This window comes from Streptomyces viridochromogenes DSM 40736 (assembly GCF_000158955.1).
GTDB lineage: Bacteria > Actinomycetota > Actinomycetes > Streptomycetales > Streptomycetaceae > Streptomyces > Streptomyces venetus.
In genome coordinates this window covers 2505415-2563085 of sequence record NZ_GG657757.1, presented here as the reverse complement: position 1 = coordinate 2563085, position 57671 = coordinate 2505415, and the positions used below count along the sequence as shown (strand labels likewise).

Annotated in this window: 46 protein-coding genes, 1 other RNA gene and 2 pseudogenes (1 of these 49 running past the window's edge); 32 read left to right on the top strand and 17 right to left on the bottom strand. The window is 72.0% G+C overall.

Annotated elements, in window-relative coordinates:
* The 5 genes from SSQG_RS11215 to SSQG_RS11195 all read right to left on the bottom strand — a co-directional run.
* Window positions 1–267 carry the start of a DUF5336 domain-containing protein gene (locus SSQG_RS11215; protein WP_039932391.1) on the bottom strand. The gene continues 558 nt to the left of window position 1, outside the view, so the window shows 267 of its 825 coding nt (coding positions 1–267); its start codon is at window positions 265–267; its stop codon lies off the left edge, out of view.
* A 157-nt stretch (window positions 268–424) separates the two neighbouring features.
* Window positions 425–1378 (bottom strand): N-acetylmuramoyl-L-alanine amidase, encoded by a 954-nt coding sequence (locus tag SSQG_RS11210; protein WP_039932388.1) that lies wholly within the window; start codon window positions 1376–1378, stop codon window positions 425–427.
* A 63-nt stretch (window positions 1379–1441) separates the two neighbouring features.
* Window positions 1442–1756 carry a hypothetical protein gene (locus SSQG_RS11205; protein WP_039932387.1) on the bottom strand — a complete coding sequence of 105 codons (315 nt, stop codon included), beginning with the start codon at window positions 1754–1756 and terminating at the stop codon, window positions 1442–1444.
* Between the two features lie 128 nt (window positions 1757–1884).
* A complete protein-coding gene (locus SSQG_RS11200) occupies window positions 1885–2535 on the bottom strand; it encodes a class I SAM-dependent methyltransferase (RefSeq protein ID WP_003989864.1) in 651 nt (216 codons plus the stop codon).
* A 138-nt stretch (window positions 2536–2673) separates the two neighbouring features.
* A complete protein-coding gene (locus SSQG_RS11195; protein WP_003989863.1) occupies window positions 2674–4410 on the bottom strand; it encodes an MFS transporter in 1737 nt (578 codons plus the stop codon).
* 199 nt (window positions 4411–4609) lie between these two features.
* On the opposite strand from SSQG_RS11195, the gene SSQG_RS11190 reads away from it, so the two are divergent.
* Window positions 4610–6052, top strand: coding sequence for an MFS transporter (locus SSQG_RS11190; RefSeq protein ID WP_003989862.1), 1443 nt, complete (start codon window positions 4610–4612; stop codon window positions 6050–6052).
* 98 nt (window positions 6053–6150) lie between these two features.
* Here SSQG_RS11190 and SSQG_RS11185 read toward each other — a convergent pair whose 3' ends face one another.
* Entirely contained in the window at window positions 6151–7377 is a 1227-nt protein-coding gene (locus tag SSQG_RS11185) for a hypothetical protein (protein ID WP_003989861.1), read from the bottom strand.
* 311 nt (window positions 7378–7688) lie between these two features.
* Between SSQG_RS11185 and SSQG_RS11180 the strand changes: the two genes are divergently transcribed.
* Genes SSQG_RS11180 through SSQG_RS11170 form a run of 3 tightly spaced genes read left to right on the top strand, consistent with a single transcriptional unit; the run spans window position 7689 to window position 10649 of the window.
* Complete coding sequence (locus SSQG_RS11180) at window positions 7689–8582, top strand: MaoC/PaaZ C-terminal domain-containing protein (protein WP_003989860.1); 894 nt, start codon at window positions 7689–7691, stop codon at window positions 8580–8582.
* Window positions 8583–8613: 31 nt separating this feature from the next.
* Complete coding sequence (locus SSQG_RS11175; RefSeq protein ID WP_003989859.1) at window positions 8614–9690, top strand: Zn-dependent alcohol dehydrogenase; 1077 nt, start codon at window positions 8614–8616, stop codon at window positions 9688–9690.
* 11 nt (window positions 9691–9701) lie between these two features.
* Window positions 9702–10649: a 3-oxoacyl-ACP reductase gene (locus SSQG_RS11170; RefSeq protein WP_003989858.1), complete on the top strand. Its 948-nt coding sequence runs from the start codon at window positions 9702–9704 to the stop codon at window positions 10647–10649.
* Between the two features lie 105 nt (window positions 10650–10754).
* On the opposite strand, the gene SSQG_RS41760 is transcribed toward SSQG_RS11170, so the two are convergent.
* A complete protein-coding gene (locus tag SSQG_RS41760; RefSeq protein ID WP_086025078.1) occupies window positions 10755–10922 on the bottom strand; it encodes a hypothetical protein in 168 nt (55 codons plus the stop codon).
* Between the two features lie 97 nt (window positions 10923–11019).
* Complete coding sequence (locus tag SSQG_RS11165) at window positions 11020–12285, bottom strand: hypothetical protein (RefSeq protein ID WP_003989857.1); 1266 nt, start codon at window positions 12283–12285, stop codon at window positions 11020–11022.
* 248 nt (window positions 12286–12533) lie between these two features.
* Here SSQG_RS11165 and SSQG_RS11160 point away from each other — a divergent pair, with 248 nt between their 5' ends.
* From SSQG_RS11160 to SSQG_RS11150, 3 genes are read left to right on the top strand one after another with little or no spacing between them, the layout of a single operon-like run.
* Window positions 12534–13373 carry a Nif3-like dinuclear metal center hexameric protein gene (locus SSQG_RS11160; protein ID WP_003989856.1) on the top strand — a complete coding sequence of 280 codons (840 nt, stop codon included), beginning with the start codon at window positions 12534–12536 and terminating at the stop codon, window positions 13371–13373.
* Window positions 13370–14113, top strand: coding sequence for a zinc ribbon domain-containing protein (locus SSQG_RS11155; protein WP_003989855.1), 744 nt, complete (start codon window positions 13370–13372; stop codon window positions 14111–14113). The genes SSQG_RS11160 and SSQG_RS11155 overlap by 4 nt, the downstream gene beginning before the upstream one ends.
* A 19-nt stretch (window positions 14114–14132) precedes the next feature.
* Window positions 14133–15812, top strand: coding sequence for a bifunctional RNase H/acid phosphatase (locus SSQG_RS11150; RefSeq protein WP_003989854.1), 1680 nt, complete (start codon window positions 14133–14135; stop codon window positions 15810–15812).
* Here SSQG_RS11150 and SSQG_RS11145 read toward each other — a convergent pair.
* The 4 genes from SSQG_RS11145 to SSQG_RS11130 form a co-directional block, all read right to left on the bottom strand.
* Window positions 15787–16434 (bottom strand): bifunctional 4-hydroxy-2-oxoglutarate aldolase/2-dehydro-3-deoxy-phosphogluconate aldolase, encoded by a 648-nt coding sequence (locus SSQG_RS11145; RefSeq protein ID WP_003989853.1) that lies wholly within the window; start codon window positions 16432–16434, stop codon window positions 15787–15789. The genes SSQG_RS11150 and SSQG_RS11145 overlap by 26 nt on opposite strands.
* A gap of 77 nt (window positions 16435–16511) precedes the next feature.
* Window positions 16512–17294, bottom strand: a complete 783-nt coding sequence (yaaA, locus tag SSQG_RS11140; protein WP_003989852.1) for a peroxide stress protein YaaA — start codon at window positions 17292–17294, stop codon at window positions 16512–16514.
* A 53-nt stretch (window positions 17295–17347) separates the two neighbouring features.
* The gene (locus SSQG_RS11135; RefSeq protein ID WP_003989851.1) at window positions 17348–17926 is read right to left on the bottom strand and encodes a hypothetical protein; all 579 of its coding nucleotides are present in this window, start codon (window positions 17924–17926) and stop codon (window positions 17348–17350) included.
* On the bottom strand, window positions 17923–18678 hold the full coding sequence (locus SSQG_RS11130; protein ID WP_003989850.1) for a MerR family transcriptional regulator: 756 nt from the start codon (window positions 18676–18678) through the stop codon (window positions 17923–17925). Before SSQG_RS11130 ends, SSQG_RS11135 begins: the two co-directional genes overlap by 4 nt.
* A 131-nt stretch (window positions 18679–18809) precedes the next feature.
* Between SSQG_RS11130 and SSQG_RS11125 the strand changes: the two genes are divergently transcribed.
* The 4 genes and pseudogenes from SSQG_RS11125 to rnpB all read left to right on the top strand — a co-directional run bounded on the left by SSQG_RS11125 (window position 18810) and on the right by rnpB (window position 21560).
* On the top strand, window positions 18810–19376 hold the full coding sequence (locus SSQG_RS11125; protein ID WP_003989849.1) for a Uma2 family endonuclease: 567 nt from the start codon (window positions 18810–18812) through the stop codon (window positions 19374–19376).
* A gap of 24 nt (window positions 19377–19400) precedes the next feature.
* Window positions 19401–20240: an AraC family transcriptional regulator gene (locus SSQG_RS11120; protein ID WP_003989848.1), complete on the top strand. Its 840-nt coding sequence runs from the start codon at window positions 19401–19403 to the stop codon at window positions 20238–20240.
* 19 nt (window positions 20241–20259) lie between these two features.
* Window positions 20260–21039, top strand: a pseudogene (locus SSQG_RS43965) (DMT family transporter); the annotation flags it as partial.
* Window positions 21040–21154: 115 nt separating this feature from the next.
* An RNA gene (gene rnpB / locus SSQG_RS38470) (RNase P RNA component class A) lies at window positions 21155–21560 on the top strand.
* A gap of 199 nt (window positions 21561–21759) precedes the next feature.
* Here the strand turns inward: rnpB and SSQG_RS11110 are convergent.
* Together SSQG_RS11110 and SSQG_RS11105 are read right to left on the bottom strand one after the other, a co-directional pair.
* Entirely contained in the window at window positions 21760–22281 is a 522-nt protein-coding gene (locus tag SSQG_RS11110) for an NUDIX domain-containing protein (protein WP_003989846.1), read from the bottom strand.
* Complete coding sequence (locus SSQG_RS11105) at window positions 22278–23618, bottom strand: XRE family transcriptional regulator (protein WP_244299085.1); 1341 nt, start codon at window positions 23616–23618, stop codon at window positions 22278–22280. The genes SSQG_RS11110 and SSQG_RS11105 overlap by 4 nt, the downstream gene beginning before the upstream one ends.
* Before the next feature lie 164 nt (window positions 23619–23782).
* Here SSQG_RS11105 and SSQG_RS11100 point away from each other — a divergent pair, with 164 nt between their 5' ends.
* The 5 genes and pseudogenes from SSQG_RS11100 to SSQG_RS43645 form a co-directional block, all read left to right on the top strand.
* Window positions 23783–24205: an ATP-binding protein gene (locus SSQG_RS11100; RefSeq protein WP_003989844.1), complete on the top strand. Its 423-nt coding sequence runs from the start codon at window positions 23783–23785 to the stop codon at window positions 24203–24205.
* 397 nt (window positions 24206–24602) lie between these two features.
* Entirely contained in the window at window positions 24603–24869 is a 267-nt protein-coding gene (tgmA, locus tag SSQG_RS11095) for a putative ATP-grasp-modified RiPP (RefSeq protein WP_003989842.1), read from the top strand.
* Window positions 24869–25834, top strand: coding sequence for an ATP-grasp ribosomal peptide maturase (tgmB, locus tag SSQG_RS11090; protein WP_039932380.1), 966 nt, complete (start codon window positions 24869–24871; stop codon window positions 25832–25834). Before tgmA ends, tgmB begins: the two co-directional genes overlap by 1 nt.
* On the top strand, window positions 25831–26955 hold the full coding sequence (tgmC, locus tag SSQG_RS11085) for an ATP-grasp peptide maturase system methyltransferase (protein ID WP_039932379.1): 1125 nt from the start codon (window positions 25831–25833) through the stop codon (window positions 26953–26955). Before tgmB ends, tgmC begins: the two co-directional genes overlap by 4 nt.
* A 326-nt stretch (window positions 26956–27281) precedes the next feature.
* Window positions 27282–27827, top strand: a pseudogene (locus SSQG_RS43645) (hypothetical protein); the annotation flags it as partial.
* Between the two features lie 125 nt (window positions 27828–27952).
* Here SSQG_RS43645 and SSQG_RS42570 read toward each other — a convergent pair.
* A complete protein-coding gene (locus SSQG_RS42570) occupies window positions 27953–28135 on the bottom strand; it encodes a hypothetical protein (RefSeq protein ID WP_039932378.1) in 183 nt (60 codons plus the stop codon).
* A gap of 267 nt (window positions 28136–28402) precedes the next feature.
* Between SSQG_RS42570 and SSQG_RS11075 the strand changes: the two genes are divergently transcribed.
* From SSQG_RS11075 to SSQG_RS11020, 12 genes are all read left to right on the top strand, one after another.
* Complete coding sequence (locus SSQG_RS11075) at window positions 28403–29512, top strand: RNA polymerase sigma factor (protein WP_039932377.1); 1110 nt, start codon at window positions 28403–28405, stop codon at window positions 29510–29512.
* Between the two features lie 217 nt (window positions 29513–29729).
* Complete coding sequence (locus tag SSQG_RS11070) at window positions 29730–30659, top strand: ABC transporter ATP-binding protein (RefSeq protein WP_003989837.1); 930 nt, start codon at window positions 29730–29732, stop codon at window positions 30657–30659.
* Window positions 30656–31426, top strand: coding sequence for an MlaE family ABC transporter permease (locus SSQG_RS11065; protein WP_003989836.1), 771 nt, complete (start codon window positions 30656–30658; stop codon window positions 31424–31426). The genes SSQG_RS11070 and SSQG_RS11065 overlap by 4 nt, the downstream gene beginning before the upstream one ends.
* Window positions 31427–31429: 3 nt before the next feature.
* Window positions 31430–32245, top strand: a complete 816-nt coding sequence (locus SSQG_RS11060) for an MlaE family ABC transporter permease (RefSeq protein ID WP_003989835.1) — start codon at window positions 31430–31432, stop codon at window positions 32243–32245.
* A gap of 8 nt (window positions 32246–32253) precedes the next feature.
* Window positions 32254–33501 (top strand): MCE family protein, encoded by a 1248-nt coding sequence (locus SSQG_RS11055; RefSeq protein ID WP_039932376.1) that lies wholly within the window; start codon window positions 32254–32256, stop codon window positions 33499–33501.
* On the top strand, window positions 33498–34535 hold the full coding sequence (locus tag SSQG_RS11050) for an MCE family protein (RefSeq protein WP_003989833.1): 1038 nt from the start codon (window positions 33498–33500) through the stop codon (window positions 34533–34535). Before SSQG_RS11055 ends, SSQG_RS11050 begins: the two co-directional genes overlap by 4 nt.
* A complete protein-coding gene (locus tag SSQG_RS11045; protein ID WP_244299083.1) occupies window positions 34532–35692 on the top strand; it encodes an MCE family protein in 1161 nt (386 codons plus the stop codon). The genes SSQG_RS11050 and SSQG_RS11045 overlap by 4 nt, the downstream gene beginning before the upstream one ends.
* The gene (locus tag SSQG_RS11040) at window positions 35689–36804 is read left to right on the top strand and encodes an MCE family protein (protein WP_208865635.1); all 1116 of its coding nucleotides are present in this window, start codon (window positions 35689–35691) and stop codon (window positions 36802–36804) included. Before SSQG_RS11045 ends, SSQG_RS11040 begins: the two co-directional genes overlap by 4 nt.
* A complete protein-coding gene (locus SSQG_RS11035) occupies window positions 36801–38123 on the top strand; it encodes an MCE family protein (RefSeq protein WP_003989830.1) in 1323 nt (440 codons plus the stop codon). The genes SSQG_RS11040 and SSQG_RS11035 overlap by 4 nt, the downstream gene beginning before the upstream one ends.
* Window positions 38120–39397: an MCE family protein gene (locus SSQG_RS11030; RefSeq protein WP_003989829.1), complete on the top strand. Its 1278-nt coding sequence runs from the start codon at window positions 38120–38122 to the stop codon at window positions 39395–39397. The genes SSQG_RS11035 and SSQG_RS11030 overlap by 4 nt, the downstream gene beginning before the upstream one ends.
* Window positions 39370–39882 carry a hypothetical protein gene (locus SSQG_RS11025; RefSeq protein ID WP_052310259.1) on the top strand — a complete coding sequence of 171 codons (513 nt, stop codon included), beginning with the start codon at window positions 39370–39372 and terminating at the stop codon, window positions 39880–39882. Before SSQG_RS11030 ends, SSQG_RS11025 begins: the two co-directional genes overlap by 28 nt.
* 49 nt (window positions 39883–39931) lie before the next feature.
* Window positions 39932–40714 carry a hypothetical protein gene (locus tag SSQG_RS11020; protein ID WP_003989827.1) on the top strand — a complete coding sequence of 261 codons (783 nt, stop codon included), beginning with the start codon at window positions 39932–39934 and terminating at the stop codon, window positions 40712–40714.
* Between the two features lie 18 nt (window positions 40715–40732).
* Here SSQG_RS11020 and SSQG_RS11015 read toward each other — a convergent pair whose 3' ends face one another.
* On the bottom strand, window positions 40733–51499 hold the full coding sequence (locus tag SSQG_RS11015; RefSeq protein WP_039932372.1) for a hybrid non-ribosomal peptide synthetase/type I polyketide synthase: 10767 nt from the start codon (window positions 51497–51499) through the stop codon (window positions 40733–40735).
* Window positions 51459–52748 carry an MFS transporter gene (locus SSQG_RS11010; RefSeq protein ID WP_244299475.1) on the bottom strand — a complete coding sequence of 430 codons (1290 nt, stop codon included), beginning with the start codon at window positions 52746–52748 and terminating at the stop codon, window positions 51459–51461. Before SSQG_RS11010 ends, SSQG_RS11015 begins: the two co-directional genes overlap by 41 nt.
* A 354-nt stretch (window positions 52749–53102) precedes the next feature.
* On the opposite strand from SSQG_RS11010, the gene SSQG_RS11005 reads away from it, so the two are divergent.
* The 4 genes from SSQG_RS11005 to SSQG_RS10990 all read left to right on the top strand — a co-directional run.
* Window positions 53103–54374: an MFS transporter gene (locus SSQG_RS11005; RefSeq protein ID WP_003989824.1), complete on the top strand. Its 1272-nt coding sequence runs from the start codon at window positions 53103–53105 to the stop codon at window positions 54372–54374.
* A gap of 117 nt (window positions 54375–54491) precedes the next feature.
* Window positions 54492–55820, top strand: coding sequence for a lysine N(6)-hydroxylase/L-ornithine N(5)-oxygenase family protein (locus SSQG_RS11000; RefSeq protein WP_003989823.1), 1329 nt, complete (start codon window positions 54492–54494; stop codon window positions 55818–55820).
* On the top strand, window positions 55817–56911 hold the full coding sequence (locus SSQG_RS10995; protein ID WP_003989822.1) for an NAD(P)/FAD-dependent oxidoreductase: 1095 nt from the start codon (window positions 55817–55819) through the stop codon (window positions 56909–56911). The genes SSQG_RS11000 and SSQG_RS10995 overlap by 4 nt, the downstream gene beginning before the upstream one ends.
* A partial coding sequence (locus SSQG_RS10990) for a class I tRNA ligase family protein (RefSeq protein WP_425314989.1) occupies window positions 56908–57671 on the top strand: 764 nt, incomplete at its 3' end. The genes SSQG_RS10995 and SSQG_RS10990, both read left to right, overlap by 4 nt.

Here is a 57671-nt window from a genome sequence, read left to right as displayed (position 1 = left end):
GGTGAAGGCGGCGCCGAACTGACCGAGCTCGAGCCCCGCGATCTTCGGGGCTTGCGGCAGACCGTGCGAGACGACGACGAGAGCGGCGCCGATGATCCCCGCCAGTACGACGCTGAACACGACCGGACCGCTTCCCCACAGGCTGGGGAGGTCGACGCTGTCGGGGACATTGTCGAACGAGTACAGGGCGAGGAATGACGCGATGAACAGCAACACCGCTGCTCCGATCACCACGCCGTCGCCTCGAGTGAGGGAGCGGATATTCACTTCAGGTCCTTCGTAGGTCGTCTCATCGTCGGTAGAGGCGTCGCTGTCACCATGTCGCCGTCAGGCCCCTGTGTGAAGCGCGGGGGTGGCCCCTCATCGTAGGGAGACACTATCGTCCGCCCGATCAGGGTGTCCGCCCGGACCAGCCCGGCGAAAGCTACCCGCGCAGGAAACTCACGATTCCCTCAGAGATCCCTTGCGCCGCCTTCTGCCGCCACGCGCCACTGGTGAGCAACGCCGCGTCCTTGCTATCGCGCATGTTCCCGCACTCGATGAACACCTTGGGAACCGTTGACAGATTGAGACCGCCCAGGTCCTTCCGCGTGACGAGGCCGGTGCCGTCGCCGACGTAGTCGGACGGCGCGCTGCCGGTGACGGCGACGAAGCGGCCGGCGACGCGCTCGCCGAGATCGCGGGAGGGGGCGACGATCGCGCGGGTGTCCGCGGCGCCCGCATGGACCGCTCCGGGCGTGATGACGTGGAAACCCCGGTTGCCGGCCCCGGCGCCGTCCGCGTGGATCGAGACCACCGCGTCGGCCTTCGCCTCATTGCCGATCCGGGCCCGCTCGTCCACGCACGGGCCGTACGGCCGGTCGCCGTCCTGGGTCAGCTTCACCGTGGCGCCCTGCTTCTCGAGCAGCGTGCGCATCCGGTGTGCCACGTCGAGGGTGAACTTCGCCTCGGCGTAACCGTCGTTGGTGGACGTGCCGGTGGTGTCGCACTCCTTCCAGTTCGTCCCGATGTTCACCTTGCGGTTGATCTCGGACGTGTGCTGGAAGTTGTCCGGGTTGTGCCCGGGGTCGATGACGACGACCTTCCCCTTGAGCGGGCCGGAGGCGGCGGGCGCGGAGGACCGGGATGCGGAGGGCGCGGGGGCGGCGCCTTGCTGCTTGCCGTCGTCGGTGCCGGAGGGCGCGCCGGACTCCGCGGGCGGGGAGGACCGAACGGTCGCCCGGTCCGAGCCGTCGCCGTCCCCCGAGCCGCCCACCGTCTCGAACACCAGCCAGCCGAGCAGCGCCCCCGGCACCAGCGCGGCGAGTGCGACGGTCAGGGGGCCGCGGCGGGAGCGGCGGGGCTGGGGCGGTTCGAAGTCCGGGCCTACGTACGACACGCCTGCCACCCTAGCGGCCGTCCCCGGGAGCGGCGGGCCGAGGACGGCCCGACGGGTGGCGGGCTACCCCTCGGTCTTCCCATTCTCCTCGGTCTCCCCGTTCTCCTCTGTCTCCCCGTGCCGCACCGCCTCCCTCACCCGCTCCTCGACGTCCTGGCGCGGGGTGTCCTGCTGCTTCGCGTACGCGGTCACCGCCGCCTGGACGTCCCGGGCGAGGTCGCGCCAGGCGCGCCAGGCGGTCTCCCATGTGGTGGTCTGCTGGCCGCTCCACTTGGTCTGGGTGGGCGGCCCGTAGTCGTCCTGTAGGCGCTGCACGCGGGCGTACGCCGCGTCCGCCGCGCGCTGCTTCTCCACGAGCTCTGCGAAGGTGTGTGCCACGCGCCCGGATCTTTGGGCAGCGCGGGTCCGCCACCGACTCGCCACGCCGCTCGTGGGCCGACCGGAGGGGGTGGAGGAGGCCCAGTTCACCCGCCCAGCCGTCATACCGCCCGGCGCGGTCCGGGGTCTCAGACGCCCGGCCCCGTGCGGCGCAGCACCCGCAGGGAGTCCGTCGCCGAGACCTCCGTGAAGGCGCCGGAGGCCAGGGCCCTGAGGTAGACGCGGTACGGGGCCTGGCCGGTGAACTCGTCCTGGGGGTCCGGGAAGACGTCGTGGATGAGGAGCAGACCGCCCTCGGCGACGTGCGGGGCCCAGCCCTCGTAGTCGGCGGTGGCGTGCTCGTCGGTGTGGCCGCCGTCGATGAAGACGAACCCCAGGGGCGTCCGCCAGAACGCGGCGATCTGCGGGGAACGCCCGACCAGCGCCACCACGTGCTCCTCGAGGCCCGCCCGGTGGAGCGTGCGGCGGAACGTGGGCAGCGTGTCCATCACGCCGAGCTCGGGGTCGACGGTCTCCGCGTCGTGGTACTCCCAGCCCGGCTGCTGCTCCTCGCTGCCGCGGTGGTGGTCGACGGTGAGCGCGCCGACCCCGGCCTGCCGGGCCGCGTCGGCGAGCAGGATCGTGGAGCGGCCGCAGTACGTGCCGACCTCCAGTAGCGGCAGCCCGAGCCGCCCGGCCTCCACCGCCGCCGCGTACAGGGCCAGGCCCTCCTCGACGGGCATGAACCCCTTCGCCGCCTCGAACGCGGCCAGGATCTCGGGCTTCGGGGCCGCGGGCATGGGGTTCCTCTCGGTCGTAGGGCGGTCTGGTCGGTCGTAGGACGGTCCGGTCGGTCGTAGGACGGTCCGGGCGCCCATCGTGCCGTACCCCCTGCCGGTGGCCGACAGGGGGTACTGGTCAGTAGCGGAGTGGTGGCGTCAGACGGAGACCGTCTCGCCCGGCAGGGAGAGGTCCAGGTCGACCGGGCGCTCGTCGCCCGCGTGGGTCGCGGACGAGGCGAGCGGGCCGTGGCCCGCGGCGCGGGCGGCCAGGACGAACGCGCCGCCGCCCGGGACGGTGAGCGTGTAGTTGCCGTCCTCGCCCGAGAGGGTCGCGCCCGCCTGGCGGCCGTGGCGGTCGATGAGCGTGACCTTGGCGCGGGCGACCGGGCTGCCGTCGGCGGCCAGCACCCGGCCGCGGAAGCCGCGCAGCACCGCCTCGGCGCGCTCCAGGTTCGCGTCCTCTTCACTGCTCGCCCGCAGCTGCGGGGCGCGGTTCGCCTTCGGCAGGAACAGGGCCAGCAGCAGACCGATCGCCACCGCCGCCGTCGCGATCAGGAAGGAGACGCGGAAGCCGTGCATGGTCGGGATCGCGACGCCGCCGACGTGGTTCGCCGTGTTGGCCAGCACCATGCCGATCACGGCGCTCGACACCGACGTGCCGATGGAGCGCATCAGGGTGTTGAGGCCGTTCGCCGCACCCGTCTCCGAGGCCGGGACCGCGCCCACGATCAGCGCGGGCAGCGAGGAGTAGGCGAGGCCGATGCCCGCGCCCAGCAGCACCGAGATGACCAGGCTCTGCCAGGGGGCGCTCATCAGGCCGAGGCCGGCGCCGTAGCCGATCGCGATGATCAGCAGGCCGAGGATGAGGGTGACCTTGGGGCCGTACTTCGCGGAGAGCCGGGCGTAGACGGGCGCCGTGAACATCATCGTCAGGCCGAGCGGCGCGACGAGCAGACCCGCGACGACCATCGACTGGCCGAGGCCGTAGCCGGTGGACTTCGGCAGCTGGAGCAGCTGCGGCAGGACCAGGGAGACGACGTAGAAGGAGACGCCGACCATGATCGACGCGAGGTTGGTGAAGAGGACGGCCGGGCGGGCGGTGGTGCGCAGGTCGACCAGCGGGGCCTTGACGCGCAGTTCCAGCACGCCCCACAGGACCAGCACGACCGCGGCGGCGGCGAACAGTCCGAGCGTGGTGCCGGAGGTCCAGCCCCAGTCGCTGCCCTTGGTGATCGGCAGCAGGAAGAGCACGAGACCCGTGGACAGACCGAGGGCGCCGGGCAGGTCGAAGGAGCCCTCGGCGCGCATCGGCGACTCGGGCACGACGAGCAGGGTGAGGGCGATGGCGAGGACACCGAGGCCGGCGGCGCCGTAGAACAGGACGTGCCAGTCGGAGTGCTGGGCGACCAGGGCGGCGGCGGGCAGGGCGAGGCCACCGCCCACGCCTATGGAGGAGCTCATCAGGGCCATCGCCGAGCCGAGCCGCTCCCGGGGCAGCATGTCGCGCATCAGGCCGATGCCGAGGGGGATCGCGCCCATCGCGAAGCCCTGGAGCGTACGGCCGGTGATCATCATCAGCAGGTCGCTGGTGAACGCGCTGACCAGGGCGCCGACGACCATGACGGCCAGGCTGGTGATCAGCATGCGGCGCTTGCCGTAGAGGTCGCCGAGCCGGCCCATGATCGGGGTGGCCACGGCGCCCGAGAGGAGGGTCGAGGTCAGGACCCAGGTGGCGTCGCTGGGGGCGGTGTCCAGCAGCTGCGGCAGATCCTTGATGACCGGGACGAGCAGGGTCTGCATCACCGCGACCACGATGCCCGCGAAGGCGAGTACCGGGACCACGGCTCCGCTCGCCGCTCGGCCGGCGGGACGGTCTGTCGTCGACTGCGTCATTGAGGGAGGCCTCCAGGCCGGTGTTCGGGGTTGCGTAGTTACGTGGATCCTGAACCTTGTATGTCCAGGCAACTATTCCGTTGCTTCGGCACCCTAACGAAAGCTTGACCTTTCCTTGGGATTGAAGGAGTCCTAGGGCCCGGGACCGAGGTGCGGGCCCGGCGAAATCCCGATGCAGGGCCGCAAGGCGGTTGAGAGCATGACAGGCATGCCCGAATCCGCCGACACCGCCGTTGCCCGCATGTCCCTGCTGCCGCCGCGTGGAGCGCCGCCGACGTGGCTCGTCGTGGCCCTCACATGCGCCGGGCAGTTCCTCGTCGTGCTCGACGTGTCCGTGGTCAACGTGGCGCTGCCGTCGATGCGGACCGGGCTCGGGCTGAGCGAGCAGGGCCTGCAGTGGGTGGTGAACGCCTACTCCATCGCCTTCGCCGGGTTCATGCTGCTCGGCGGGCGGGCCGGGGACCTCTACGGCCGCAAGCGGATGTTCCTCGTCGGGCTCGGCCTGTTCACCCTGGCCTCGCTGGCCGGCGGGCTGGCGCAGGACGACTGGCACCTCCTGGTGGCGCGGGCCGTGCAGGGGCTGGGCGCGGCGGTCCTGGCGCCCTCGACGCTCACGATCCTCACCTCAGCGGTGCCGGAGGGGGCGGCCAGGGCCCGGGCCATAGGCACCTGGACGGCGGTCGGGGCCGGCGGTGGCGCGGCGGGCGGTCTGGTCGGCGGGCTGCTGGTGGATGCGCTGTCATGGCGATGGGTGCTGCTGATCAACGTGCCCATAGGCGCGGTGGTGCTGAGCGCGGCCGTCTGGTTCCTCGTCGAGGGCCGGGCCGGTGACGGGCGGCGACTCGACCTGCCCGGCGCCCTGTGCGTCACGGCCGGGCTGGGCACGCTGGCCTACGGCATCTCGCAGACGGAGGCGGCGGGCTGGACGGCACCGGCCACGCTGCTGCCGCTGCTCGCCGGGCTGGCTCTGCTCGCCCTGTTCCTCGCCGTCGAGGCCCGCACCGCTCATCCGCTGATGCCGCTCGGACTGCTCCGGCTCCGCTCGGTGTCCTCGGCCAACGTGGCGATGTTCCTGTGCGGCTCCGCGATGTTCTGCATGTGGTTCTTCATGACCCTGTACGCGCAGAACGCCCTCGGCTACTCGCCGCTGGAGGCCGGACTCGCCCTGGTCCCGAGCTCCCTCGCCGTCGTCCTCGGCTCCAAGCTCGCACCCCGGCTGATGCGGACGATCAGCCCCCGCCGGGTGGCGGTGCTGGGGACGCTGGTCGCCGTGGCCGGCTTCGGCTGGCAGTCCACGATGACCCCCGACGGCGCGTACGCCACCTCGATCATGATCCCCGGCATCCTGATGATGCTCGGCGCGGGCCTGGCGGCGACCCCGCTCGCCGCCCTGGCCACCTCCGGCGCGGCCCCCGGCGAGGCGGGCCTGGTCTCCGGCCTCGTCAACACCTCGCGCACGATGGGCGGTTCACTGGGCCTGGCGGTCCTCTCGACCCTGGCGGCGGCCCGCACGGCGGGCAGCACCACCCCGGCGGCACTGACGGAGGGGTACGCACTGGCCTTCCGGGTCGGGACCGGGGTGCTGGCGGTGGGGGTGCTGCTGATGTGGGTGTGGCTGCCGCGGACGGCACGGGAACGGTAGGCCCGCCGGGGGCTTCCGGTGGTGGGACCGCGTTGTCCGGGTGGGAGCAGGGCTCACAGCCGGCCCTGGCGGCGGGCCTCCCGTAGCGTCTCCATCGGTCACGGGCCCGGGGTAGGGCGCGGGCCGCCGAGCAGAGAGGTCAGCGTGTCGGTGAACGCCGCCGCCGAATGGTCGGCGTGAGCCCGGATACGCCGCGCCACGGTGTCCGCTCCGCCGCCCTCCACGAGCTGGACGAGCCGGTCGACGCGGCGCTCGTGCCCCTCCCCGCTGTCGGGGAGCGTGGACAGGTAGAAGTCCGTCGCGTCGTAGGCCATGTGGAAGACGTGCTTCTTCACATCGCTCAGCGTCAGGTAGTCGTCATGGGTCTTGGGGGTCGGCTCGGGCGCGCCCACGCACACCGCCGGGGTGCCGGCACCCCAGGCGTTGACCGCCAGGTGGTAGGTGTCCGTGATGACCAGCCGGTACCGGGGGAGGACCGCCGGCAGGTCGCCGATGGTGTGCCGGCCCGGGCGGGGCGCGATGTGGCCGACCGGAGCCGGGATGTCACGGTCGAACCAGGGCAGCCACTCGAGCGGGGCCCCCAGACGATCGGAGAGGTCCTGGCAGAAGGCGGGCAGCCAGTCGGGGATCGGGGTACGAGCGCCGAGGAACACGCCGATCGCACCGCCGTCCGGCACGGAACGGGACCAGTCCGTGGTCGGGAGGTGGTCGAGGTCGCCCGGGCGGGACAGCAGCGCCGCGTCCGAACCGAAGTAGTCGGTCGTACGGTCCTCGCGCAGGTGCGCGATCTTCGCCGCCGAGAGCGGGTCACGCACCCACACGCGGTGACTGCGGCGCACCATGCGGGAGAACAGCGGGCCGTAGTCCTTGTCCTCGTAGTCGGACTGCGTGTTGTGCAGGATCGTCCCGCCGTAGCTGAGGGTCCGCGCGAGGAGCTCGTCGGGCTGGTCGGCGAAGAGCAGGGTCCGGTTCAGCAGGCCCCGGGCGGCGTCACGGTCCTCGGCGAAGCCGAAGTCGAGCAGGCGGTTCGTCGCGTCCTGCTCCAGATAGTGCCGGGTGTGGAGGAAGTCGCCCCAGAAGACGACCGCGTCGTGGTCGCGGACGGTGTCGAGGTGCTCGGCCAGGGGGTGGAAGCGGAACGGGAGGTCGGTGCCGAGCGCGCACTCGCGCAGGGGCACGGTCTCGGGCGTGTGCAGGGTGAACCAGGTGGCGTCGATCCCGGCGTCCATACGCCGCCGCAGGGACTCGAAGGCCAGGTCGACGGTCAGCATGCCGGTGTTGCGGTACCCGATGTTCGGCGCGGTGATGACGGCGACGCGTGCCATGTGTTCCTTTTCCCTAGCCCCTTGCCGACGCCGCCGACGACTGCGACGCGGACCACCGGCCAACGTACACGCCACCCCACCCCACAAGAGGGCCCGGCCCCTGCCCACCCCGGGGTGCCCCGAACGTCATGGCGCGTCCGTCCGACCACCCATGTCTGACACGACGTCAGGAGGCTTCACAAGTGCGGTGGCCTGGGCTATACAGAGGGCGCAGGACTGGAACGCGTTCCAGTTCGGCCCCAGACGGCCTCGGTGCGGCCGACGGTGCGGACGGCCGTGCCGAGGTCCTTCCCACGGCGATCAGGAGCCCCATGCCCATCGACGCAGCCAAGGCGCTCGCCGCCGAACCCCGGACCGGCGAGATCTCCTGGGACACCAAGGACGTGCAGCTCTACCACCTCGGCATCGGCGCGGGCCGCCCCGCCACCGACCCCGACGAGCTGCGCTACACCCTGGAGTCCCGGCTGCACGTCCTGCCGAGCTTCGCCACCGTCGCGGGCGCCGGATCCCCCGGCGTGATCAGCGGCCTGTCCATGCCCGGCGTCGACGTCGACCTCGCCCGCGTCCTGCACGGCGGGCAGAGCCTGCGGATCCACCGCCCCCTGCCCGCCGAGGGACGCGCGACCGCCACCGGCCGGATCGCCGCCGTGTACGACAAGGGCAAGGCGGCCGTCCTCGTCATGCGGACCGAAGTGGCCGACGACGACGGGCCGTTGTGGACCAACGACGCGCAGATCTACGTACGCGGAGAGGGCGGCTGGGGCGGCGACCGAGGGCCGTCCGCCCGGCTCGACCCACCCGCCGGTGCGCCGGACCGCACCGTCGAACGCCACGTCCGCGAGGACCAGGCCCTGCTGTACCGGCTGTCCGGCGACCTCAACCCGCTGCACGCCGACCCCGAGTTCGCCAAGCGCGCCGGCTTCGACCGGCCCATCCTGCACGGGCTGTGCACCTACGGGATGACGCTCAAGGCGGTCGTCGACACGCTGCTCGGCGGGGACGTGACCCGGGTCCGGTCGTACGCCACGCGTTTCGCCGGGGTCGTCTTCCCGGGCGAGACCCTGCGGATCCGCATGTGGCACACGCCGGAGTCCACACGGGTCGCCGTCGGCGCCGCCAGGGGGGTCCCCCCGCTCGAGCGAAGCCAAGAGTGGGGGAGGGACGACACGCCGGTCCTCGCCGACACCATCGTCGAACACACCTGAGTCCACACCGCCGTACGAGGGGAGCCGCACCATGCGCGCAGCCGTACTGCACGAGACAGGCCAGGACAAACTGGAGGTCCTCGACGACGTCGAGGCGGTGGGGTTCGGACCGGGCAAGGTGCGGATCCGGGTGCGCGCCACGGGCCTGTGCCACTCGGACCTGTCGGCGATGAGCGGGGTACTGCCGCAGCCCGCCCCGTTCGTGCCCGGCCACGAGGGGGCGGGGGAGATCCTCGAAGCGGGCGAGGGCGTGAGCCACCTGAAGGCCGGTGACCGGGTCGTGGTGTGCTGGCTGCCCGCCTGCGGCGCCTGTCCCTCCTGCAAGCGCGGGCAGACCCAGCTGTGCCTCGCCGGGTTCATGAACGCGGGCACCCCCAACTTCAAGCGGCACGGCGGGGACGTCTTCGGCTTCGCCGGTACCGGCACCTTCACCGAGGAGGTCGTCGTCGACGCCGGCTGCGCGGTGCCGATACCCGACGACGTGCCCTTCGACATCGCCGCGCTCATCGGCTGCGGGGTGACGACCGGACTCGGCGCCGCGCTCAACACGGCCGACGTGGAGGCCGGTTCATCGGTGGCGGTCATCGGGTGCGGGGGTGTGGGCATCTCCGTGATCCAGGGCGCCCGGCTGCGGGGCGCCGCCGAGATCGTCGCGGTCGACCCGGTCGTCTCCCGACGCGAGGCGGCCCTGCGGTTCGGCGCCACGAAGGCCGTCTCGCCCGACGAACTCCCCGACGCCACACAGCGGATCACCGCCGGCGAGGGCTTCGACTACGTCTTCGAGGTCGTCGGCAGGTCCGCCACCGCCCGCACCGCGTACGACACCACCCGGCGCGGCGGCACCCTCGTCGTGGTCGGCGCCGGCGCCATGGACGACTTCCTCCAGCTCAACATGTTCGAGCTGTTCTTCGACGAGAAGCGGATCCTGCCGTCCATGTACGGCGGCGGCGACGTCCTGCGCTCCTACGAACGCACCATCGCCCTGTGGCGCGCCGGCCGCGTCGACCTGGCCGGCCTGATCACCCACCGGGTCCCGTTCGCCGACATCAACGAGGCCCTGGACCAGATGCGCTCCGGGACCGCCCTGCGCACGTGCATCGAGATGTGAGGACCGACGCCATGCCGCTGCCGCTGCCGCTCCAGGGACTGTCCGCGATCGTCACGGGCGCGGGCCGCGGGCTCGGCCGGGCCGAGGCGCTGGAACTCGCCCGGCTCGGCGCCGCCGTCGTCGTCAACGACTACGGGCAGCCCGGCCGCGACGGCAGTGGCGAGGCCTGCGCCGGGCCCGCCGAGGAGGTCGCCGCCGGGATCCGGGCGGCCGGCGGCTCGGCGCTCGCGCACACCGGGGACGTCTCCGACTTCCCGCAGGCGCGCGCCCTGGTCGAGTTGGCCGTCGCCGAGTTCGGCAAGCTCGACATCCTCGTCAACAACGCGGGCATCCTGCGCGACCGCATGGTGTTCTCGATGGCCGAGGAGGAGTGGGACGCCGTGCTCCGCGTGCACCTCAAGGGCCACTTCAACACCACCCGGTTCGCCGCCGCGCACTGGCGGGATCGGTCCAAGCGGGCCGGGGAGCCGGTGTTCGGGCGGATCGTGAACACCTCCTCGGAGGCCTTCCTCGCCGGATCCGCCGGACAGCCCAACTACGCGGCGGCCAAGGGCGGGATCGTCGGCCTCACCACCTCCACGGCCCTCGCCCTCGGCAAGTACGGCGTGACGGCCAACGCGATCTGCCCCCGCGCCCGTACCCGGATGACCGAGGACGTCTTCGCGGGCGTCGAGCAGCCCACCGGCAGCGCCCTCGATCCGCTCGCCCCCGAGCACGTCGCCCCCCTCGTCGGCTACCTCGCCTCGCCCGCCGCCGCCCACGTCAACGGACAGCTCCTCGTGGTGCACGGCGGGATGGTGGCCGTCGTCGAACGGCCCCGGGTCGCCGCCCGGTTCGACAGCAAGCAGGACACCTTCACGTACGACGAACTCGATGCCGTCCTCGGGCCGTACTACGCGGACCGGCCGGCGGGGGAGACGTTCGCGGCGGCGGAGGTGCTGGGACTCAGGCGCGGGTGAGCGACGCGGACGATCGGACACGGATCGGACGCGGGTCAGACGCGGAACGGCCCTTCCCGTCGTGCGACGGGAAGGGCCGTTCTCACTCGGGTGACTGACTCGCCCTCAGGCAGCAGTCCCGGCCTGCTCGTTCTCCGCCACCGGCTTGCGGTGGCGGCCGCGCGGCGCCGTCTCGCTGTTCTGCGTGGAGACTTCGCCACGGTGCCGGCCGTGGCCGGTCGCGGGCTCCTGGAGGCCGGCAGTGCGCGGCTGGTTCGTGCTGGCGTCGCTCATCGGATGGAATTCACCCCGTCAACATGATCTTTCTTACAGCCGGGCGAGTCTAACCGGCCCCCCGCCCCCGCGATCCAGGCGGCCACGCCAACCGCCACTAGTTCGTTACAAGCCCTCCCAACGGGGCTTGTTGCAACGGGACCGGGCGGGGGGCGGAGGGGCCCGGAGCCGGGGGCGCCGGTTCCGGAGGGTGCCCCGGCACGGAGGGCGTGCCGACGGCCTGCCCGCCCGTCTCCGGCTCAGGACCGGCCGCCATGACACCGGGCTCCGGCGGCATGACACCGGTCTCCGGCGGCACGGCCCCGGGCTCCTGTGGCATGAAACCGGGCTCCGGCGGCACAGCCCCGGGCGGGCTCACCTGTGCCACCCCGCACGCCACCGCGGGCGTCGCGTACGGCAGGCGCAGCACCCCGTCCGGCGTCCACAGGCCCGTACCCGCCAGCCACCCCTCGGGCGCCGGGAGATGGTGCACCCGCCGCTCCGCCGGCCGCCACACGGCGACCCAGCTGCCCACCGGCCCGTCGACGCGCAGCGCCACCGCGCAGCTCTCCGGCGTCAGCACCTGCCCCGGCTGGATCGCGAACGGTGTGACGGTGCAGTCCCGCAGCAGCAGGCACTCCGGGAAGCGCACCGGCAGCGTGCTGCCCAGGACGCCCCAGCCGAGCCGCTCCCGCCCCGGTGAGGGCGCGTCCGAGCGGACGATCAGCAGCCCGCTGTCGTGGTCGGCGAGCAGCAGCCGGTCGTCGCTGTCGGCGGCGATCTGCAGCAGCGGTGACACCTCGCCGCCGCGCTCCAGATCCACCACGACGGCCTTGGTGCGTCCCCCGGCCTCCCGGTCCAGGGCCAGCAGCCGTCCCGCACCGTCCAGCCAGACCCCGCCCGAGCACCGGCCGGGCACCTCGGCCAGCCGTTCCGGACCGCAGGCGCCGCCCACCACCAGCCACACCGTCGTCACACGCGGCCCGACGGCCAGGGCGTACGCCTTCTCGCCGCCGGGGGCGGGCGGCAGCAGCCGCAGCCGGGCCGTGTCCTGCGGGCACTCGACCACGCCCAGGGGCAGTTCGCCGGTGCCGGGGCCGGTCGGGTACAGCAGCGAGAAGGCGTGCCGCCCGGCCACCAGACGGTGGATGAGGACCCGCCCGTCGCCCATCGGCTGCACCTCGGTGCCCGGTTCCTCCGGCTGGTTACGGGGCAGCGGCACCGCGTACGGCTCGGGGCCGTCCAGGGTCCAGCGCTCCGGGAACCAGGAATCGCCCGCCGACGCGAGGCGCGCGGCGTAGGCGCCGTCCGCGCTGAGCGTGCATCCCGCCGGCGCGGCTCCGTCCTCGTGACCCGCCGAAGGCTCGATCGCACACGCTGTCATCGTTCGGTCACCTCCAGTGACGAACGTAGTTACCGTACGCGCGGGCGAGGAATCCACCGGGTCCCGTCTTCACACATAAGGGTGTTCCAGGAACGATTCGCCTGAGGGAAAGGGGGCGTTTGTGCTGCGCGGGGCGGCAGTCGGGCCGACGGGGGTGGTGGCGCCGGCGCCGACGGGTGCGGGGGACGTGGCGGCGGAGGTGCCGGTGGCGGTTCAACGCCACAGATCAGACGGGTAGCCTTGCACCCGTGCCCCGTCTGTCTGAAGTCATCGCCGCGCTGGAGAACCTGTGGCCCGCCGAGCGGGCCGAGTCCTGGGACGCGGTCGGCACCGTCGTGGGCGACCCGGACCAGGAGGTCACCCGGGTCCTGTTCGCCGTCGACCCGGTCCAGGAGATCGTCGACGAGGCCGTGAAGCTGGGCGCCGACCTGCTCGTCACGCACCATCCGCTCTACCTGCGCGGTACGACGACGGTCGCGGCGACGCACTTCAAGGGCCGCGTGGTCCACACCCTCATCAAGAACGACATCGCGCTGCACGTCGCCCACACCAACGCCGACACCGCCGACCCGGGTGTCTCCGACGCCCTCGCGGGCGCCCTGGACCTGCGGGTCACCGGGCCGCTCGTCCCCGACCCCACCGACCCCCAGGGCCGCCGGGGCCTGGGCCGCGTCTGCGCCCTCGACCAGCCGCTGACCGTCCGCGAGCTGGCCGCACGCGCCGCCGAGCGGCTGCCCGCCACCGCGCAGGGCATCCGGGTCGCCGGCGACTCCGAGGCGCCGGTGCGCACCGTCGCCGTCAGCGGCGGCTCCGGCGACGGCCTCTTCGACCATGTGCGCGCGGCGGGCGTCGACGCCTTCCTCACCGCGGACCTGCGCCACCACCCCGTGTCGGAGGCCCGCGCCCACAGCCCCCTCGCGCTGCTCGACGCGGCGCACTGGGCCACCGAGTGGCCCTGGTGCGAGCTGGCCGCCAGCCAGCTCGACGAAATCTCCGACCGGCACGGATGGGACCTGCGCGTCCACGTCTCCAAGACGGTCACCGACCCCTGGACCAGCCACTCCTCGTCACCTGGAGCCCCCAACTGAACGCCGCGCCCGCCGACCAGATCCGACTCCTCGACGTCCAGGACCTCGACGTCCGCCTCCAGCAGCTCGCCCACAAGAGGAAGTCGCTGCCCGAGCACGCCGAGATCGAGTCGCTGACCAAGGACCACACCCAGCTGCGCGACCTGCTCGTGGCCGCGCAGACCGAGGAGAGCGACACCGCCCGCGAGCAGACCAAGGCCGAGCAGGACGTGGACCAGGTGCGCCAGCGCGCCACCCGCGACCAGCAGCGCCTGGACTCCGGCGCCGTCACCTCCCCCAAGGACCTGGAGAACCTCCAGCGCGAGATCGCCTCGCTCGCCAAGCGGCAGGGCGATCTGGAGGACGTGGTGCTGGAGGTCATGGAGCGCCGGGAATCCGCGCAGGAGCGGGTGGCCGAGCTGACCGACCGGGTCGCCTCCGTGCAGGCGAAGATCGACGACGCGACCGCGCGCCGCGACGCGGCCTTCGAGGAGATCGACGGGGAGGTCGCCTCCGTTTCCAAGAAGCGCGAGGTCATCGCCGGGTCCGTGCCGGCCGACCTGCTCAAGCTCTACGACAAGCTGCGCGAGCAGCAGGGCGGCATCGGCGCGGCGAAGCTGTACGCGCGCAGCTGCCAGGGCTGCCGCCAGGAGCTGGCCATCACCGAGCTGGCCGAGATCCGCAAGGCGGCGCCCGACACGGTGATCCGCTGCGAGAACTGCCGCCGCATCCTGGTGCGTACGGCCGAGTCCGGTCTCTAGATCGCTGGGAGCCCTTCCGGTGCGGGAGTTCATCGTCGAGGCGGACGGCGGGTCGCGGGGCAACCCGGGGCCCGCGGGCTACGGGGCCGTGGTGAGTGACGCCGCGACAGGGGAGACGTTGCGGGAGGTCGCCGAGTACATCGGCGTCGCCACGAACAACGTCGCCGAGTACCGGGGCCTCCTCGCCGGGCTGCGCGCCGCCCACGAACTGGACCCGGACGCGACCGTCCACGTCCGGATGGACTCCAAGCTCGTCATCGAGCAGATGTCGGGCCGCTGGAAGATCAAGCACCCCGACATGAAGCCACTGGCGGCGGAAGCGGCCCGGGTCTTCCCGCCCGGGCGGGTCACGTACGAGTGGATGCCGCGGGAACAGAACAAGCACGCGGACCGGCTGGCCAACGAGGCGATGGACGCGGGGGCCAGGGGGGAGCAGTGGTCGGAGTCGACCTCCACGGCTGAACTGGACACGGCTGCCGCCGCTGCCCCGTCACCACCGCCCGGTGATGCGGTGGCGGGTGCGGCGCGGGTGCGTGAAGCGCTGGCGGAGAGAGCCGCCTCGGCGGCGTCGACTGAACCGGCCGGGTCGACTGAACCGGCCGGGTCGACCGAACCGGCCGGGTCGGCCGCGTCGGCCCCTTCAGTCCCGTCGGACCCGTCGGCCCCTTCAGTCCCGTCGGCCCCGTCGGACCCTTCGGGTACGGAGGCCGGGCCTCCGTCCGTTCGCGAAGCGACGAACGCGCCGGGGCCGGGCGGCGGCCTCGCGAAGGACTCCGCGGACGTACGTGCCGCCGGAGCTGTGGCGGACGCTCGTGCTACGGAGCGTGTCGCCGGCTCCGGTGCCGCGGGGGCTGATGCGGGTGTCCGTGCCGCCGAGACCGTGGCCGACGCCCGTGCTGCGGAGGGCATCGCCGACCCCGGTGCTGCGGACGGCGTTGCCGACCCTGGTGCTGCGGACGGTGTCGCCGACCCCGGTGCCGCGGACGGCCTCGCCGCCTCGGGTGATGCCAAAGCCGTGGCCGACGCCCGTGCCGCGCAAGCCGTGGCCACCCCCGGCTGGGCCCCCGCCGACATGGGCGCCCCCGCCACCTTCGTGCTCCTGCGTCACGGCGAGACCCCGCTGACTCCCCAGAAGCGGTTCTCGGGGAGTGGGGGCACCGACCCCTCCCTCTCCGCCGTCGGACGGGAGCAGGCCGAGCGGGCCGCCGCCTTCCTGGCCCGGCGCGGCACGATCCAGGCGATCGTGTCGTCGCCCCTCGCCCGCACCCGGGAGACCGCCGGCATCGTCGCCGCCCGGCTCGGCCTCGACGTGAGCATCGATGACGGCCTGCGCGAAACCGACTTCGGCGCCTGGGAGGGCCTCACCTTCGCCGAGGTGCGCGAGCGCCACCCGGACGACCTGAACGCCTGGCTGGCCTCCCCGGACGCCGAACCCACCGGCGGCGGCGAGAGCTTCGCGGCGACGGCCACCCGGCTCGCCGCCACGCGCGACAAGCTGGTCGCGGCGTACGCGGGCCGCACGGTCCTGCTCGTCACGCACGTGACCCCGATCAAGACGCTGGTCCGGCTCGCCCTCGGCGCCCCGCCGGAGTCCCTGTTCCGTATGGAACTGTCGGCCGCGTCCTTCTCGGCCGTCGCGTACTACGCGGACGGCAACGCCAGCGTCCGGCTCCTCAACGACACGTCCCACCTGCGCTGAGCCCCGCCGCCTCGCGGGCCAGCGCCTCGACGCGACTCCAGTCGCGCGCCTCGATCGCGTCCCGCGGCAGCATCCAGCTCCCGCCCACACAGGCGACGTTGGGCAGGGCCAGATACTCCGGCGCGGAGCCCGGGCCGATCCCGCCCGTGGGGCAGAACCGGGCCTGGGGGAGCGGCCCGGACAGTGACTTCAGATACGCCGTACCGCCCGCCGCCTGCGCCGGGAAGAACTTCATCTCCCGCACCCCGCGCTCCAGCAGCGCCACGACCTCCGAGGTGGTCGACACCCCCGGCAGGAACGGGACGCCGGACCCGCGCATGGCCTCCAGCAGTACGTCCGTCCAGCCCGGGCTGACCAGGAAGCGGGCACCCGCGGCCACCACGTCCGTGACCTGCTCCGGACTGATCAGCGTCCCGGCACCGACCAGCGCCTGAGGCACCTGCCCGGTGATCTCCCGGATCGCCTCCAGAGCCGCCGGCGTCCGCAGGGTCACCTCGATCGCGGGCAGCCCACCGGCGACCAGCGCCCGCGCCAGCGGTACGGCATCGGCGGCGTCCTCGATGACGACGACAGGCAGGACGGGCGCGAGGTCCAGCACGGAGGCGGGCAGGGCAGAGGTCATGGCCGTATCCTGCCGCCCACTCAGCAGCATGCGCAAAGCTCATTGCGCATGCTGCAACGAAATGCTGTCGGTGTCGGTCAGTGCACCTCGTCCACCAGCACGTCCAGGGCCCACGCCCGCCCTGCCCTGTCCGGCGCCTCGGCCTCCACGACGTACCCGAGATCCCGCAACGCCGTGACCAGCTCGGCCGGGTCCTTCGGAACGGCCCCGGCGGTGAGCAGGCTGCGCACGATCCGCCCCTTGGTCGCCTTGTTGAAGTGGCTGACGACCTTCCGGGTCGGCGCGTGCAGCACCCGCACGGACGCCGTCCGCCCGGCGACCTCGCCCTTCGGCTTCCACGCGGCGGCGTACGCGGCCGACCGCAGATCCAGCACCAGCCCGTCCCCGGCGGCCTCGGGAAGCACCGACGCCATCGGCGTACGCCAGTGCGCGCCCAGCGCCCCGAGACCCGGCAGCTTCACCCCCATCGAGCACCGGTACGACGGAATCCGGTCCGTCACCCGGACCGCCCCCCACAACCCCGAGAACACGAGCAGCGACCGCGCGGCACGCTTCTTGGCCGCCGTGTCGAGGGACGCCAGCCCGAGGGCGTCGTACAGCACCCCGGTGTAGATCTCCCCGGCCGGGCGGGCGCCCGCCGTCCGCAGCTCCGCGTTCTTCGCGACCTCGCCCCGCAGCCCCTCGCTCAGCCCGAGCACCTCGCGCGCCTTGTCCTCGTCGCCGGCACACAGTTCGACCAGCTCGGTGAGGACGGCCTCCCGGGCGTCGGCGAGCCCGGGCAGGGACAGCGACTCCGGCTTCAGCGGCGCACCGCGACCGGACGACGCCTTGCCTTCGGACGGCGGCAGCAGGACAAGCACGCGTACTCCTTCGATCGAACTCCGCCGACAGCGTACGGGGGCGTGCGGGGAGCTCAGACGCGCGCCCGGCCGAGGGCGCGGACGAGCCCGTCGGCGTCGTCGGCATGGAAGCGGACGACCCGCACCTCGCGCCGCCGCCCGAGGAAGGTGAGATGGGTGACGGGTTCCGTCAGCTCGATCGTGACGGTGGTCTGCGAACCCACCTCCACAGCGAGCTCGCCGTCGGCCCGCTCGTGCGTCATCCGCAGCTCACGCCGCACCGAGGCGATCCGCTCCAGCGGAACGCGCAGATCGACGTGGACGTACCGCCGGATCCGCAGCGAACCGCCCTCCACGTCCAGCACGTGCGGCCGTACGACGGACGAGGCGTGCAGCGCGACGACGATCACGACCCCGTACACGTCCAGCAGAAGGAGGACGGCGTGCACGGTCGGCCAGTCCCGCAGCAGCACGGACATCGCCACGGTCTCCACGACACACACGAACCCGAACCCGGCCATCATCGCGCCCTGCCCCCGCGCGTACCCGAAGGCCCGCCCACCGTCCGCCCCCTGCCTACGCCGCGCCACCCACAGCACGAGACTGACGAGCAGCCGCACCTCGTGCATGACCAGCCGCCGCGCGATCCTCATCGCCGCTCCTCGGTGAGGATCCGCAGCGTGCGGCGGATGACCTCCGCCTGCGCCGGCGCGAGGTCGTCGTAGAAGGCCTGGAGGAAGCCGTGGTCCGGGTCGAGGTCCCCGCCGTCCGGGAACAGCCCCGCCGGAATGCAGTCGGCCAGGGTCCGGGCGGCCTCGGCAACGCGCGGATCATCCGGCCCGGCGCCGGCGAGCGCGTCGAGCAGCGCGTACGCCTCGTGGGCTCGCGCAGCGGCCTCCGGACTCCCGAACGCCGCACCCAACGACGACACCATCCGGTCCCGCGCCTCCTCCGGCATCGCCGTCTCCAGGAAGGCGATGATCTCGCGGTCCTTGACCGCCATCGGCGAGTCCGACAGATGCGCGGTCCCCGCGAACAACGCGGCCAGCTCCGGCGACACCGGCCCTTCGGCCGGCACCCCGCCCTCCGCCTCCAGCAGCACCCGCAACCGCGCCCGCCGCTCCCGGATCGCCTCCTCCTGCCGCGCCAGATCCTCGTCCAGCTCGGTCAGCACCTCCACGAGGTCCTTCCCGGCCTCCTCCGCCAGCACGTCCCGCACCTCGGCGAGCCCCAGCCCCAGCTCCGTCAGCCGCCGGATCCGCGCCAGCACGACAGCGTGCCGCAGCCCGTACTCCCGATAGCCGTTGGCCAGCCGCTCCGGCTCGGGCAACAGCCCCAGATGGTGGTAATGCCGCACGGCCCGCGTGGTGACACCGACGGCCGCGGCGAGTTCTCCGATCCGCATGGGACCAGTGAAAACGTTGACGTCGCGGCAGGGTCAAGCGGCCTCGATCGAGGGAACGGTTCGCTGATCCCGCGTACGTGATCCGCGCCCTGCCCCAGTGTGATCGGTGACGGAAGGGGAGCATCATCGCCATGGCGCAGGACCCGTACACACAAAAGTTGCTGCTGGACTGGTTTGTTGAACTGGACACTCCGGAGGGCTTCCGCGCCGAGTTGGTGGAGGGCGAACTCGTTCTCACCTCGCTGCCGGACGGTCACCACGAGCGGTGCATCAGCCGGGTCGTGAGCCAGCTCCACCTGCGCTCCGACTTCGACGTTCAGTTCTCCGGGAACAAGGGGCTGAAGCTGGGGATGGCGGACGGACACCCCCAGGACCATGTGATCCCAGACGGCACGATCGTGGCCCGCGCCCCACGGCTCTTCCGGGGCGCGCCCCCATGGATGCCCTGCCAGGGAGTCACCATGGTGCTGGAGGTGACCTTCACCAGGCCGGAGATCGACCGAGTGGCCAAACGCCGTTGTTACGCCCGCGGCGGCATTCCCTGCTACCTGCTCGTGGACCGTGACGCCGACTCGACAACGCTCTTCACAGAGCCCGAGCAGGGCGACTACCTCCACTCCCGCACCGCGGCCTTCGGTAGACCACTCACTCTCCCTGAACCCTTCGCCTTCGACCTGGACACCACGGACTTCCTCTGATCCCCTGTGGGCGGGGGGTACGAGGTGAGTACACGGCAACGAACGCGAGAACACACCCGCTGGGCCAGGGCACGTCTGGGCCGCGCGGGCCCGCCCCTCGACCTCCTCACCGCCCACTTCGACCAGCACGTCTACGCGCCCCATGCCCACGACGAGTTCACCATCGGCGTCACGGTCGGCGGCTCGGAGGTCATCGCCTACCGGGGCGGACGCATCCACTCCTACCCCGGCTCGATCGTCGTCCTGGACCCGGGCGAGATGCACACCGGCGGCCCGGCCGCCTGTGACGGCTACGCCTACCAGGCCCTCTACGCCACCCCGTCCCTCCTCACCGACGGCACCCTCGGCGGCCTCCCGCACTTCCGGGACCCTGTCCTCCACGACCCGGAGCTGGCGGTGGCGCTGCGCGCCGCCCACACCGACCTCAGCGCCTGCCCCGACCCCCTGGAAGCCGAATCCCGCCTCCCCTGGCTGCTCACGGCCCTGGCCCGCCGCCACTCCACGGCCCGGGCGAGCGAGGACACGGTGCCCGGCGCCGACCACATCGCCAGGACCGTACGAGACCGCCTCGCCGACGAACTGCTGGACCCCCCGTCCCTGGCCGCCCTCGCCACCGACCTGGGCCTGTCCCGCTACCAACTGCTCCGCGCCTTCCGCACGGCGACGGGCGTACCGCCGTACGCCTGGCTCGCCCAGCACCGGGTGGCACGGGCCCGCGTCCTCCTGGAATCCGGCCTGCGCCCCGCCGAGGTCGCCGGCCTCGTCGGCTTCGCCGACCAGGCGCACCTCACCCGCTGGTTCCGCCGGGTCCTGGGCGTGACCCCGGCGGCCTACCGCAACAGCGTTCAAGACACGGCGGGCTGACTCGGCCGAGACTCACCGCATGACTGCACGCGGCTGGTTCCTGTTCTCCCTGATGGGAGTGGTCTGGGGCGTCCCCTACCTGATGATCAAAGTGGCGGTGGACGCCGTGTCCCCGTCCATGGTGGTGTTCACCCGCTGCGCCCTCGGCGCCGCGCTCCTGCTCCCCTTCGCCCTGCGCCAGGGCGGCTTCGGCCGTACCGTGCGGGCGCACTGGAAGCCGATGCTGGCCTTCGCCGTCATCGAGATCGTCGGCCCCTGGTGGACCCTGACCGACGCCGAACGTCACCTCTCCAGCTCCACCGCCGGACTCCTCATCGCGGGCGTGCCGATCGTCGCCCTCCTCCTGGCCCGCTTCTTCGGCGCCGGGGAACACGTGGGCGCCCGCCGTGTCATCGGACTCGCCCTCGGCCTCGCGGGCGTCACCGTCCTCACCTTGCCGCACCTCACCGGCGGCGACGCCCTGTCGATGGCCGAGGTGCTGGTGACGGTCGTCGGCTATGCGACGGCCCCGCTGATAGCGGCCCGGTACCTCAAGGACGTCCCGACCCTCCAGCTGATCACCCCCTGCCTCACGCTGGCCGCCGTCGTCTACGCCCCCGCGGCCTTCCTGACCCGGCCCGCCGCCATGCCCTCGGGCGAGGTCCTGGCCGCCCTCGCCGGCCTGGGCGTCATCTGCACCGCGATCGCGTTCGTGGCCTTCCTGGAACTGATCAAGGAGATCGGCCCGACCCGTGCCGGCGTGATCACCTACGTCAACCCGGCGGTGGCGGTCGCCGCGGGCGCCGTCTTCCTGGACGAGGAACTGACCCTCGGCATCGGCGTCGCCTTCACCCTGATCCTGGCGGGCTCGGTGCTGGCCACCGCCGTGGCGCCGAAGCGGGATGTCCGCCGGGTACCATGGTCGACACGGCAGACGAGCCGGGCGGACGGCCGCGTGGAGTCCCCCTGACGGGGAGCTTCCCGAGGAACGTCCGGGCTCCACAGGGCAGGGTGGTGGCTAACGGCCACCCGGGGTGACCCGCGGGACAGTGCCACAGAAAGCAAACCGCCGGGGACCTCGGTCCTCGGTAAGGGTGAAACGGTGGTGTAAGAGACCACCAGTGCCCAGGGTGACCTGGGCAGCTAGGTAAACCCCACCCGGAGCAAGGTCAAGAGGGAGCACCTCGGTGCTCCTGCGCGGACGATCGAGGGCTGCCCGCCCGAGTCCGCGGGTAGACCGCACGAGGCCGGTGGCAACGCCGGCCCTAGATGGATGGCCGTCGCCCCGGCTCCCGCGAGGGAACCGGGGAACAGAACCCGGCGTACAGCCCGACTCGTCTGCCGCCTAGGGCTTCTAGCCAGCGAAAACGCAGGTCACGGACCGCCTGGAACGGGCAAGACACACCTCGCGCTGGCTTTTAGCGTATTGGCGGGCCCCGCTGGGTCTCGGTCCGCACCGGTTCGAACGGGATCGCGCGGCTCCTTACGTAGCCATGAAAGTAGCCATGCCTCGGGGGTCAGGGCTGGGCGACAGGCATTGTCATATGAGGGGTGCGCCGTCGCGGAGGTACAGCGGCCGTCCCGCGTCCAGCGCCTTCAGAGCGTGCTCGAACCGGCGCCGGGTGCGGTCCCGGAGGCGACCGGCGGCTTCGGCGGCCGTGACGAAGGCGGCTTCGGACAGCTCGTCGTCTCGTGGCCGTAGCCGGTCGGCCTGTTCCTCGTCCAGGGTGCCGCCGTCGAAGATGAAGGCGAGCTGATCGTCCCAGGGACCGTGCGGGGCCACCCAGTCCACCACCAGCAGCCCGAGCAGCGTGAGCCGTATGCCGAGTTCCTCCATCAGCTCACGGCGTGCTGTGTCCTCCGGCGGCTCATTGGCCTCCGCCATCCCGCCGGGTAGATCCCAGCCCGGTTTGTAGGTGGGGTTCACCAGGAGCACACGGCCGCGCGGGTCCCGCAGCAGCACATCGGCCGCCACGCGCTTGCGGGCCTGCTTGGCGTTGCCCTCCGCGAGATAAGCATTCCACGCGTCGGTGTCGGCGGGATCGGGTGCAGTGGGCCTCATGCGGTGGTGCCTCCCGAGGATGGCGGGATCAGATCGGCCAGCAGGAGCATTCTGGCGCGGCGTGCATCATCGAACCGCGCCAGGTACTCCCGGACCGGCCGGTACCCCCGGTGCGGCTTCAGCAGCCGGCGCAGCCCGTCAAGCTGCTGCACCACCCGGACCGAACCGAGGGTCGGGCTCGTACTGAGCAGGTCGTGGCCGACGCTCACCGCGGCGTCCAGGTCACCCCGGCGCACGTGGATGTCCACCAGGCTGATCCGGCTGAGAGCCAGAGACCGCGCCCGCCCCGCCTCGCGCAGCGCAACAGCTCGTTCGGCGTGCGACAGCGCCTCGTCGTACTGCTCCAGGTCACGCAGGATCAGAGCCGACTCGCTGGCCAGCGCGGCGGCGTCGAACGGGCTCAGCCACGGGTGATCAGCAGCGGGCGAAGTGTCCAGGTCACGGTGCGCGGCCTCCAGCGCGTGGGCGGCCGGGGTGCGCTGAGACGCGACCGCCAGCGCACGCGCCTGCATGGTGTGCAGCCGCGCCGTCAGCGCGGGAATCCGAGGCCCCTGCGCGGCCAGTTCGAGCCCGATCCGCGCCCAGCCGACAGCCCCGGCCGCATCCCCGGTCTCAAGGGCAAGGTGGCTGCTGCTCGCAGCGACGTGCGCGGCCAACGGGAGGTCACCAGAGGTGCGGGCCAGAGGGAGGGCGCGGGCGAAGTGCCGGGCCGCGCGGTCGTCATGACCGGAGTCGTGAGCCATCCAGCCCGCCATCTCGGTCAGCGCGGCTGCGGCGGCGAACACCTGCGGACCGCTGCGGATGTCGACCAGCCGGGGCGCCACCCGGTCCGACAGGTGCCGGACGACAGCTCCGTACAACCTGCTGCCGCCAGTCTGCCGGTCAGCGCTGCGGAAATGATGCATCGCCACCAGGTCGTCAGAGTCCGGCGGCGGCCGGTCCGTCCGCTCGTGCTCGGCGGTCGCCGGCGCGGGCTCCCACGAGCGTCGAGCCAGACCCAGCAGATGGCCGGGGATGTGGAAGGCGTCGGCGATCTGCTCGAACAGGGTCAGCTTCTCCACCCTGCTCTTGCCGTTCATGTAGTCGTACAGCCGCCCCTGCGTGATGTCGACGGCGGCAGCAATGCGCCGTGTACTGACACCGCGTGCATTGAGCATCCGGAACAGCGTGCCCATGTCCCGCTCGGCGCACGCATGGAGCAGGCGTTCATCCCCAAGCAGACCGGCGACGACCTCACGCGCGTCCGGTGACAGACGGTCCATCTGCAACTCCCCCGAGTAGCGAATGGAACGGATGGTAGGGCCAACGCCGCTGACGTGACTCCGCGTTGGAGTCACCTTCTGGAGTCTCCCCGTCCCCTTCTCCACGCGTTGACTGACTGCCAGACGCCGGGAAGCGCATCCGTGAACGCACCTCGGCGCGGCTCCGCCCGCAGGTTTCTGCTCCGAGGCACGCGGGCGGGGCCTTCCCCAGCCGCCCAGACCAAGGCGTGACGATCTCCATGACCAACGAGCGAGTGAGACCAGGCCAATACCCGCGCCAGAGCGTCACCCTGGCGAGCGAGGCCGCCGCTGTTCCGGTGGCGCGTCAGATAGTCCGGGAGGCATGCGCGGAGTGGGGCATGGACCAGGACGCCGCAGAGACCGGCACGCTCCTGATCTCCGAAATTGTCACCAATGCAGTCCGCCACGGTCACTCTCACAGCGTCCGGGTGATCGCCGAGCAGCCGCGCCCCGACCGGTTCCGCGTAGCTGTGGTCGACAAGTCCCGCCGCATGCCCGAACTGCGCATCGTTGGTCCGGACGCCATCGGCGGCCGTGGCCTCCTCCTGATCGACACCCTCTCCGACCGTTGGGGAACCGATCTCCTTCCCTGGGGTAAGCGGGTCTGGGCTGAGATCGCGATCAAGGTCGGTAACCAATGATCGGCCGCCACCGCATGCCTCAAGTCGACGGGGTAACCGCCGGCACCGGGCTCCTGGGAGCCGTCGCCGTTGGCTCGGGCTGGTGGTGTCCATGGTCTTCGACGAAGTCCACACGGACTCTGCCCCGAATACCTACTCCGTTCCCGACAAGGAGCCGCACGTAGCGGCTCTCGCCACACCGGAGCGTCCTCCCTGCGGGTGTGCGCAGCGGTCCCTCAAACGCGAGGGGGACCGCAAGGGCCGCCCGCCCTATCCCCTGGGGCGGATGGCCCAACTACCTCCCTGGCCGGGGCACAACGCTCGTTCACACCAGTTGCCCCGGCTGAGCCCCTCTCGCCGTCCGGAAGCCCCGGGCGGCGGCTGCCACTGTCGGATCACCTGAGAGACGAGGAGAATCATGCAACAGCCCTTGACGTCACTGGATCAGGTCAAGCCCTGGGGACTCGGACGCATGCGGCCCTACCCGACTGCGGCCGTCCTCTCCGCCGCCCGGCCCGTCCTCGACCCGCACACGCAGGTCCCCGCGTGGGTCGGCCCCGACGGCGCACCGCTGGCGGCGGAGGCCAAGCACAAGCGGTCGGAGACGTCGCAGGAGACGAGCACGAAGACCAGCTTGGACGGCACCCCGGACCAGGGCAGCGACCAGAATGGGGACTCTGACTGATGGCTGTGGGTGGGCCGCCCGTCCTCGTCGTCACGCGCCTGGACGACGCGACTGCGGATGAACTGATCACCGAACTGAACCAGCGTCGCGTGCCAGTGGTGCGTCTGGACCCCGGCGACTTCCCCCGAGAGGTGACCCTGTCCGGCACCTTCGCCGGCATCGGGACCGGCGGCACTCTCGCCACCGCGTCCCGGAGCGTCGACCTGGGGAACGTCCGCTCGGTGTACTGGCGGCGGCCCACCCCCTACACCGCCGACCTCGCCATGGATGAGCAGACCGGCCGATGGGCCGTCGAGGAAGCCCGCCACGGGCTCGGCGGCATTCTCGCCTCTCTCGCCGGTGCGCACTACCTAAACCACCCATGGCGCAACCGGGACGCCGAGTACAAGTCGGCACAACTGGCTACGGCTGCCGCCTGCGGCTTCACCGTGCCACCCACGCTCATCACCAACGACCCCGACCGCGCCCGCACCTTCATCGCCGAACATGGGCCGGTCCTCTACAAGCCGCTCAGGGAAACCGAGTACACCGACGACACCGGCCGCGCGCTGACCGTGTGGATCGAGGACGTCACCCCATGCCAGATCGACAGTCATCTTCGGCACACTGCACACCTGTTTCAGCAGCGCGTCAGCAAGTTCGCCGACATCCGCCTCACTGCCGTCGGCGACCACCTCACCGCCGTCCGTATCGACGGTTCACCTGGCGTGGACTGGCGCCGCCACTACGACCGGCTTGCCTACACCCCCGTGCCCGTCCCCCCGGCCGTCGTCAAAGGCGTACGCGCCTACCTCGATGCTTTTGGACTCACCTTCGGCGCCTTCGACTTCGGCTTAGACCGTGAAGGCGTCTGGCACTGGTATGAGTGCAACCCCAACGGTCAATGGGCCTGGTTCCCCGACCACATCACTGCTCCCATCAAGCACGCCATCGCCGACCGCCTACAGCATGGAGCCTCCGCATGACCGACCCCGCCGACCTGCGCCACCAACTTGCCACCGCCGTCCCTGTGGAGAACCCGGCATGGCGCAAGGCCCTCGAAACGGTGCCCCGCGAACTCTTCCTGGGTAACGGCCTGTTCCAGTTCGACGGACGCCAGTGGACCCCCGTGCACCGCGACCGGACCGATCCCGGAAAGTGGCTGGGGCTCGTCTACCAGGACACCACCTGGGTCACCCAGGTCGACGGCACCACCGCCGTCGACGCCACCGGACCCGTCACCGGCCGCCCCACCTCGTCCAGCACGCTGCCCTCCCTGATCGTGCGCATGCTCGACGTCGCCGGGATCAGCGAGGGTCACAAGGTGCTGGAGATCGGCACCGGCACCGGCTATTCCACCGCCATCCTGTGCAGCCGCCTCAGCGACAACAACGTGTACTCCATCGAGTACGACCCGGGCCTGGCCGCCACGGCGGCCGACCACATCCACGCCGCCGGATATCACCCCACCCTGATCACCGGCGACGGCCTCGCCGGACACAAGGACGACGCCGAATACGACCACATCGTGGCCACCTGCGCCGTCCGCCACATCCCCCCAGCCTGGCTGTACCAAGTACGCGTCGGCGGAACCATCACCACGACCATCAGCGGATGGATGCTCGCCTCCGGGCTCGTCCGCCTCACCGTCCAGGACGACGCCACCGCCACCGGCCGTTTCCACCCCGACCAGATCAGCTACATGCTCGCCCGTCCTCACGAACGCCCACCCCGACCCACCTTCCAGCAGCATCCCGGCCACACCCGCGCCACCCGCGTGAACCCCGCACTCCTGGAAGACTGGACCGGGCAGTTCCTCGCTCAGCTCGCCGCACCGTCCGCCGAACTCATGACCACCGGCACGGGGGTGATCCTCGTGGACGTCGCCACCGGGTCACAGGCGTGGACCGAACCGGCCGGAGGCGGCTGGACCGTGCACCAGCACGGCCCTCTTCGCCTCTGGGATCAGGTGGAAGACGCTCTCACCATCTGGCAGGACGCGGGCTCACCCCCACACTCGGACCTCGGCCTGACCGTGGACTTGGACGGCACTCAACGCGTGTGGCTCGGAACACCCGACGGCCGCTCCTGGAACCTGCCGGTCTGACCTACCGATCACAAGAGCGTCCGTCACCAAGCTGGGGGCGGGTGCCGTCCGGACGGCACCGGGGCTGGGGCCACTCGTTACGTAGCCAACACGGTAGCCATCAAAGCGCCCGTCCTGGACGTTTGTGCAGTTCATAGCGCTGTCGCGATTCTCTCCGGCGTGCAGCCCGACTCGTCTGCCGTTCGCCAAGTCCGCACGGTCCGCGACGTCCGACCCGCAGATGGACAGAGCGCGCGACGGACCCCCCGCCCCGCCCCGTAAAGCCGTGGAAGGCAGTCCACAGGGATGGGGAGCAGGACGTGGCAGGGCACAGGGGTAGACGCGTCATGGGGACGTTGGCCGCGGTGGCGGCGATGGCGGCGCTCACCGCGTCGCAGGCGCCGGGGGCGGTCCCGGCACGGGCGTCCGCACCGGCTCCCGGGCGGGTACCCGCCGAGGACGGACCGAGCATCTCCGGCGATGCGCCGTACCGCATCGAGCTGCCGCCCCTGCGGACCGGGAAGCGCGCGGGCGGCGGGGCGGCGACGGAGGAGGTGGGTGGTGCGCTGCCGGCGAGTGTGTTCGCCGCCTATCGGCGGGCCGAGGACCGGCTCGCGCGCGAGGCACCCGGCTGCCGGTTGCGCTGGCAGCTGCTGGCGGCGATCGGGCAGGTGGAGTCGGGACAGGCGCGGGGCGGCAGGGTGACGTCGGACGGTACGACCGTGGCGCCGATCCTCGGGCCGCGGCTGGACGGCGTGGCCTTCGCGCTGGTTGGGGACACCGACGGCGGCGCCCACGACGGGGACCCGGTGTACGACCGTGCGGTCGGGCCGATGCAGTTCATCCCGTCGACCTGGGACCGCTGGGGCGCGGACGGCAACGGCGACGGGCGAACGGATCCGAACAACGTCTTCGACGCGGCAGTCGCCGCCGGACGGTATCTGTGTGCCGGCGGCCGGGACCTGTCCGTTCCCGCCCAGGTGGACCGGGCGATCCTCGGCTACAACCACTCGGCGGCCTACCTGCGCACGGTCAGGGCCTGGTACGCGTACTTCCTGGAGGGGCACCGGGTGGTGCCGGACGCCTCCGCAGGGTCCTCCGCCGGGGCCTCAACCGGGTCCTCCTCCGCGCGGCCGGAGCCGTCGCGGCCGGCCGCCACCGCGCCGAAGTCCTCACCGAAGCCCTCGCCGACACCCTCCACCCGGCCGAGCGCCCCGCCGTCCTCTGCACTCCGTCGCCCCCTGCCTCCTCGGCCACCGAACCCGAGAAGCCGGACGGGCCGCAACTCCCCGCCCCCAGCCGGGAGATCGGGCTCACCGGCGACGACCTGCCGATCGTCGGCGCCCCGCTCACCAGTAACAGCGCGGACTCGATGCCCGCTTCCCCCTCCACAACCGCCGATACTCGGCGGTAATGTCGCCCACCGCCGGACGGCACGATTCCGGTGGGTGAGCGCGAAGGGGCCCTCATGGCGACGGACAGGCCTGCGGACATGTCCGCGGACATGCCCGCAGAGACACCTGCGGAGATGTACGCGGCCGACGAGCGGTGGCGGCGCATGTGGAGCCACCGTGAGCACCTGCTCAAGGTGGCCCGGCGCAGGTCGATGAGCCCGGAGGACGCCGAGGACGCGGTGCACGAGGCGATGCTGCGCGCCGCCGAGCGGCCCGACCTGGACGAGGAGCGGCTCGCGGCCTGGCTCACGACGGTGACGATGCGGCTGTGCGTCGACCGCTACCGGCAGGTGAACCGCGAGGCCGAGGTGCGTACCAGTCCGACGCTCGTCGCCCCCGGACCGGTGCCCGTCGAGGAGGCGGTGTGCGACCGTGCCGAGGCGAAGTGGCTGGCGGTGCGCAGTGGTGAGCTGCCCGCGCGGCAGGCGGAGGCGCTGCGGCTGAAGTCGGAGGACCTGGACGTCGGGCAGGTCGCCGACGAGATGGGGCTGAGCTACCGGACCGTCGAGTCGCTGCTGGCGCGGGCCCGGCGGACGCTGCGGCAGTCCCTGGCCGCCACGCTCGGGTTCGCGCTGTTCCTGATCGGGTGGGGACGGCCGCGGGGCGGCGGCAGGGTGCAGGCCGTGGCGGTGGCGTCGACGGCGGCGTCCCTGGCGGTGGCGGGGTTCGTGCTGCCGTACGCCATCGACGGCGGCGGAGGCGGGGGCGGTACGGCGCCCCGGCCCGCGGCCGCCTCACCGGACGCGGAGACGCCGAGGCCGGACGGTGGTGGCGGGGGCCGTACGCCTCGGGGGAATGAGCCCACGGGTGCGGCCGTCGAGCGCGGAGCCGCCGAGTCCCCGGCCGGCGAATCGTTCCTCCCGTTGTCCGTGCCGTCGCTGCCGCAGGTCCCGGACGTTCCGGTGTCGCCGCTGCCCTCGCTGTCCGCGCCCAAGGTCCCGCAGGTGCCCGAGCTGCCGAAGCGCATGGTCCCCGACCTGCCGACGCCCGAGGCGCCCGACCTGCCGGCGGAGCCTTCCGCCCTACCGACGGACACGGTGGTCCCAGCGGTCTCGGAAGCTCCGACGGCTCCCCTCACACCGCCCACCTCGCCCCCCGAGCCCACGGTGCCCCCGCTTCCGTAGCTCCCGGAACCCGACCGGAACACGCCCGGAAAACCCGACCGGAACCCGACCGGAACCCGCCCGGATCCCGCCCGGAACCCGATCGGAAACCCGCCCGGAAACCCCCCCGGAAACCCGCCCGAAAAAAATCCGCCACACCGGCGACGGACGCCCCGCCCCTCCCCGTAGAGCAGATGTCAGAGCTGCTCCACGGACATGGGCTGAAGGGCGGGACCGGATGGGTGTCGAGATCTGTGTGGAAGGGCTGACCAAGTCCTTCGGTCACCAGGTCATCTGGCAGGACGTCTCGCTGACGCTGCCCGCCGGGGAGGTATCGGTCATGCTCGGCCCCTCGGGCACGGGCAAGTCGGTGTTCCTCAAGACGCTCGTCGGCCTGCTCAAGCCGGAGCGCGGCTCGATCACCATCCAGGGCCGGGACCTCACGAAGCTCCGGGAGCGCGACCTGTACGAGGTGCGCAAGCTGTTCGGCGTGCTGTTCCAGGACGGTGCCCTGTTCGGCTCGATGAACCTGTACGACAACATCGCCTTCCCGCTGCGCGAGCACACCCGCAAGTCCGAGAGCGAGATCCGGCGCATCGTGCTGGAGAAGATGGACATGGTCGGGCTGGTCGGCGCGGAGCGGAAGCTGCCCGGCGAGATCTCGGGCGGCATGCGGAAACGGGCGGGGCTGGCCCGGGCCCTGGTGCTGGATCCGGAGATCATCCTGTTCGACGAGCCGGACTCCGGTCTCGACCCCGTCCGCGTCGCCTACCTCAACCAGCTCATCGTCGACCTCAACGCCCAAATCGACGCGACCTTCCTGATCGTCACGCACGACATCGCCTCGGCCCGCCTGGTGCCGGACAACATCGGGCTGCTGTTCCGCCGCGAGCTGGTGATGTTCGGGCCGCGTGAAGAGCTGCTGACCAGCGACGAGCCCGTCGTACGACAGTTCCTGCACGGCCGGATGCAGGGCCCGATCGGCATGGCGGAGGAGAAGGACGCGGCGCAGGTCGAGCAGGAACTCGCCCAGATCGACGACAGCGCGCACGTTCAGGAGCGGACTCCCCGCCTGCTGCCGGGGCCGGGCGTCGCACGGCCGCCCCGCTGGGAGGCGATCGCCCGGCGCGAGGCCCGGCTGCGCCAGGAGGAGGTGGCCGGCGCGTGAGACTGTCACCGGTCGGAGCGCTGCGGCACTCGGGCAGTCTGTTCGCGATGGCGCTGGACGTGGTCCGCACGATCCCCCGGCGGCCCTTCCAGGCCCGGGAATTCATCCAGCAGGCGTGGTTCGTCGCCAGCGTGACCATCATGCCGACGGCCCTGGTCTCCATCCCCTTCGGGGCGGTCATCGCGCTGCAGATCGGCAGCCTCACCCGGCAGCTGGGCGCCCAGTCCTTCTCCGGGGCCGCCTCCGTGCTCGCCGTACTGCGGGAGGCCTCGCCGATCGTCACCGCGCTGCTGATCGCGGGCGCCGGCGGCACGGCGATCTGCGCCGACCTCGGGGCGCGGAAGATCCGCGACGAGATCGACGCCATGCAGGTGCTGGGCATCGACCCCGTCCACCGGCTGGTCGTACCGCGCGTGCTGGCGTCGATGCTGGTCGCGGTGCTGCTCAACGGGCTGGTGTCGGTGGTCGGTGTGGCGGGCGGTTATTTCTTCAACGTCGTCCTGCAGAACGGCACCCCGGGCGCCTACCTGGCCTCCTTCACCACGCTCGCCCAACTGTCCGACCTGTGGGCGGCGGAGGTCAAGGCGCTGGTGTTCGGCGCGATCGCCGGGATCGTCGCCTCCTACAAGGGGCTGACGGCGAAGGGCGGGCCCAAGGGCGTGGGCGACGCGGTGAACCAGTCGGTGGTGATCACCTTCATGTTGCTGTTCGTGACCAACTTCGTGATGACCGCGGTGTACTTCCAGGTCGTCCCCCAGAGGGGTTAGCCGATGAGAGTCGTCGACCGCCCGCTGAAAGCCCTCGAGGCGCTGGGCACCCAGCTCTCCTTCTACGGCCGCTCGTTGGCGTGGACGGGGCGCACCCTGCGCCGCTACAAGAAGGAGGTCCTGCGGCTGCTCGCCGAGGTGAGTTTCGGCCGGGGCGCGCTCGCCGTCGTGGGCGGCACGGTCGGTGTGATCGCCTTCCTGTCGTTCTTCACCGGCACGGAAGTGGGGTTGCAGGGGTACGCCGCGCTCAACCAGCTCGGCACCTCCAACTTCGTGGCGTTCCTCTCCGCGTACTTCAACACCCGCGAGATCGCCCCGCTGGTGGCCGGCCTCGCGCTCTCCGCGACCGTGGGCGCCGGGTTCACCGCCCAGCTCGGCGCGATGCGGATCAGCGAGGAGACCGACGCGCTCGAAGTGATGGGCGTGCCCTCGCTGCCGTTCCTGGTGACGACCCGGATGATCGCCGGGTTCGTCGCGGTGATCCCGCTGTACGTGATCGGCCTGCTCTCCTCGTACCTGGCCGCCCGCACCATCACCACCGGCTACTACGGGCAGTCCACGGGCACGTACGACCACTACTTCCAGCAGTACCTGCCACCGGTGGACGTCCTGTGGTCCTTCGGGAAGGTGCTGGTCTTCGCCGTGCTGATCATCCTGGTGCACTGCTTCTACGGCTACCACGCGAGCGGCGGACCGGCGGGCGTCGGCGTCGCGGTGGGCCGCGCGGTGCGGACCTCGATCGTGGCGATCAACGTCCTGGACCTCTTCCTGTCGCTGGCGATCTGGGGCGCCAGCACGACCGTACGGATCGCGGGGTGAGCCGCCGTATGAGGGTGCTGAGACTGCGGTTGTACGGTGTCGTCTTCATCGCCGTGCTCGCGTTGCTGCTGTCCCTGTCCGTCGCCGTCTACCAGCAGGTGTTCACGTCGGCCGTGCGGATCACACTGGAGGCCGACAGCCTCGGCAACCAGCTCGACCCGCGGGCCGACGTCAAGCTGCGCGGGCTGCTGGTCGGCGAGGTGCGCGAGGTGGACGCGGACGGGACCAAGGCGCGGCTCGACATCGCGCTCAAGCCGGAGTACGTCTCCCACATCCCCTCCGACGTGCACGCGCGCCTGCTGCCCAAGACGCTGTTCGGCGAGAAGTACGTCGACCTGGTCGCACCCGCGAGCACCGAGCGGCCCCCGGCCCGCCCGATCCGCGCCGGGGACGTCATCACCCAGGACCGCACCCGCGTCGGCATCGAACTCCAGCAGCTGATGAACGACCTGCTGCCGCTGCTGCGGACCGTGCAGCCCGGCAAGCTCAACGCCACGCTCTCCGCGTTCGCCACCGCCCTCGACGGCCGCGGCGACCGGATCGGCGACAACCTCACGCGACTGGAGGACTACCTGAGCCGCCTCAACCCGCACCTGCCGTCCCTCACGGCGGACATCGCACGCTTCGCCGAGGTCGCCGAGGTGTACGGCGACGCGGCGCCCGACCTGATGGAGATCCTGCGCAACACGGTCACCACCAGCCGCACGATCACGGAGCAGAAGGACCGACTGGCAGCGGCGCTGAAGAGCACGGCCACCGTCGCGGGCACCGCGGAGGACTTCCTCGACGCCAACGGCGACCGGCTGATCACCCTCGGCCAGGTCTCCCGCCCCACGCTGGAGCTGTTCGCCCGCTACTCCCCGCAGTACCCCTGCCTGCTGGCCGGCCTGGTCCGGCAGGAGAAGGCGTCCGAGGAGGCGTTCCGGGGCGGCAAGATGCACATCACGCTGGAGGTCGTACGGCCGCGCGGTGCGTACGAACCGGGCGAGGAACCCCGTTACGGCGAGCGGTCCGGTCCCCAGTGCCGTGACCTGCCGCACCCCGCGGTGCCGGCACCCGGCGCCCACCTCGACGACGGTTCCAAGCCGGGGAGCCCGTCCTTGAGCCCGCACGACGTCTCCGCGACCCGGGCCGAGCAGCGGGCCGTCGGCTCGCTCGTGGCGCCGGTGCTGGGCGTGCCCGCGGACGAGGTGCCGCCCGTCGCGACGCTGCTGTTCGGGCCGATGGCGCGCGGGACGGCGGTGAGCGTCGCATGAGCGCCACAGGAGCCCGGCAGACCGCCGCCCCGCTGATCAAGTTCAGTCTCTTCGCGCTGGTGACGATGGTGGCGACGGCCCTGCTCGCCGCCACCATCGTGAACCTCTCCTTCACCCCGGAGCGCGAGTACCGCGCGGTCTTCAGCGACGTCACCGGTCTGGAGGAGGGCGACGACATCCGGGTGGCCGGAGTGCGGGTCGGCGAGGTCGAGGGCATCCGGATCAAGGACCGGACGCTGGCCGAGGTCAGCTTCACGGTCAGTCAGGACAGGCCGCTGCTCACCAGCACGGGCGCCGTCATCCGCTACCGCAACCTGGTCGGGCAGCGGTACGTCGCGCTGACCGAGGGCGTCGGCGACGGCACCCGGCTGCGCCCCGGCGGCACCATCCCGCTCGCCCGCACCCAGCCCGCCCTCGACCTGAACGCGCTGCTGAACGGCTTCAAGCCGCTGTTCGCCGCGCTCAGCCCGAAGGACGTCAACCAGCTCGCCACCGAGATCATCAGGACCCTCCAGGGCGAGGGCGGCACCGTCAACAGCCTGCTGACGCACACGGCGTCGCTCACCACGACGCTCGCCGGCCGCGACAAGCTGATCGGCTCGGTGATCGACAACCTCAACACCGTGCTGGAGACGCTCGACAAGCGCGGCGCCCGCTTCTCCGGACTGCTGGGGCAGCTGCGCCGGCTCATCTCGGGCCTGTCCGCCGACCGCAAGCCGATCGGGGAGTCGCTCGTGAACATCGGCGATCTGACGGAGGCCACCTCGGGCCTGCTGAAGGACGCGCGTCCGCCGCTCAAGGACGACATCGCGGAACTGACCGGACTCACCGGGACGCTGAACGACAACGAGAAGACCGTGGAGGGGGTGCTGAAGCGGCTGCCGAACAAGCTCAACGAGCTGACGGGGACGGCGTCCTACGGCTCGTGGTTCAACTTCTACCTGTGCGACTTCGACGGCCGGATCGTCCTGCCGAAGACGAAGCAGGCACTCACGCCCGACATGCACGTGGCGAGGGCGAGGTGTGGAGCATGAGCCGCAAACGCCGCCCCGAGCCGCTGTTCAAGGTGCGCGTGGACCCGCCGAGACTGCCGAGGATACGGCTGCCGAAGGTACGGCTGCTGCCGCACCGCAAGCCCCGTCGGCAGCCACTGATCAAGGTCCGCGTGGAGCCGCCCCGCATACGGCTTCCCCGCGTGCGCCGCCCGCGCCCGCGCCCGTTCCGTGAGCGCAACCCCGTCGTCATCGGCGCGGTGGGACTCACCGTCCTCGCACTGCTGGCCGTGGCCGCGTTCAACGCCGACCGCCTGCCGGTGATCGGTGACGGCGAGACGTACAGCGCCGCCTTCGCGGAGGCGGGCGGTCTCAAGCCGGGAGACGAGGTGCGGATCGCCGGGGTCAAGGTCGGCAAGGTCGAGGAGGTCGACCTGGACGGCGACCACGTCAAGGTCACCTTCAAGATCAAGGACGATCCCGAGTTCGGGACCGAGACCGGCGCGTCGATCCGGGTCAAGACGATCCTCGGCGCGAAGTACCTCGCCCTGCACCCCAAGGGCCGGGGCCGGCTGGAGCCCGGCAGCGAGATCCCCCTGAAGCGGACCGTCCCCGCGTACGACGTCGTGCAGGCGTTCAGCGATCTCACCACCACGTCGGAGAAGGTCGACACCGACCGGCTGGCGAAGGCGCTGGACACCATCTCGACGACCTTCGAGGACTCCCCCTCAGAAGTACGGGCGTCCATCAAGGGCCTGTCCCGGATCTCCCGGACGGTGGCCTCACGCGACAAGGCGCTGCGCGAACTCCTCGGCCACGCGAAGGGCGTCACGGGCGTACTCGCCGAACGCTCCGGCGACTTCACCGCCCTGGTCAAGGACGGCGACAAGCTGTTCAAGGAGATCAGCAAGCGCCGTGCGGCGATCCACAGGCTGCTGAAGAGCTCCGCCGCACTCGGCATCCAGCTCTCCGGCCTCGTCCAGGACAACGAAAAGGAGATCGGGCCCGCGCTCAAGGGCCTCGACACCGTGGTGAAGATGCTCGAACGGAACCAAGCCGGCCTGGACCGGAGCATCGCGCTCCTGGCGCCCTACGTGCGGGTCTTCACCAACACCCTCGGCAACGGCCGCTGGTTCGACTCCTACATCCAGAACATGGTCGCCGCTCCGGTGGTACCGCGGACGGGAGGCACGCAGTGAGCAACCGCTGGAGGAAGGGCCTGGCCCTGCTGACCGCCCTGGCCCTGGTCGCCGCGCTCACCTACGTCCTGTGGCCGCGGAAGGAGCCGGCCCGCGTCACGGCGTACTTCCCACGCACGGTCGGCATCTACCCCGGCTCGGACGTCCGTGTGCTGGGCGTGCGGATCGGCGAGGTCAGGAAGATCACGCCGGAGGGGGGCCGGGTGCGGGTGGAGCTGGAGTACGACGCCGACCGCAAGGTTCCGGCCGACGCGCAGGCCGCGATCATCAACTCCTCGGTGGTCAGCGACCGTTACGTGCAACTGCTGCCGGTGTACCGGAGCGGTCCGGCGCTGCGGGACGGGGACGAGATCCCCGAGTCGCGCACGGCCGTGCCGGTCGAACTGGACCGCGTCTTCGACAGCCTGCACACCACGGCCGAGGCACTCGGCCCCGAGGGCGCCAACAAGGACGGCGCCCTGTCACGGCTGCTCGGCGTCAGCGCGGACAACCTCGACGGCCAGGGCGAGAACGTCCACCGGATGGTCGAGGACCTCTCGGAGGCGGTCACGACTCTCTCCGACGGCCGCACGGACCTGTTCGGCACGGTCCAAAACCTTCAGGTGTTCACGGCGGCGCTGGCGGCGGACGACAAGAGCGTGCGGTCGTTCAACAGCAGCCTCGCCAAGGTCGCCGCGCAACTCGCGGGCGAGCGCAAGGACCTGGCGGCGGCGCTGAAGAACCTCGGCACGGCCCTCGGTGACGTGTCCGAATTCGTGAAGAACAACAAGAAGTCGCTGACCTCGAACGTGTCCGGCCTGAGCAAGGTGACCAAGGTGCTCGTCACCCAGCGCGCGGCGCTTCAGGAGCTGCTGGAGGTAGCGCCGACGGGCATGTCGAACCTGAACAACGCGTACAACCCCTCCGCGGGCACCCTCGACACCCGCAACAACCCCGACCGTCCCCAGGATCCGGCGTCGCTGCTGTGCTCGATCCTGAAGACGACAGGGGAGAAGACCGACTGCGGGGACCTGAGGGACCTCTTCGACTCCCTGCCCGAAGTCCCCCAGGGCACCGCGGTCACCGGCACGGTCGACCGCACCCTCGGCGGAATCCTGGGGGCGAGCGCATGAGGCCACTGCGCAAGGGCGGGGCCGTCGCGTGGGCGGCCGTCGGGACGCTGCTCCTGTCCGGCTGCGAGTTCAACGGCTGGTACGACGTCCCGCTCCCCGGCGGAGCCGCTCCAGGCGGCCACGCCTACCACGTCACCGTCGAGTTCCGCGACGTCCTCGACCTGGTCCCGCAGTCGGCGGTCAAGGTCAACAACGTCACGGTGGGCGCGGTGGAGAAGGTGGAGCTGGAGGGCTGGCACGCGAGGGCTCGCCTCCGGGTCGCCGACTCGGTGAAGCTGCCCGCCAACGCCATCGCCGAGCTGCGGCAGACCAGCATGCTCGGCGAGAAGTACGTGGCACTGTCCAGGCCGCTGGAGACCGCACCGGCCGGCCGGCTCCGCGACGGTGATGTGATCCCCCTGTCCCGCAGCGGCCGCAACCCGGAGGTCGAGGAGGTGCTGTCGGCGCTGTCCGCCCTGCTCAACGGCGGCGGCGTGGCCCAGCTCAAGACGATCACCACGGAGCTGAACAAGGCCCTGGACGGCCGCGAGAACCGGGTCAGGTCCCTGCTCAAGGAGCTCGACACCTTCATCGGCGGCCTGGACGACCAGCGCCAGGACATCGTCCGCGCGCTGAAGGCCGTGGACCGGCTGGCCGCACGGCTGGGCAAGGAGAGGACGACGATCGCCGAGGCCGTCGACGCGATGCCGCCCGCCCTGAAGGTCCTGGCCGACCAGCGCCGCGACCTGACCAAGATGCTCACCGCCCTGTCCGAGCTGGGTAAGACCGGCACCAAGGTGGTCGACGCCTCGCACGACGACACGGTCGAGAATCTCAGGCAACTGCGGCCGATCCTGCAACAGCTCAACAAGGCGGGCAGCGACTTGCCCAACTCCCTTGAGCTGCTCACGACTTACCCGTTCCCGCGCAACGTGGTGGACGCCATCAAGGGCGACTACGTCAACCTGCACATCACCGCGGACCTCGATCTGGCCGGGATCTACGGCAACCTGACGGACAAACCGGGTGGCGGAAACGGCGGGGACACTCCGGTACCCGACCTTCCCGACCCCCCGGACCTGCCGGACGCGCCGGATCTCCCGGACGTACCGGATCTCCCGAGCGTGCCGAAGCCCACCGCGCTGCCGAGCGGCCCGAGCGGCCCGAGCGGCCCGAGCGTGCCGTCGTCCCCGTCCGCCCCCTCGGGCGGCGACGACCCGCTGTGCCCTCCGGTGTGCACCGCCGGCTACGGCGCCGGCGGCTACGGCACCCGGGGCGACCGGCTCGAGGGGATCAACCTCGAACTCGCCGAGCTCATGCTGAAGGGGGTCCAGCCGTGATCACCCGTACGGTCAAGGTGCAACTGATGGCCTTCGCCACCATCACCGCCGTAGGCGTGTCGTACGTCGGCGCCGAGTACACGGGCCTGGTGGACGAGGTCCTGGACCGCGGCTACGCCGTGCGGGCCGACTTCGCCGACTCCGGGGGCGTCTTCCCCGGTGCCGAGGTCACGTATCGCGGGGTGCCGGTGGGCAAGGTCGGCGCCCTGCGCCTGACCGGCCCGGACGGGGTATCGGTCGACCTCGACATCGACGACGGTGCGCCGCGCATCCCGGCGGACACGCTGGCGGTGGTGGCGAACCGTTCGGCGGTGGGCGAACAGTACGTCGACCTTCAGCCCCGCGCCTCCCACGGCCCGTACCTGCTGGACGGCAGCACGATCCCGCGCGAGAGCACGCGGGTGCCGCTGCCGACGACGGACATGGTCCTCAGCCTGGACCGCCTGGTGAACTCGGTCGGCAAGGACGACCTACGGGTCACGGTCGACGAGTTGGGCGAGGCCTTCGCCGGCACGGGCCCGAACCTGAGCCGCCTGGTGGACTCGGGCAACACCCTGGTCGGGTCGGCGTCCGAGGCGCTGCCGGAGACGATCGGCCTGATCGAGGACTCACGGAAGGTCCTGAAGACGCAGGCCGACCAGGGATCGTCGATCAAGTCGTTCGCGCGCGATCTGGCGGCCCTCTCGGCCCAGTTGAAGACGAGCGACGGGGACCTGCGCAAGCTGATCGGCAACGCGAGGCCGGCGGCGCAGGAGCTGAACTCGCTGCTGAAGTCGACCGGGCCGGAGCTGTCGGTCCTGCTGGCCAACCTGATCAGCGGCGGCCAGGTCACGCTGGCCCGCCTCCCCGGGGTGGAGCAGGCCCTGGTCACCTTCCCGCTGATGGTCGAGGGCAGCTACACGGTCATCCCGGGCGACGGCACCACCCACTTCGGCCTGGTGCTGAACGCCGACGACCCGCCGTCCTGCACCCAGGGGTACGGCACGGCACGCCGCGACCCCGCGGACACCAGCACACGCGAGGCGAACACCGACGCCCGTTGCACACTCCCGCGCGGCAGCGAGTCGTCGGTACGGGGCGCGCAGAACGCCCCGGGCGCGTCGGCCGCCGACGGCGGCGCGAACCAGGCGGCGTACGCCACCCCGTACGACCCGGAGACCGGCACCACCACCGGCCCGGACGGAAAGAACGTCGAGATCGGCTCGACGGGCGGCCAGCAGGCCGTGTTCGGAAAGGAGTCGTGGCAATGGCTGCTCGTTGGCCCCATGGAATGAGACCGCTGCGCCCCGGAGTGATGACGGTGGGACTCGTCGCGGCCACCGTCATCACCACGGCACTGACGATCTGTCTGGCCCTCGGTCTCTACGAACAACACGAGACGGAGCAACGACGCCAGGGCGTCCTGGCCGCGGCCCGCCAGTCGGCACTGAACTTCACCTCCCTCGACTACCGGCACTACGACCGCGACAGCGCGAACGTACTGGCGGGCGCGACCGGCGACTTCAAGAAGCAGTTCACCGCACAGACGGACCAGTTGACGAAGCTGGTGGACCGGAACAAGTCCGTGTCCGAAGGCCAGGTCCTGGAGGCGGGCATCATCCGCTCCGACGAGAACTCGGCCCGGGTGCTGGTGGTCGCCGACAGCAAGGTCACCAACACCGCCGTGCCGGAGGGCGAGGCACGCACGTACCGGCTCCAGCTCGACCTCGTACACAAGGACGGCCGCTGGCTGACGTCCGACGTCGAGTTCGTCGGCTGAACACCCCCGCCGATTCGCCGACCGGCAGACACCGACGAGGAGGACCACCATGCCGAAGACGACCACCGGCCGCGCCCCCGGTCCCGGCACCCGCCGCACCATGACGGCGGCCGCCCGCGCGGCGGCGAAGCGCGCGGAACGAGGCCACCGCGAAGCGGCCACGGCGACGGCCACCGACGAGGGGCCCCCGCGCCGGGCCGAGCGGCCACTCTCCGGGCGCGCCGTCCTCACCAAGGCCCCGGCGGACGGCTGGGACGACCCGCCGGAGCCGTCGGCGGAGCCCTTCGAGGAGGACGAGGCGGAAGAGCGGAGCGAGCCCGGCCCCGGCGGCCGTCGGAGGCTGCTCACCTTGGTCATGGCCGCCCTGCTCGTCATCGCCCTGGTCGCGCTCGCCGCCCTGGGATGGCAGTACCGCGACGGCCGCCTGACGGAGAAGGCCCGGACCGAGGCGCTCGCGGCCGCGCGAAAAGCGGCGCCGATCGTCCTGTCGTACGACTACCGGCACCTGGACAAGGACTTCTCGCGGGCCCGCGCCCACCTGACCGGCGACTTCCGCGACGAGTACGGCAAGACCACGAAGACCGTGGTCGCCCCGACGGCCAGGAAATACCGAGGCACGGTGAAGGCAACGGTCGCCGCCCCCGGCTCGGCCGGCGCCCCGGCCGCCTCCGTCGTCTCGGCCTCCCCCGACAAGGTCGTGGTCCTGCTCTTCATCAACCAGGCCACCAAGAGCACCCAGGTTTCCGGGTCCCGCCTGGACCTGAACCGGGTGCGCATGACGATGAACCGCACCGGCGAGGGGTGGAAAGTGAGCGCGGTGGACGCGCTGTGAGGCCGGCTCGGCCCCGGCTCAGGGCCCGGACCCCACCGCGGACCTCAGTGCCTCGGTGAAGGACCTGGCCCACGCCTCGACCGTCTCGGGGGTGAACAGGTCCGTCGAGTACTCGAACGTGACCGTGATCGTGTCGGCCTCCGGGGCGATCACCACGTAGAGCTCGTTGCGAGCCACACCCTGGATGGGGAGCGCGCGGACGGTGGTCGAGACGTCCTGGAGGTTCAGGGCCGGGGGTTCCGTCGTGATCACCGTGAACAGGACCGTGGGGAACGGGGCGTCCGCCGTCTCCGGCCAGACGAGGGACACCACGTCCGTCAGGGGGAGTTCCTGGTGGTCGAGGGCCGTGAAGAGGGTGGTGCTCAGCCGGGTCACCAAGTCGGGGAAGGCCTCGGCTTCGGAGAGGCGCGCCCGAAGGAGTACCGCGTCGCCCAGGATGCCCACGATCTCCGAGCGGTCCCGTTGGACGCGGTTCGCGCTGGAGGCCGCCAGGACGATGTCGTTCCGTTCACCGCACAGGTCGGCCAGCCAGGTGGCGAAGGTGGCCGCCAGGACCGTGTAGGCGGTGGTGCCGAGGCGGGTCGCCGTGTCGGCCAGGCGGGTGGGGGTGTCGTCGTCGATCACCCAGGTGTGCAGGGCGCCGCGGCCGGACAGTTCGCCGGGGCGTGGGTGGTCGTGGGGGAGTGCGGGGCGTAGCGCGACCCCGTCCAGTTCGGTGCGCCAGAAGCGTTCCAGGGTTTTTCGGCGTTCGTCCGGCAGGTCAGCCTCCGACCGGGCGAAGTCCGTGAATTGTGCCGCGAGCGACGGCAGTTGAGGAGTGGTGCCCGTTCGGCGCGCGTTGTACAGCGCCTCCAGGTCGCGCCGGATGATGCCCAGGGACCAGCCGTCGCAGACCGCGTGGTGGAAGACTGTCAGCAGGACCCAGTGGTCCTGGGACACCCGGGCGAGGCCGAAGCGGAACAGCGGGGGCTCGTCCAGTGTGAAGGCCTTCGAGGTCTGGGTGTGGCACCAGTCGTCCACGGACTTGTCCACGTCTCCCGGGCAGGAGCGGAAGTCGGTGATCGGCAGGGACACCGGGACCTCCGCCAGGACCTCGAAGTTCCGCCCGTCGGGGCGGATGCGCAGGGCGTGGTGGCGGGACACCAGGTCCCGCAGCGCCCCGTGCAGGGCGTCGGGGTCCAGGTCGCCGCGCAGGTCCATGCGGTGGGCGATGTTGTAGACGCTCGGGTCCGTGAGGGCGTGGTGGCGGCGCCACAGGCGGCGCAGGGTGGACGGCATGGGTGCGCTGTCCACGACGCGGCCACCGCCACCCCGCGCGGCGACGCCCCGGATCGTCGGGTTGAGGAAGAAGTCCGACATCGTCAGGTCGATGTCCGCCGTCTCCCGGATCCGGTTCAGCAGGCGTATCGCGCTCAGCGAGTGGCCGCCCAGTGCGAAGAAGGACACCGTCACCGGGACCGGGCGGGTGTCCAGTTCCTCGCACCACAGGTCGTGCAGGGTCTGTTCCAGGGGCGTGGCGGGGGTCGCCGGAGGGTCCTCGGGCGCGTTCTCGCCGGGCTCCGGAAGCGAAGCGCGGTCGAGTTTGCCGGAGGCGTTCACCGGGAGGCGGTCCATCGGCACCCAGCGGCGGGGCACCAGGTGGTCGGGGAGCGTGGCGGCCAGTGCGATGCGCAGGGCGGGCCATGGCGTCGGCTCCGCCAGGACCACGTACGCCACCAGCTCCGTGTCGCCGTGGCGGTCCCGGCGGGGGAGTACGGCAGCGTCTCTGACCTCCGGGAGCGCGGTCAACGCCGTCCGCACCTCGCCCGGTTCGACCCGGAAACCGCGGATCTTGACCTGGTCATCCACCCTGCCCCGGTACTCCAGGGTGCCGTCCGTGCGGAGGCGGGCCAGGTCGCCGGTGCGGTAGCGCGGCCCGCCCTCGCCGTCGTCGAGGAAGGCGGCGGCCGTCTCGGCGGGGCGGTCGTGGTAGCCGTGCGCGACCGGGAGTCCGCTCACGTGGATCTCGCCGACCGCTCCGACGGGGACCGGCTCGCCCGCCCCGTCCAGCAGCGTGACGCGGGCTCCCGGCACCGGGGTGCCGATGGGCGGCCACTCCTCGCCGGCCGGGTCCACGCGGTGCGACGTGACGATGATCGAGGTCTCCGTGGGGCCGTACTGGTTGTGGAGGGTGCAGTGGGGGTGCTGGGAGAGGAAGCGGCGGAAGGGCGGCGTCAGATGGAGTGCCTCGCCCGCCGAGAACAGCTCGCGCAGGGAGGGGAGTTCGGGTGCGGTCTCCATCAGGTACTTCAGGGGAGTGCAGGGCATGAACAGGCGTTGGACCCGGTGGCGGCGCACCGTTTCCGCCACCGCCGCCGGATCGTGCCGTACGGCGTCGTCGACGAGGACGAGCGCCGCACCCGAGGCGAGGGTCGTGAAGATCTCCTGCACGCTGACGTCGAACGCCGGTGACGTCCACTGGAGGGTGCGGAGCGCGGGGTGGCGGCCGAGGTGGTGCTGGACCAGGTTCGCCGGGCCCCGGTGGGGGACGACGACGCCCTTCGGGTGGCCGGTCGAGCCCGAGGTGTGGATGCAGTACGCCGGGTCCTTTGGGCCCGCGCCGTCCGCGAGCGGGGGCGACGGGAGTGTGTCGTCCGCCGATTCCATGAGCTGAACGGGGAGTTCGAGGTTCAGGGGGGCAGCGGCCTCGGAGGTGAGGAGGAGGACCGGTGCCGTGTCGGCGAGGAGCAGTGCCAGGCGTGGGGTGGGCAGGGACGGGTCCAGCGGGACGTATGCCGCTCCCGTCTTGAGGACCGCGAGCAGGGCCGTGATCAGCTGCGGGCCGCGTGGCAGCAGGACCGCCACGCGCCGGCCTCGTTCCGCGCCCCGGGCCCGGAGCAGGTGGGCGAGGCGGTTGGCCGCCGCGTCCAAGTACCCGTAGGACACCGGGGCTTCCTCGCCGAGCAGCGCCACGGCGTCCGGGGCGCGGCGCGCCTGCTGTTCGAAGAGGCCGTGCAGGGTGCCTGGGGGAGCCCCCTCCGCGGTGTGCTCCAGGCGTGCCAGCGTCGTGCGGTCGGCCGCCGTGAGGGCGGTCAGGTGTGCGAGCGGCGCGTCCGGTGTGGCCAGTGCGCGGCGCAGCACCTGTTCGACGTAGTCCACGAAGCGGCGCACCGTCGCCTCGTCGAACAGGGCGGTGTCGTACTCGACCATGAAGCGGACGCCGGCCGGGTGGTGGGTGAGGTAGACGCTGAGGTCGAACGGGGCGCGGGCGCTCGGGACGTCCAGCAGGGTGGCCGTCAGGTGGGGCGGGTCGAACTCCGCCGCGCCCTCGTTCTCGTACTCCACCATGACCTGGAACAGCGGGTTGCGGCCCGGGTCGCGACGCGGGTTGAGCGCGCCGACCAGTTCGTCGAAGGGGACGCCCCTGTGCTCGTACGCCGCTGCGCTGGTCTCCCGGACCCGGCCCAGCAGGGTCGGGAAGTCCGGGTCGCCGGTGAGGTCCAGGCGCAGCGGCACCGTGTCGAGGAACAGGCCCACGTGGTCCTCGGCGCCTGTGGGGCGGGCCGACACCGCCGTGCCGAGCACCACGTCCTGCCGGCCGCCGAACCGGCCGAGGACCGCGCCGATCGCGCTGGTGAGCGTCATGAAGAGGGTGGCGCGGTGACCGGCGGCGAACGTCCGTAGAGCCGCCGTCAGACGGGAGTCGAGTGCGTGCGTCAGACTCGCGCCCGCTCCCGACCTGACCGGTGGGCGGGGGCGGTCGGTGGGCAGGGTCAGTTCCGGTGCGTCGGCGAGGTGCTGACGCCAGAAGTCGAGGGACGCGGGGTCCGCGCGGCGGTGGTCGGCCGCGGGTAGTTCCGGCAGAGGGCGCGGTTCGGGACCTCCGCCCCGCCGCGCGCGGTAGTACGCCGCCACGTCTCGGGCCAGTACGGCCGTCGAGGACGAGTCGAAGACGATGTGGTGGGCCAGGAGGAAGAGCAGGTGGTGGTTCGGGGACAGCCGGAGCAGGCGGGCCGCGACCAGGGGTCCTGTCGAGAGGTCGAGTCCGTGGTCCGCCGCGAGCGTCGACCGCAGGGCCTCCGCCTCCGTCGAGCCCGTGTGGTCCACCAGCGGGCAGTCGAGCGGCGCACGGTCGCGGATCTCCTGGTAGGGGACGCCGTCCGTGTGGCCGAAGACGGTGCGCAGGGCCGGGTGCCGGTCCGCGACCCGGTCCAGGGCCCAGCGCAGCGCCTCGACGTCCAGGGGGCCGTCCAGGCGGATCGCCTTGGGCTCGTGGTACATGGCGGTGCCCGGGTGCAGTTGTTCCAGGAACCAGATACGGCGTTGGGCGGGAGTGAGCGGCAGGCGGCGGGGCTCGGGCAGCGCGCGCGGTCCGGTTCCGGGAGTCGTCCTGCGGACCCGGTCCAGCAGCGGCAGCGCCGCCAGCACCTTCTCCTTCGGCACACCGAAGTCCACGAAGCACGCGATCTCGTCCGCTCCGGCGGCCAGCAGTCGCCGTACGGTCTCCGCGGCCGTCCGCTCGTCGCCGATCAGGGCGCGGGAGTCGCAGTAGCGCTCGTAGGCGCGCCCCAGGAGGAACTCCACATCCTCATCGGGGGTGTTCTCCAGGTCCACCTGGAAGCCGAGACTGTTGGTGACCTGGTCGAAGAGGGAGAGCGAGGAGCGCAGATACGACAGGAACGGCCGGTACGCCTCCGCGCGCGCCCGCTCCGCGTCGTCCTCCACGTACGTGTGCACGAGCACCACCACCCGCCCGGCCGCCGGGTCGAGACCGTGCTCGGCTCGGCAGCGCCGGTACAGCGCGATGTTCTCGGCCAGTTGCTCCACCGTCTGGGTCATCAGATTGGTGACCACGCCGAGGTCCTCGGCCGCCGCCCGGCGGTAGCTGTCCGGGTTCCCCACCACGGCCACGTACATCGGCGGCCGTTCCTGCACGGGGCGCGGTTGCAGGCTGATCTCGACGGGGGTGCCGTCGCCCGCAGTCGTCTTCACCGGCTGTCCCGACCAGAGGTCCCGAACGGTCGCCAGGTGCTCGTACATGACCTCGCGGTGCCGGCCGAAGTTCTGCGGGGCGAGCGCGAAGTCGGTGGCGTGCCAGCCGCTCGCGAAGCACAGGCCCGCGCGGCCGCCGGAGATGTTGTCGACGACCGACCACTCCTCCGCGACCCGCGCCGGATGGTGCAACGGCAGCACCACGGAACCGGCGTTCAGCCGGATCCGGCTGGTCCGCGCCGCCAGGGCCGCGGCCAGCACGGAAGGGTTGGGGAAGAGCGCGCCGAAGGAGTTGAAGTGGCGCTCGGGGAACCACAGGGCGTGGAAGCCGTGCTGGTCGGCGAAGTCGGCGGCGGCCATGATCAGGCCGTATTTGTCGTGAGTGTCGTGGTCGGTGTCCTCGGGGTAGTCGCCGAAGAAGTAGAGGCTGAAGTCGCTGCTTCCGGTGGGCTCCGCCGAGAGGGGAGCAGGGGCGGCGGGGGCGGGCTTCACAGGGGCCGGCTTCACGGGGGCCGGCTTCACGGGGGCCGGCTTCACAGGGGTCGGCTTCACGACGACGGGCGCTGGCGGCGCCGTCGTGGTGCCGGCGCTCGCGAGTACGTCCAACTGGCGGGAGATCATCTCGCCGACCTGGTCGACGAGTTGCTCAGCCAGTCGCAACTGCTGACCGAAGAGGTCGTGGAGCCCTTCCGACGGCTGAGGGGCAGCGGGTGCGGGGGCGGGTGCGGGTGGCGGCGCGGGTGCCACCGCTTGATCCTGGACCTCCGGGGCGTCCTCCCGGAGCCGCGCCACCCGTTCCGCCAGCCTCCGAGGTGTGTCGGCCGAGCCGAACACCTCCCGGACCGGGACCCGGACGCCGTACCGCTGCTCCAGCTCCGTCGTCATGCTCATCAGGGAGAGCGAGTCGGCGCCCAGTTCGAAGAACGAGCTGTCCGGCGCGACATCCGTGACGGGGCGCCCCAGCTTGTCCGCCGTCAGCCGGCTGATGGCCTCCACGACGTCACCGGACGGCTCCGGCCTCTTGGGAGCGGCGGCCACGGCCCCGGTCCGGTACGGCACCGTACGCCGCCGCAGCGGATGCCCGGGAAGCGGCACCCGGCCACCGCCATCCACGAGCAGCGCGTCCCAGTCCAGCTCCGCGCCCCTGCGGTACAGCGAGCCGAGCCCCGTCAGGATCCCGTGCGCCTGCTCGGCGGCCCCGTCCCCTTCGCCCTGGCCGCTCAGCCAGCGGCTGTCGGGTACGCAGTGCCGGCCGAGGCCGGTGAGGGTCCGCCCGGCGCCGATCTCCACGAAGTCCCGGCAGCCCTGTCCGGCGGCGGCGTCCATGGCGAGGTCGAAGCGGACCGGCTGCCGGGCCTGACGGCAGAGGTACTCCACGTCGACCGTCCAGCCCGGCCGGCGCAGTTCACCGTCGGCGGTGGTCACCAGGGGGGTGTGCAGCGGGCGGTAGGTCACCTCACCCGCGCGGACACGGAACCCGTCCAGCGCGCTGTCGATCTCCGCGGAGTGGAACGCCCGGTCGACGGGCAGCGCACGCCGGCGCACGCCCTCCTGGTCGAGCAGCCGTGCGGCCTCCTTCAAGGCCTGCGGCGGGCCCGAGAGCACCTGGGCGCGCGGGCCGTTGAGCGCGGCGAGCTCCGCACCGGCGGCCAGCGCCACGCGCCTCGCCGTGGTCCGGTCGGTCCGGACGGCGAGCATGCCTCCGGCCGGGCAGCGGTCCTGCATCAGCCGCCCCCGCCAGGCGGTGAGCCGCAGTCCGTCCTCCAGCGACAGGGCACCGGCCGCGTACAGGGCCGCGTACTCGCCGACGCTGTGGCCGAGCAGCAGACCCGGTCGTGTCCCGGCCGACCGCCAGACGTCGGACAGTGCCGCCTGATGGGCGAAGAGTGCGGCCTGCGCGGTCCCGGTGGGCCAGCTGTCCTCCTCCGCGGCGAGACCGGGCGCGGTGAGCAGCTGTGCGAGCAGACTTCCGCCGAACTCCCGGGTGTAGAGCTCCTCGCACCGGTCGAGCACGGCCCGGGCCGCCGGGTGCGCGGCGTACAGGCCGTTCGCCATGCCGCGCCGTGCGCTGCCCTGCCCCGCGAACGCGAAGGCGAGAGGGCCGAGGGGGCCGAGAGGGACGGATGCGGGGTGCCGTCCCTCCTCCAGCGAACGGGCGACTTCGCCCGCCGTACGACCGACCGCCGCGACGCGCACGGCACGGTGCGGCCTGCCGAGGGCCAGGGTGGCGGCCACGTCCCCGGCCGGGAGGTCCGGCCGGGACAGCAGCCGGTCGCGGAGCGCGGCCGTGAGCTCGTCGAGGGCTTCGGAGTCGCGGGCCGACACCGGAACCAGGACGGGCAGTTGCGGCGCCGGGCGAACGGGCGCGGGCGGAGCCTCCTCCAGGACGACATGGGCGTTGGTGCCGCCGACACCGAGCGCGCTGACCCCGGCCCGGCGCGGCACGCCGACCGGCACCTGCCACGGTCGCTGCTCCGTGGCGAGCGTCAACCTGCCATCGGACAACGGGAGTTCGGGATTCGGGCTGGTCAGATGCGGCGTCGGCACCAGCGTGCGGTTGCGCAGCATGAGGACCGTCTTGATGAGCCCGGCCATCCCCGCGCAACTGTCGAGATGCCCGATGTTCGGCTTCACCGAGCCCACCGCGCATGAGCCGCCGCCCTCGCCCAGCGCCCGCGCCAGCGCCGTGAGCTCCACCGGATCCCCGAGCCGGGTCCCCGTACCGTGCGCCTCCACGTACGAGATCGTCTCCGCGGGCACCTCCGCCCGGCGCAGCGCCTGGCGTACGACGTCCACCTGCCCCTCGACGCCGGGCGCGCTGAAGCCGACCTTGGCGGCGCCGTCGTTGTTGACGGCCGAGCCCAGGATCACCGCGTGCACGGTGTCGCCGTCGGCCAGGGCCCGGTCCAGGCGTTTGAGCAGCACGGCGGCCACCCCGTTGCCGCCGACGGTGCCGTCGGCCTCCGTGTCGAAGGCGCGGCAGCGCCCGGTGGGGGACAGGATCGAGCCGGGGTGACTGTGATAGCCGGTCCGCTGTGGCAGGTGCACGGCCGCGGCGCCCGCCAGGGCGAGGTCCGCCTCCCCGGTGAGCAGCGCCTGGGCCGCGAGGTGCACCGCGACCAGGGACGTGGAACAGGCCGTCTGCACACCGATCGCCGGGCCGGTGAGGCCGAGCCGGTAGGCGACGCGCGTGGCGAGGAAGTCCGGCTCCTGCCCGATGGCCGTCTGCATGCCGGCGGCCGGGTCCGCCGGGTCGTACGGTGTCCCGGTCCCCGTCCCGGTCCCGGTTTCGCTTCCGGTCGCGGGCGGCTGCTGGTGGTCGTAGAGGTTCATGCCCGAACCGGCGAACACCCCGACCCGGACCCCGGGCGTGGGCGCCGCGTGGCCGCCGTCCTCCAGGGCCTGGTGGCAGCACTCCAGGAACAGCCGGTGCGCGGGATGCGTCAGCCCGGCCTCCTTGGGGCTCATCCCGAAGAAGTCCGGGTCGAACTCCTCGACACCGTCGATGATTCCGGCCGCGGGCACGAGGCCGGGTGCGCGACGCTGCTCCGGGGTGAGGCCCGCCGCCGCGAGCTCCTCCTCGCCGAACACCCGGACGCTGTCCACGCCGTCCCGCAGATTCGCCCAGAACTCCTCCGCCGACTGCGCGCCGGGGAAGCGCAACGCCAGTCCGATGACGGCGACGCGGCGGTCGGGGGAGCTGTCGTCGCGCCGCGTCCGCGGGGCGGCCGTCGCCGCGGGGCGGTCGGTGAGGTGTGCGGCGAGGGCCGTGACCGTGGGGTGCTCGAAGAAGGCCGTCTGGGCGATCGGCGTTCCGAGACGTTCCGACAGCCGGCTCCGTAACCGCACCAACAGGACGGACGTCAGGCCGAGTTCGTAGAACGGCACGTCCACGTCCACGTCCAGGTCGACCGGGCGGCCCAGTACGGCGCCCAGTTCCTCCCGCAGCACCCGGGTCACCGTGCCGGAGTCCGAGTCCGAGTCCGAGCCCGAGCCCGAGTCCGAGTCCGGGCCCGAGCCCGGGCCCGGGCCCGAGTCCCTCTGGAAGCCCCCGGCCATCAGCCGGCTCTGGAGTTCCGCGCGGCGCACCTTGCCCGCCGGTGTGCGCGGGAACTCGCCCGGCGGTACGGACACGACGTGCGCGGCGGTGAGCCTGAGCCGGGTGTACAGCGCCGCCTTCACCTCGGCCGCGATCCGCGTGTCCTCGGCGGCGTCGCCGCGGCTGACGAAGAACACCGCGAGTTCCTCCGTGCCCTGCTCCGCGGACGGGATCCCGCAGGCGGCGACCTCGCCCTGCCGGACCCCGTCGACGGCGGTGGCGGTCTCCTCCACCTCGTGGCAGTAGACGTTGTGGCCGTTGAGGATGATCACGTCCTTGCGCCGGCCCGTGATGACGACCTGGCCGCCGTCGAGGAAGGCCAGATCGCCCGTGTCGAGCCAGTCCCGTCCGGCCGGGTAGGCGGCGGCGTCCGCCTCGGGGTTGCCGACGTAGCCGGGTGTGAGCCGCGCGGGCGAGTGGACCTGGAGACGGCCGATCCGGCCCGGCGGGGCGAGGGCGCCGTGGTCGTCGACGATGCGCAGGGTGACGCCGTGCGCGGGCGGGCCGGAGGCGACGAAGGTGACGCAGTCGGCGTCCGGGGTGTCCTCGCCGGCCCGGACCAGATCGCCGCCCAGGCTGCTCTTGAGTAAACGGTGCACGGTGCCCGGCCGGTCCAGCCGGCCGTGGGTGACGGCCGTGACCGTCTCGGCCATGCCCCACACCGGGGCGATGTGCTCCTCGCGCACCCCGTACCGGGCCGTCGCGTCGAGGAAGCGGCGCAGCACCGGCAGCACGACCCGCTCGCCACCGCACACCAGCGACTTGACGCCGCTCAGGTCCCAGTGACCGTCGCGCCGCTCGGCGAGCGCGTCCGCGACCAGCCGGTAGGCGAAGGTCGGTGCCCAGCCGTGCTGCGCGCGATGGTCGTGGAGGAGGTCGAGCCAGCGCAGCGGGTCGGCGAGCACCCGGTCGGTGGGGGCGTGGACGTTGGTGCAGCCGGTGAAGACCGCGAGCAGGTGGTAGAGCAGGAACGCGCCGCTGTGGTCGACCGGCAGCCAGTTCACCATCGTGTCGCCCGGGCGCACGTCGAGGATCCGCCGGCTGCTCGCCGCGAAGTCCGCGAGCCCGGCGTGGGTGAGCCGCGCGGCCTTCGGGACGCCGGTACTGCCGGAGGACAGCATCAGCAAGGCCGTGTCGGACGGGTCCGGCGTCAGCAAGGCCGTACCGGACGCGTCCGGCACGAGTAAGCCCGTACTGGACCCGTCGGGCGAGCCGTGGTCCTCTGCGGGCAGGGCCTCCAGGCAGTCCCGGGCGAGGGCGACGCGAAGGGCGGGCCCGGTGCGGTCGAGGGCGGCCGCGCCGGGCTCGTCGGTCAGGACCAGCGGGTTCTCCCACAACGCGCAGGCCTGCCGGAGGCGCTCCGACGCCGGGGACCCGGGCGCGGGGTGCTCGGCGATGGCCACCGGTAAGGCCCCGCCGAGCACGCACGCCCAGAAGGCGGGGAAGAACTCGGCCAGCGGCAGCCCGCACAGCACGACCGCGTCGCCGCGCCGCAGCCCGTGGGCCCGCAGGCCGGTGAGCATCCGGCGTGCCGCGTCCAACAGCTCGGGATACGACCGTGAGCTCGTCGTGCCGTCGGCGGCGACGGTGACCACGGCCCCGCCGGGAGCGGACCGGGCGGCGCCCAGCAGCGCCCGCACGGCGTCGAGCGGATCGCCCTCGGTGCGCTCCGGTTCAGGACCCCGGCAGATGGCCTGCCCCCGTAGACGTTCCATGTGCGCTCTCTCCCTTGTCTCCGCTGGTGGACGAACGGTCGGTGCCATGACGCGCGTCGTGCCGTCGTACGGTGAGCAGCAGCAGGACCAGCGCCCCGCACACCGCAGCCCCGTGGAAGGCGCCCACGACGGCCAGTGCGGGCAGGGCCTCCAGGGCCGCCGCCGCGGTCACCGTGCCGAGGGCGAAGCCGGACTGCTCGGCCGTGGCGGACAGTCCGAAAAGGCGGCCGCGCTGCCGGTCGGGGGTCGCCTGGAGGCGTGAGGTGTAGACGATCTCGGTCCAGCCGTCGGCGAACCCCGCCGCCACGGCGGCCGCCATCAGGACCGGGGCGGGCGGTCCGGTGAACGCGGCCACGAAACAGAACGACATCGCGCAGGTGCCGACCGCGAAGGCGCGCTCGCCCCAGGACGCCCCGTGCGACCGGCGTTTGAGGATCTGGTGGGCCAGCATGGTGCCGACGGCCCACGCCGACCAGAACCAGGTCATGAACACCGCCGGGGAGGACGGTTCGGCCTCGTGCGCCGCAAGCGGCAGGGCCACGTTGTGCGATGCGGACGCCAGCGCGTCCAGACCCCGCAGCGCGATCATGCCGAGCAACGGCCCGGCGAGGCCCGCCACTCGGCGCCGCAGCCGTCCGCCACGGACCGGAGGGGGCTCGGCCCGATCCCCGGTGGGCTCGCTCACCCCGTCGGAGTCCGTGCGCGGCCGGAGCGCCAGCACGGCCGCCGCGGACACCGCGAAGCTCGCCGCGTTGACGCCGAAGGCGACACCGAAACCGCCGAGCGCGATGACCGGCGCGGCCGACGCGAAGCCCAGCACCGTGGCGACGGAACGGGCCGTGACCAGCACGCCGTTCGCCCGGGCCCGGTTCTCCTGTCCGACCATGACCGGGACCGCGCTGCGCAGGGCGACGTTGAAGAAGGTGTTCCCCGCGCCCAGCACGGCCCCCGCCCCGAGCAGCACCCACAGGGTCGTGCCCGACGCCCCGAGCGCGAGCACGACCATGGCGAGGGTCTGGGCGAGGTCCGTCGCCACCATGACGGTCCGGCGCCCGACCCTGGTGGTCAGCGCTCCGGCGGCGAGCCCCGCCGTGACACCGGCCAGCAGCCGTACGGCCATCACCACGCCCACACCGAGGGCCGTACCGGTGATCTCGTACGAGAACAGGCTGAGCGCGATCAGGTTCAGATACGTCCCGTACGCCGACACCCCGTGCGCGACCACCAAGGCCCGAAACCGCCGGTCCACCCCCGTCACCGGACTCCTCCCCATCGGCCGGATGCTCGATCATTGCAGAAGTGTTCGACTCTGTGGGCGGAAATTCGAGGTCCGGCGCCCGGATTCCCTTTTCGATGTTCCCGCCGCGAACCCCCGGCCATGCATTACATTCGGACACAGAATGTAATAAGGCTTGTGCAGGTCAGCTGCTTACGGCTAGAGTCGGACCGATCACGGACTGAAATCCTCGGTGGGCTCAAGAGGCCCGAGGATCTAGTTGAAACGTGAACGGGGAACGGGGGAAGTTCTCGATGGTCAGCATGCGTTCAAGTCCAAGAACCACCAGTATTCCGGAGGCGACCGGCCGCGCTTGGTGGTAACAGCGTGATCGGGTCGCTCGTAGACAAGTTCACGGTCAATCGAAGCGGTGCCGGACTGCTCCTCGTCGGATTCATCGACGCCACCGGAACGGGCCTTTATCTGGCCGGTTCGGCACTGTTCTTCACCAAGATCGTGGGTCTCAGCCCCGCCCAGGTGGGTTTCGGACTGTCCTTGGCCGGCATTCTCGGAATCCTCGGGCCCATTCCGTTCGGCAGACTGGCCGACCGGTGGGGTCCACGGCTGGTGCTGATGCTGCTGCACGCGTGCTGTGCGGTGGGGTTCGCCGCCTACTTCTTCGTCGACGGCTTCGTGTCGTTCCTCTGCGTCGTCGGCCTGCTGGGCATCGCCGAGCAAGCGGCACGGCCCATGGGCCAGGCGCTCGTGGAACTGGCGGTCGGCACGGAACGGCGTGCCGAGATGGCCGCGAGAATGCGCGTCGTCTACAACGTCGGCTACACGGTCGGGGCCCTGCTCGCCGCGGTGGCCCTCCAGATCGGAACGCGCACCTCGTTCCTGGCCATGATGCTCGGCGACGCGCTCTCGTTCGCCCTGTCCGCCACGCTCCTGGCCTTCCTGAAGTTCCGGCCCCAGGTGCGCACCCGGCGCAAGGGCACCGGCCCGCGCCTGCTGTTCCCGGCCGTCCGGGACCGCTGGTACACGGCCGCCGCCGGGGTCAACGCCCTGCTGATGCTCCACATGGCACTGCTCAGCGTGGGCGTCCCCCTGTGGATCACCCTGCACACCCGGGCGCCGGACTCCCTGGTCGCCGTCCTGCTGGTCGTCAACACCGTGCTGGCCGTCCTCTTCCAGGTCCGCGTGGCACGCGGCACGGAGAAGGTCGCCGAGGGCGCCGCGGCCCTGCGGAGAGCCAGTGTCGTCCTGGCCCTGTGCTGCGCCTGCTTCGCCTCCGCCGCGTACGCGGAGTCGACGGTGCTCGCGATCGCGATCCTGCTCATGGCCATGATCCTGCTCACCGGCGGCGAACTGCTCCAGTCCGCGGGCCAGTGGAGCCTGTCCTTCGGGCTGGCGCCCAACCGGTCCCGAGTCGAATACCTCGCCACCTTCCACCTCGGATCCAGCGTCCAGGTGGCGGTGGGGCCGGTCCTGATGACGGTGGGCGTCATCGGCAACGGAACAGCCGGCTGGGCGGCACTCGCGGCGGTCTTCCTCCTGGCGGGCCTGTGCGTACGCCCGGTGGTCTCCGCGGCGGCCCGGCGTCCGCAACTGCGCGGCGAGGCACCGGACGAACCGGAACTCGGCGTCCGCAGTCAGTAACGCACCACCCCGTTCACCGAACGGCCACTGACCGGCGCGTGGCTTCGCCGTGCAGCCGTGCAATCGCGCCGATTCGGTTCCAGGCACCGGTGTCACACAACACCTAGGGGTACCCGCATGCGCAACAACGACAGCCGCCCTTACGGCTGCATCGGCGTGGGAGTCGGGCCGGCCAATTTGAGCCTCGCCTCACTCCTGCACGACGACGAGAACATCTCCAGTCTTTTCCTGGAGCAGAAGGAGTACTTCGGCTGGCACGACGGTCAGCAACTCCCCGGCACCACGCTCCAGGTATCCATGCTCAAGGACCTGGTAAGTCTCGCCGACCCTACGAACCGATTCTCCTTTCTTTCCTATCTGCACGCCCACGGGAAGATCTACCACTTCATCAACGCGCAGTTCGACGCCATGCCGCGCCAGGAATACCGGAACTATCTGCGCTGGGCGAGCGAACAGAACGAGAACGTCGTCTTCAACGAAAAGGTGCTCTCCGTCGACTTCGACGACGCCTTGGACGGCACTTTCGTCGTGGAGACCGACCGCCGGAGGCTCACCGCCGACAACATCTCCGTCGGGATCGGCACCTCCCCGTGGGTCCCGCCGGTGGCGCCCACCCCGCCGCGGGACGACCAGTTCCACGTCTGCGACATCGTCGACAAGGGCCGCAACCTCGGCGGCAAACGGGTCTGCGTGGTGGGCGGCGGCCAGTCCGGGGCGGAGGTCTTCCTGGACCTGATCTCCCGGCCGGAAGGCGAACGGCCGCGCCGGGTCTCCTGGGTCTCGCGCCGCCGCAACTACTTCCCGATGGACGACTCCCCGTTCACCAACGACTTCTACATGCCGAGCTACTCGGACTACTTCGCCCGCCTCGACCGCGCCACCCGCGCGCAGCTCAACGCCCAGCTCGTGCTGAGCAGCGACGGCATCTCCGAGGCGACGCTGCGCGAGGTGTACCAGCAGATCTACGTGCACCGCTTCGTCGAGGGCGACCGGGACCTGGTCGCGCTGTACCCGGGCCACTCGGTCACCGAGGTCGAGCGGGGCGCCGTCGGCGACTGGTCCGTGGAGATCCGGGGCGGCGACCACCCGGGCACCGCCACGCGGTTCGAGACCGACGTCGTCGTCTGGGCCACCGGATTCCGGCCCGCCACCCCGGCCTTCCTCGAACCGCTCACCGGCCGGCTGGAGCGGGAGGGCGACGAGTACCGGATCGACGACAGCTTCGCCGTGCGCTGGGACGGCCCGGGCGACCGCAACATCTTCGTGCACAACGCGGCCCAGGGGCAGCGCGGTCTCGCCGACCGCAACCTCAGCCTGGTCGCCTGGCGCAGCAGGCGCATCGCCGACCGGATGCGCGGCGTCCGCACCGACGAGCAGGCCGAGTCGTTCCTCGACTGGGCGCCCAAGTCGCACCCGTCCGAAGCGGCCCAGGGGGTGAGCGGATGAGCGACGCCGACATCGCCGTCGTCGGCGGCGGCATCATCGGCTGCCTCGTCGCCCACGAGATCACCCGACGGGACCCGCGGCCGCGCGTCGCGCTCCTCGACCGGGACGTCGTGGCCAGCGGCGCCAGCAGGCGATCGGCCGGGCTGCACTTCCCGCGCGGGGCGACCGAACGGGTCCGGCGCCTGTCCACCCACAGCCAGGCCGCCTACGCCCGGCTCGCGGCCGAGGACCCCACGCTGCCCATCCACCCGCTGCCCCTGCACATGCTGGCGGCCGACCCCGCCCACATCGAGCGCACCTACCTCACCACCGCCCGGCCGACGCGCGCCGAGCAGGTCCCCGGCGGTCTGGTCGCCGTACCCCCGGGCACCGGGGTGTGGACCGGGCAGGGCTGCCAGTACGCCGACGTCGGCGCCCTCACCGAGGCGCTCGCGACGACCCTGCGTCCCCGCCTCGCCCTGCGCGAGGCCACCCGCGTCACGTCCGTCGAGCCCGGCCCCCGCGACGTCACCCTGCACCTGTCCACCGGCGGCACACTGACCGCCTCCCGAGTGGTGCTCGCGCCCGGGCCCTGGCTCGCGGACCCCGCCTGGGAGCCCCTGGTCCGGCCGCTCGGCGCCCGCGTCAAGAAGATCGTCGCCCTGCACGTCGACCGGGCACCCACCGAGGACGACGGCGTGATCGTCTTCGAGGACGAGGACGCATTCCTCCTCCCGCTGCGCCACCGCGGCCACTGGCTCTTCAGCTACACCTGCCAGGAATGGGACGTGGACCCCGACACCCTCGACCGCGGACTGTCCGCCGCCGACCTCACACAAGCGCACGCCTGCCTGAGCCGGTACGCACCCGCACTGGCCGAACGCACCACCTCGGGACGGGTCTTCTGCGACGCCTACAGCCCCACGTGCGAACCGATCGTCCGGACGCTCGACGACGGCGGCCGGGTCGTGTTCGCGGGCGCCGCGGGCGGCTCCGGGTACCGGCTGGCGCCCGCCCTCGCAGCCGAGACCGCCGACCTCCTGCACATCGCTCCGGAAGGCACGGGACACCCCGACCAACCGGGCCCGACGGGACGAAGGACCGCAGCGTGAAGATCACCCACTACGAACCCGGCGCACTGTCCGCCGCGTTCGGCATCGACATGAGCTCGGTCGAGGGCTTCGGCCCCGGAGCCGGCTGGGGCCGGGTGCCCGCCGGCGGCGCGAGCGACCCGCACCAGCACGACGAGACCGAGGTCTTCGTTATCGTGCGGGGCACCGGCGACCTCGTCGTGGACGGAGAGCGCACCCCCGCCGCCCCCGGCACCGTCGCCATGTTCGAGCCGTTCGAGACCCACGTCATCGAGAACACCGGCGGCGACGACCTGGTCTTCTTCGACCTCTACTGGCGCGACCCCGCCCACGCCGCGCGGGCCGCCGCCGCGGACGCCGCGGACCGCAGGCGGTTCGGCGCGCGGCCCGTGTTCGTCTTCTCCACCCCGCCCACCCCCAACGGCGACCTCCACCTCGGCCACCTGTCCGGCCCCTACCTCGGTGCCGACGCGTTCGTCCGCTTCCAGCGCATGAACGGCGTCCAGGCCTGGCACCTGACCGGCAGCGACGACTTCCAGAGCTACGTCGCCGAGCGCGCCCGGCGTGACGGGCGCGAACCGGCCGAGACGGCCGCCCACTTCTCGGCGGAGATCGCCGCGACCCTCGCGCTGATGGACATCCGGCCCGACCAGTACACCGTCACCAACGCCGACCCGTCCTACCCCGACGGCCTGCGGGCGTTCTTCTCCCGCCTGGTGGACTCCGGCTCCGTCAACCCGCGCAGCACACCCGCCCTGTTCGACGCCGAGACCGGCGACTA

Bases quoted from the DNA above. Each gene is read 5' to 3' on its own strand.
- SSQG_RS11075 (WP_039932377.1), top strand. From the start codon at position 28,403: ATGGCGACGGACAGGCCTGCGGACATGTCCGCGGACATGCCCGCAGAG.
- SSQG_RS11180 (WP_003989860.1), top strand. From the start codon at position 7,689: ATGCCCATCGACGCAGCCAAGGCGCTCGCCGCCGAACCCCGGACCGGC.
- SSQG_RS11060 (WP_003989835.1), top strand. From the start codon at position 31,430: ATGAGAGTCGTCGACCGCCCGCTGAAAGCCCTCGAGGCGCTGGGCACC.
- SSQG_RS11015 (WP_039932372.1), bottom strand. From the start codon at position 51,499: ATGGAACGTCTACGGGGGCAGGCCATCTGCCGGGGTCCTGAACCGGAG.
- SSQG_RS11110 (WP_003989846.1), bottom strand. From the start codon at position 22,281: ATGAGGCCCACTGCACCCGATCCCGCCGACACCGACGCGTGGAATGCT.
- tgmB (WP_039932380.1), top strand. From the start codon at position 24,869: ATGGCTGTGGGTGGGCCGCCCGTCCTCGTCGTCACGCGCCTGGACGAC.
- SSQG_RS11000 (WP_003989823.1), top strand. From the start codon at position 54,492: ATGCGCAACAACGACAGCCGCCCTTACGGCTGCATCGGCGTGGGAGTC.
- SSQG_RS11035 (WP_003989830.1), top strand. From the start codon at position 36,801: ATGAGGCCACTGCGCAAGGGCGGGGCCGTCGCGTGGGCGGCCGTCGGG.
- SSQG_RS41760 (WP_086025078.1), bottom strand. From the start codon at position 10,922: ATGAGCGACGCCAGCACGAACCAGCCGCGCACTGCCGGCCTCCAGGAG.
- SSQG_RS11175 (WP_003989859.1), top strand. From the start codon at position 8,614: ATGCGCGCAGCCGTACTGCACGAGACAGGCCAGGACAAACTGGAGGTC.
- SSQG_RS11185 (WP_003989861.1), bottom strand. From the start codon at position 7,377: ATGGCACGCGTCGCCGTCATCACCGCGCCGAACATCGGGTACCGCAAC.
- SSQG_RS11025 (WP_052310259.1), top strand. From the start codon at position 39,370: ATGGCTGCTCGTTGGCCCCATGGAATGAGACCGCTGCGCCCCGGAGTG.
- SSQG_RS11125 (WP_003989849.1), top strand. From the start codon at position 18,810: ATGGCGCAGGACCCGTACACACAAAAGTTGCTGCTGGACTGGTTTGTT.
- SSQG_RS11190 (WP_003989862.1), top strand. From the start codon at position 4,610: ATGACAGGCATGCCCGAATCCGCCGACACCGCCGTTGCCCGCATGTCC.
- SSQG_RS11170 (WP_003989858.1), top strand. From the start codon at position 9,702: ATGCCGCTGCCGCTGCCGCTCCAGGGACTGTCCGCGATCGTCACGGGC.
- SSQG_RS11195 (WP_003989863.1), bottom strand. From the start codon at position 4,410: ATGACGCAGTCGACGACAGACCGTCCCGCCGGCCGAGCGGCGAGCGGA.
- SSQG_RS11200 (WP_003989864.1), bottom strand. From the start codon at position 2,535: ATGCCCGCGGCCCCGAAGCCCGAGATCCTGGCCGCGTTCGAGGCGGCG.
- SSQG_RS11070 (WP_003989837.1), top strand. From the start codon at position 29,730: ATGGGTGTCGAGATCTGTGTGGAAGGGCTGACCAAGTCCTTCGGTCAC.
- SSQG_RS11130 (WP_003989850.1), bottom strand. From the start codon at position 18,678: ATGCGGATCGGAGAACTCGCCGCGGCCGTCGGTGTCACCACGCGGGCC.
- tgmC (WP_039932379.1), top strand. From the start codon at position 25,831: ATGACCGACCCCGCCGACCTGCGCCACCAACTTGCCACCGCCGTCCCT.
- SSQG_RS11020 (WP_003989827.1), top strand. From the start codon at position 39,932: ATGCCGAAGACGACCACCGGCCGCGCCCCCGGTCCCGGCACCCGCCGC.
- SSQG_RS11135 (WP_003989851.1), bottom strand. From the start codon at position 17,926: ATGAGGATCGCGCGGCGGCTGGTCATGCACGAGGTGCGGCTGCTCGTC.
- SSQG_RS11050 (WP_003989833.1), top strand. From the start codon at position 33,498: ATGAGCGCCACAGGAGCCCGGCAGACCGCCGCCCCGCTGATCAAGTTC.
- tgmA (WP_003989842.1), top strand. From the start codon at position 24,603: ATGCAACAGCCCTTGACGTCACTGGATCAGGTCAAGCCCTGGGGACTC.
- SSQG_RS11145 (WP_003989853.1), bottom strand. From the start codon at position 16,434: ATGACCTCTGCCCTGCCCGCCTCCGTGCTGGACCTCGCGCCCGTCCTG.
- SSQG_RS11045 (WP_244299083.1), top strand. From the start codon at position 34,532: ATGAGCCGCAAACGCCGCCCCGAGCCGCTGTTCAAGGTGCGCGTGGAC.
- SSQG_RS11055 (WP_039932376.1), top strand. From the start codon at position 32,254: ATGAGGGTGCTGAGACTGCGGTTGTACGGTGTCGTCTTCATCGCCGTG.
- SSQG_RS11100 (WP_003989844.1), top strand. From the start codon at position 23,783: ATGACCAACGAGCGAGTGAGACCAGGCCAATACCCGCGCCAGAGCGTC.
- SSQG_RS11165 (WP_003989857.1), bottom strand. From the start codon at position 12,285: ATGACAGCGTGTGCGATCGAGCCTTCGGCGGGTCACGAGGACGGAGCC.
- SSQG_RS10995 (WP_003989822.1), top strand. From the start codon at position 55,817: ATGAGCGACGCCGACATCGCCGTCGTCGGCGGCGGCATCATCGGCTGC.